The following is a 57671-nucleotide window of genomic DNA, read 5'->3' as shown; positions in this document are numbered from 1 at the left end:
GGCGGTTCTTTATTCCGTAACAGCGGGGAGGAATTTGCCATGGTGATTCCGGATATTTCTTTCGATAAGACCGTAAGGCTGGCTGAGGCCATCCGCAACAGTGTGGAACAGGCAAATTTTCATATCAGCGAGCAGGAAACGGTGCATCTGAGCGTTTCAATTGGTGTCGGCTACCGTTCACAAGGGGATATCTCAAAAGGACGCATGTTCAAAGATGCAGATGACATGCTTCACGCAGCAAAAAAACAGGGGCAGAACAGAGTCATGTTTAACCCGTTCCAGGCAAAAGGATCCCCGGGCTGTCGATAGCCCGGGGATCTCTTTGTGTAATCAAAGCTGTTCTGGGTGTTGTTCACTTTAATCTTCTACTGTCGATAGTTTCCCCAGTGTAATGTTCTGATGGGAAGCATTCCACTTGGGCGCCCCATTTTCGAAATAAAATGCCTGGGGTGATTCGTGTTTGATATCAAATTGCTCGCTGATATAATCTGAAAGTTGCCGATGATCCTGCACAACCAGGTAATAACCATCCATATCCCTTTCATAGTGGAACTTTTGAAATTCTTCGAATGCAGCAGCTGAAATTGGACAGGTGCTGCTGTGTTTCATAAAAAAGAAATCCTGTTTGTCTTCCAATAGCTTCTGAAAAGATTCAATCGTCGTCTTTTTTGTTAACATTTAATCACCTTCTCATCAAACTTTAACTAATTTATCATTTATCAATGAAATTGGCAAATGTGAACTTTACGATATGATATAATGGCGGGGATTGGAGGTACGATCTTATTATGAATAACAGAGCACTCAAACGCTGGACATTTCTCGACAGCATCAATGCAGCATTGCTCATCATCGTCCTATTATTCATGCTCGATTTCGAAAATAATGCAACAGTATCCTGGATACTTCTGGCGGTATTTGCATTCTGGATTACCACAGTGATCCTCAGGAATGTTTTTATCACAAAGGTCAGGAATAATCCGGAACATCCGATGCACCCAAATCAGCAGAATAATGATTCAGAAGATAAAGATAGAGAGTGAACTATTCAAGTTCACTCTCTATCTCGTTTAACTGCTCATGATAATTTTCATCCAGTTTCTCAAATGTGTCTGTCATCTCCAGAATGTTCTGCAGCTGTAAATTCTGCAGCTTTTTGTTCTGCATCATCGTTGCTTTACGCTCCTGGTAATACTTTTCAAAACCATAATACATCTCCAGTGACAGACTGCGCACACGTATGGCGCTTTCTGTCTGCAGATTCATCGTGTTGAGTGAGTCGATATGTTCATTGATCAGGGGCATTATCACTTCCTCGATATGCGTCTGTTTCTCCTCTATCGATTCATCCCCCTGAAGCAGCATCGTCTCATCATCCAGTTCTTCGCTGTTAGTGTTGATCTGTTCGATCAGCTGATCAATTTCCTCTGTCTCCGTCTCACTTGATGCTGCCTCGATAACATTGCTCCGCTCATCCTGATTATCCATGAATGACTGACTCAGGTTGATCAATTGCTCATTTGACTGTTCCGACTTCAGATAAGCATCCACATATTCATAGAGCTGGGTTGAGAATTTATGTTTCATTTCAACGCTCTCAGAATAGGAATCATACAGCTCCGTCAGCTCTTCATTGTTCACCTCAACAGCTTCTATATCTTCAGACATCTGTTCAGTCAACGGGAGTATATCATCTTCAAGATGCGTCCTGATTTCTTGCAGCCGTCCGACATCAACGTCTTCATTGCTGGATGACAGCTCGTCAGGCAGATATTCATAATCCAGCGCGTTGACTTCTGAGTTGAATTCCTCCTCAGTATTATGAACGGATTCCATATTACTCATATATTGTTCAGTATCCTGTTCCAATTGGCTGGAACAGCCTGCCAGAGCAATCAGACATGTTAAAAGAAGGATGCCCGGCAATTTATTTTTAACTTGAAACAAAAGGTGTCACACCCTCATTGTAGAATCGTTCAGTAAATATATCTTTATAGCTAAACAAAATATAGCATACATAAGTTCAGTAAACAATGTAATATACCATCCAAGCTATTTCCAAAAATGTTCGATTTCTATTATAATAAGTATAGTCAATCTCACTCGAAAGGAATTGCTACAGTGAATAAAACGCAAATTGAAACGGACTTGAAGTCATTGCTTCAAAACTCCGATATTAAAATTTATGAGCCACTCAGTAAATACACATATACAGAAACAGGCGGGCCGGCGGATCTCTATGTCACAGTGAACGACATTGAAGATGCTTCCAGGCTGCTGAAATACAGCCATGAAAACGATATCCCTGTAACCTATCTGGGCAATGGCTCGAATATTATCATCAGGGATGGAGGGATCACCGGCATTGTCCTGAATCTGCTGAATCTCGATTATTTAACTGTGGAAAATAATATCATCACTTCAGGCAGCGGCAGAGCAATTATAGAAGTTTCCGGCATGGCCAGAGACCTGTCATTCTCCGGCCTTGAATTCGCCTGCGGCATCCCCGGGAGTGTCGGCGGTGCTGTCTATATGAACGCTGGCGCCTACGGCGGTGAAATTAAAGACTGTCTGCTCGAAGTCACAGCGCTCGATAAGGCCGGCAATAAACTCATTCTAAAAAACGAAGCGCTCGACCTGGGTTACCGCAAAAGTATCGTTCAGCAGAATGGGTACGTTGTCGTAGAAGCCAAATTTTCCATGAAACAGGGAAACCCTGATGAGATAAGGGCAGTAATGGACGACCTCACAGAGCGCAGAGAAACAAAGCAGCCGCTGGAACACCCATCATGCGGCAGCGTATTCCAGCGCCCGCCGGGAAATTTCGCAGGCAAGCTGATCCAGGAAGCCGGTCTCCAGGGCTATCGTGTCGGCGGTGTCGAGGTATCAAAGAAGCACGCCGGCTTTATGGTCAACATCGACAGCGGTACAGCCAGTGACTATGAGGACCTGATCATCCATGTCCAGGACAAAGTACATCAGGAATTCGGTGTGGAACTCAACCGGGAAGTCAGAATCATCGGCAATCATGTGTACCAGAGAGCAGCCCGCCATAAATAATTTTCCAAACTGCAGAGATTCTTCCTCCCTCCGCAGTGCCAAAAACCCATCCCGAAAATTCGGGATGGGTTTTAATCATTTTATATTATGCTTGTTAATCGAGTTCTTCGACGCCCTGCTGGACTTCTTCAAGCTGCTGCATACCTGTCAGATAGCCGCCGGCATTCATATACCATGCGAGCGGGTCCAGCTGAATGATATTTTCATTTTCTACAGCATCCACACCGGATGTGACATCGTTGATCATCACATCAACCGGTGTTGCATCTCCGCCGCCGGCAACGGCACCTCTGTCCATTACCAGCATCACGCCCGGATTGGATTCTGCGATAAATTCGTAGCTTACCTGGTTGCCATGTGTATCTGTTTCAGCTTCTTCTTCACTTTGCTCACCGGCTGAAGTGAATCCCAGATCTTCATATAGGAAACCGAAACGGCCGCCTTCACCATGGAACGACAAATCACCGCCGTTTGTCTGGATGAACAGCATGTCCTCATCCGCTTCTGTCACTGCCTGGTTCACTTCATCGACTTTTGTCTGCATGTCACTGACAAGCGCTTCCGCTTCATCCTGCACATCGTACATTTCTCCGAGGAATGTCGTCATATCCATAATATCCTGGAAGTAATTATTATTATCAGCGGCAACATGCACAATCTGTGCATCCGGTGCTGCAGCCTCCATTTCTTCTATCGTCTGTGTATTGGCCTGACGTCCGTGGACCATGATGACTTCAGGCTGAGATTCTGCCAGAGTTTCGAATTCCTGTGGTTTCAGGCCGCCAAGGTTCGCATATTCATCAGATTCAAAAACCTCAAGCGGTTCTGAAAGCGAAGCGTTATTTTCTCCTTTGGGCAGAGCAACGATATTCTCCTCCAAACCGAGTGCTGCGAATGTTGATGCGACACCGAGATCATAGACAGCAACTTTATCGGAATTTTTTGGCAGTTCCATCGTTTCATTGACCTGTGTCGTTTCCCCGTCTTCACCGCGCGGCGGGCCCATCTCAAAGTCATTTTCATATGATACTGTCTCTTCAGATGAGGAAGCTTCTGAACCGGACGTGTCTGTCTCAGCACTTTCTTCTCCGCTGCCGCATGCTGCAAGTACAAGTACAAAAGCCATTGTGATCATTAAGTATAATTTCTTAAATTCCATTAAATTTACCTCTCCCGCTCATCCTATTTTTAGCCCCCACTAAAAACAACTGAAAAATACATCCGGTAATGCTGCCCCCTCACCTCCTTTAAGATGTGAAGTGATTTCAGGCTCTCACCTGTTCCCTGGCAAAAGCCTGTGCATATTCCTGCGGATCGTCATCGATACCGTCACCATTCTGATCATCGAAATACACGCAGATCTGATGGCCGAATATGCACTGGATATTGATTTCCATTTCATAGATTTCTTCCAGGATGCTCTTTTTGATCACTTCATTTTTAGTGCCGCTGACTGCGACCTCACCATCTTTCAGTGCAATGATGTTGTCTGAATAGCAGGACGCAAAGTTGATATCATGGATGACGATGATGATCGTCTTGTTCTTTTCTCTGACAAGTCTTCTCAAAATCTGCATGATTTGTACCGAATGTTTCATGTCGAGATTATTGAGCGGTTCATCAAGGAAAATATAATCGGTATCCTGGACAATGGTCATTGCAATGTATGCCCGCTGCCTCTGACCGCCGGACAGCTCGTCGATATAACGATCTTCAAACTCACCGAGTTCCATATAATTGATGGCTTCATCTATAAATTCATTATCCTCTGGTTTCAGACGCCCTTTTGAATAAGGATAGCGGCCAAATGCAATCAGCTCCCGCACTGTAATTTTCAGTTCAAGGTGATTGCTCTGCTTCAATATGGAAATCTTTTTTGCCAGTTCATTATTCGGCTTTGTAAAGAGATTATCACCTTCGATCAGCACATCCCCATTATCCTTATCGAGCAGTCTTGTCACCATGGATATTACTGTACTTTTGCCTGCCCCATTCGGGCCGATCATGGAAGTGATTTTCCCTTTTTCAATGGATAGTGATACGTCGTCAACAACTTTCTTTTCTCCAAATGATTTAGTAACGCCTCTTACGTTTATCATACCCGACTCCTCCTAAGCATTAGATAAATGAAGTATATACCGCCGACAAGATTAATAATGACACTTAATTCAACGCCGCCATCGAAAAAGAACTGTACGGCAATCTGGCCGAAGATTAATGTGATGATGCTGATCAATGACGCACCGATGACTGTATAGAAATGTTTATATGTGCTGAATAATTCATGTGCCAGGTTCGACACCAGCAGCCCGAGGAACATGATCGGCCCGACAAGTGCTGTGGCTGCCGACACCAGTATGGCAATGATAATCAGCAGCTGTGACACTTTTTTATCGTAGTTCAAGCCAAGGTTCACTGAATGGTCCCTGCCCAGTGACATGACATCGAGCGAGCCAAAATCCCGAAGCACAAAGAAAAGCATAATAACTATTATTATACCGGTCACTGTCAGTAACTGCTCGTTCACAGCACTGAAGGATGCAAAAAGGTTATTCTGCAGAACCAGGAAATCCTCCGGGCTGATCATCATCTGCATGAACGTCGACAGGTTGCCGAACAGCGTTCCCAGGATGATGCCAATCAGCAGCAGCAGGAAAACGTTGTTCCCTGTAAACCTGAACAGGAACTTGAATACGAAAAGCGTGAAGAATGTCAGCAGCGCCATGCTGATAAAATAGTTCGCATGAGTGTTCAGCAGTATCGCCGAGGATGCGCCGCCGAAAAATATCATCGATGTCTGGATGAATACATACACAGAATCCAGGCCCATGATCGAAGGCGTCAAAATTCTATTTTTAACAATTGTCTGAAATATCACAGTGGACACTGCGATTGCTACGCCCACGATTACAATCGCAATTACACGTTTTATCCTGGACGGAATCTGATAGAAAAATATTTCCGGATTCAGGTCATACAGCATATAGATGGCAATGGACAGTACCGCACCGGCAGCCAGGACTATAAGCAGTTTATCATTCGTCATTTTAGGCATTGGATCCGGCCCTCCTGAATATCAGGAATAGGAATAAAGCGCCGCCAATGATCGCAATTGTCAAACCGACGGAGATTTCATACGGATAGATGATGATACGTCCGATGACATCACATACCATGACGAATATCGATCCTAATACAGCAGTCAGGAAAATCGTACTTCTTAAATGATCACCCTTGAATATGGAAACGATGTTCGGAACAATCAGACCGAGGAATGGCAGCATACCTACCGTAACCACAACCAAAGCCGTAATGACTGCGGTGATGAATAACCCTATGTAAAGCACTTTCTGGTAATTAAGCCCAAGGTTCCTGGAAAAGTCCTCGCCCATGCCGGCCACCGTGAACTGGTTGGCATAAAGCAATGCCAGTATGAAAAGCGGAATACTTATATATAAAATTTCGTAATATCCTGAAACTAAGGTTGAAAAGCTGCCGTGCATCCACCCGTTTATCGCCTGCAGCATATTCGTTCTCAATGCGATAAAGGTGCTGATACTGCTGACCACACCGCCAAGCATCAGACCGATCAGCGGTACGAATATAATTTCTTTGAATTTTATCCTTGAAATGATCTGCATGAAGAGCATCGTGCCGGCCACTGCAAGCAGCGCGGCGAAAAGCAGTCTGCCAAGCATATTCATCTCCGGAAAGGACACCAGACCGATAAGTATCCCGAGCTGCGCCCATTCATTCGTCCCTGCAGTTGTCGGTGAAACGAATTTATTTCTTGTGAGCTGCTGCATAATCAGTCCGCAGACAGCCAGCGATGCGCCAGCGATAATAATGGATACAGTTCTGGGCAGCCGGCTATTGATGATGATATTCCGCTGCTCTTCATCTAAATTGAATATATCTCTGGGCTGAAGTTCTACGACACCGATAAATATCGATATGATTGAAAAGATTAAAAGTACCGCGAGGAGTACATCTAATCTGAATAATTTCCCCACCATAACAAGCCACCTTAACTGATAATGATTATCAATGATAATCACTTAACTCAAATTATACAAGGAAAATCGCAAATTTCAAGCATTGTATATAATATTTCGACATTAAAATACCAACTGCTGGATACACAGTTGGTATCTGTCATATTTCAATCACATTCAGGCGGATACCTTCATTTAATTCAGTCTAGTTGATAATGAGTGTCTGTCCGGTCGATCGGCCTTCCTCCCCGGAAAGGATGGACATTACTGTACTGATCGCTTCCGGGTTGGCGCGTTCCGGTGATTCATCCTCGCGGATGGAAGGACGATAGCTGAGCGCATATACGTCGACATCTTCTTTTCTCAATTCAATCGCCGTAGAGTGGGTGAGCGCTTCGATCGCCCCCGTCACCGTATAGTAAAGGTTGCGCTCGAAAACATCCTCGAAGGAAGGTTCAATCACATTTATAATCTTAGCGTCCCGCTCATCCTTGAGCATCGGGCGCAAAGTTCTTATACCCAAATAGGTCCCCCAGACATGTTCATACATCACCTGGTTGAATTCTTCAAAAGAAACATCATAGACGGAGCGGTTTTCAGTGAATATGGAATGCACCAGGATGAATCCATTAAGACTGTTGTATGCTTCCTCGATTTCATCCATGATCGCCATCCAGTCGATCTCTTTTGCCTGCTCCAGCATGACCACTTTATGATCACCCTCTGAATCTTCCTGAAGCTCTCCCAAGAGGTCATTCAACTCTACATGTTCGACGCCTGCCAGAATCACATTGGCGCCTTTTTTGGCCAGATGTTTGGATAGATCAGTGCCTAATGATTTTGCAGCGTTCGAGACGAGATAAGTTTTACCTTGTAACTCCATGACTACCTCCTGTTTTTATGCTTCGCAGTCTATACATATTGTATACTTTTAAAAGCTTCAATACAATCGGCAAATATATTCAGAAGGTGCGGCCTGACTCTATTCCACAGTCATTTCTTTTTGAGGCATCGTGTGCAGATTGAAAGCATCTACATGGGAGATGACAGTGTATGTGCCCGGCTCATCAAATGTATATTCTACCGTGTACAATCCATTTTCCGAATGCTCAGCTTCAATCATGTCAAGACTTTCTTCTCCCTGCAGAATTTCAAACTGGACCTGATCTGCGTCCGTGACATCTTCATCATTCGAATGCACATGGGCAGTCAATTCCACAGTTTCTTCGGCAGATGCAGTTTCTGGTGTCTGCAGGTCGACCTCAAGCGTCCTCATTTCATCCTCCGGATTTTCTTCCATGCCGGTCTCATTGCCGCCTGACCCCCCCGCTGCCGAACATGCGGCAAGTATCAGCAGCAAACCTGTCAGCAAGGCTGAAAATAAAAATTTTATGTTCATATTCTTTCACTCCCTTTATTTCTTACTGCCATAGTAGCATGTCCTGCCCCTGTTTCTGTGCTATTTTTTTAGTTAATTTTCGAATTAATTATGACGATTTTAAGCAGACGGACAGTACAATAAAAAAGTACCCGGTATCTGAGCGATATCCGGATACTCCTCGAACTTTAGAATTCTTCGTAGACGGCGGGGTCCAGACCATCTATGCGGCCGCCGGGCACTGATAATCCGTCAACCGCTTCCATGTCCTCCCTGGTAATTTCAAAATCAAAAATATTCAGGTTGCCGCTCTGACGGGCAGCATTGGATGAGCGCGGTATCGTGACAACGCCGTGCTGATAATGCCATCTCAGTATCAGCTGGCCGATGTTGACATCGTATTTTTTTGCCATATCCTGCATCTCATCGAATTCTGCGAGATATCTAGCGCGGCCGAGCGGACTCCATGCTGTCGTCAGAATACCTTCTTTGTCATGGTACTCCCGCTGGACGGCCTGATTGAACCTCGGATGCATTTCAATCTGGTTGACCGCCGGTCTGACCCCCGTTTTTGCCACCAGATGATCGATGTGCTGCGGCAGGAAGTTACTGACGCCGATGGTCTTTACCAGGCCCAGCTTCTGCGCCTCAATCAATGCGCGCCAAGCCTCGATGTATTTCCCTTCATTCGGGTTCGGCCAATGAATGATATACAGGTCAAAATATTCCAAATTCGCCCTCAGCAGTGACTCCTGCAGCGCCGTCATGGCGTCATCATAGCTGTGATATCTGCCGGGCAGCTTGGATTCGATGTATAGTTCATTCCGCCGCAGACCACTCAGTTCAATGGCTTTACCGACTGCGCCTTCATTTTCATAGTTGTAGGCCGTATCAATGAATCTGTAGCCATTTCTGATCGCCTCTGCAATCGTCAGTGCGCCGCTGTATCCTTTCAGCTGCACAGTACCGAAGCCGATGGCCGGCAGGCTTGTTCCATCATTCAGCTCAAACTCAGGTATATTCAAAAAACTTCACCTCTGATTTTAATTTTCTGTACATTTTCCCTGATTTTTGACATAAAAACTAATCAAGTCGGATGTTTTTCATCAACTTCGCCATTTCAATCGCACCTGCGGCCGCATCTGCACCTTTGTTGCCTGCCTTAGTGCCGGCCCGTTCGATTGCCTGCTCGATATTTTCCACAGTAATGACGCCGAACATCACCGGCACCCCGGTGGTCATACCCGCCTGCGCAATGCCCTTGGCCGCTTCGCTGCATACATAATCATAGTGGGTCGTGCTGCCTCTGATCACACAGCCGAGTCCGATGACTGCATCGTATTTCCCCGACTCGGCAAGTGTTTTGGCAGCAAGCGGAATTTCAAACGCACCGGGCACCTCAACCAGGTCGATGCGCTCAGTACTCACATTGTGGCTGGTGAGTGTCCCTTCTGCACCGTCTACGAGCCGCGAAGTAATGAAGTCATTGAACCTGCCGGCAACAATTGCCATTCTTAATCCGTTACCGCCCATCTGTGTTTCTATCCTGTTCATTAAACTTTCCTCCTATAGCAAGTGTCCAAGCTTTTCTTTTTTTGTCTTAAGGTAATCCCTGTTGACCACGTTTGCTGTAATGATATGGCTGCGCCTGTTGACTCTGATACCTTCAGCTTCCAGCCCTTCGATCTTACGGGGATTATTGCTGAGCAGGGTCACTTCGGACAGGCCCAGATGCCTGAGCATCGAAGCCGCCGCATCGTATTCTCTCAAATCGGCATCAAAGCCAAGATGCTTATTGGCGCTGACCGTATCGTAGCCCTGTTCAATCAGTTCATAGGCCCGCATCTTGTTGATCAGACCGATCCCCCTGCCTTCCTGGCGCATATAAAGGATCACGCCGCCTTCCTGATCGATGATCTCCATCGCACTTTCAAGCTGTCCGCCGCAGTCACAGCGTCTGCTGTGGAATACATCTCCAGTCAGGCATTCCGAATGTATGCGGACATTGGCATTGCCGTTCAGTTTGCCGCTCACCAGGGCGAGATGCTCCTTGCCTGTTCTGGTATCGGAAAAACCATACATGTCAAAGTTGCCGTAATCTGTCGGCATATTGATTTTACTTTCAAGGCTGACTTTCGGCGCCTTCTCAAGATACGATTTCAAGTCTGCAATCGTCACCATTTTCAAATCGTGTTTCTCTTTATATTTTTCCAAATCATCGACCCTGGCCATCGTCCCGTCTTCATTCATTATTTCACATATGACACCGGCAGGCGAAGCACCGGCGAGCCTGGCGAGGTCCGTGGCCGCCTCGGTATGCCCCATGCGTTCTTTGACACCGCCCGTTTTGGCAATGAGCGGGAAGACATGGCCGGGTGTATTGAAATCCTCCGCCGTCACACTGTCCGCTGTAAGCGCATGCATCGTGGTATACCGTTCTTGGGCGCTGACCCCCGTCGTCGTACTGACATGATCGATGGAAACGGTAAATGCCGTGCCATACGGGTCTTTATTATCCCTGACCATCGGTGTCAGCCCGGCCTTATCCGCGATTTCTTCCGACACGGGCGCACAGATCAGCCCTCTGCCGCTGGCGGCCATAAAATTCACTTCCTTCGGTGTGATGAATTCCGCGGCGCCGATTAGATCCCCTTCATTCTCGCGGTTCTCATCATCCACCACGATGACCAGTCTGCCCTGCTTGATATCCTGAACAGCTGCTTCTATAGAATCAAACATGGCGGCCACCTCTCCCCAGCAGATGCTCCACGTGTTTAATGAGCATATCCGCTTCTATATTAACGCGCGCCCCGAGTGATTTTTCCGCCAGGATGGTCCTGTCCTGTGTTTCAGGGATTAGATTCAATATGATTTCAGATGTCTCCGGTGACACTTCAAATATCGTCAGGCTGATGCCGTCAACAGTCACCGACCCTTTATGTGTCATATATTTCATCAGGTCTTCTGAAAGTCTGATTGTCATAACCAGTGCGCTGCCGTCACTTTCCTTGCGCGTGATTTCACCTGTGCCGTCCACATGGCCGGATACGAGATGGCCGCCCAGACGATCAGACAGCTTCATCGCCCGCTCCAGATTCACATCATCGCCGGGCTTCAGCTGATCGAAGGCAGTGATCCGTTTTGTTTCGTTAACCATGTCCACCTTGAATGAATCATCCATGAGTGCCGTCACACTCAGGCATGCCCCGTTGATACTGATTGAGTCACCTGTCGACAGATCATCAAAAATACCTGAAGTGATCTCAAATACTGTGTGTCCCCCAGTGTCCGCAGCCGCCTTTACTTTACCTGACTGCTCAATAATTCCTGTAAACATACTGCTCAAGCCTTTCTGTAAGTTATTTTTAAATCCTGGCTGAGCTTTTCAACATCTATCAATTCCAGCTGCACCGCTTCTTCCATTGTTGAAATCTTTTCTTTGAAGAGCGTATGCTGGGATTCACCAAATATTTTCGGGGCAGCATATATCAATAATTGGTCGTATAATCTTTCTTTGAAAAACGAAGTCAGTGTATTGGCACCGCCTTCGACGAAAACTGAAGCGATTGCCATGCTGTAAAGGTCATCCAGTATTTCCTCAAGCCGCCAATCCCCCGTCTTCACTTCACATTTCTCATCATATTTTAAATTGTTTGTATTGCTCGTATAAATGACCGGCCGCCGGGGATGGTCAAAGAGGGCGAGATTATCGTGCAATTCACCATCTCCAAGCAGGATGACCGGTACGGGCGACCGGCCGCCCCCCTCAATCCGGGCTGTCAGTTTGGGATCATCATTAAACAGTGTATGTTTTCCGACAATAATCGCATCATGCACATGCCGCTCCTGGTGCACATCGCTGCGGGATGACTCTCCGGTAATCCACCGGCTCGACCCGTCATCAAGCGCCAACCGCCCATCAGCACTCATTGCGCATTTCAGTGTGACATTGGGGCGCTGTTTCTTCAGATGATTGAAAAAAGGCTGATAAAGCGCGCTCACCCGCGTATCTTCCAGCCGGGTGACAGTCACACCAGCCGCTTCGAGCACCTGATGGCCGCTGACCTTGGGGTTCAAGTCACTCTCGGCATAACAGACATGCTTTATGCCCGCTTCAATCAGCGCCTCTGTACACGGCGGCGTCTTGCCATGGTGTGAGCACGGTTCCAGTGTGACATAAATGTCTGCACCAGAAGGATGCTCTGTGCAGGATGCTAATGCCTGCCGCTCCGCATGCGGTTCGCCGTAACCAAGATGCGCCCCCATTCCGATGACTCTGCCATTCTTTACAATAACAGCCCCCACCGGGGGGTTCCTGCCCGTCTGACCCGCTGTCATTTGAGCAAGTTCATAGGCCATTTTCATATATCGATTCAAGTCTTTCCCTCCTGAATAAAAAACGCCGCTGAATAATATAAACATTATCCACCGGCGCTTCATTAATGTATGCAGAAATAAGTATTGCCATAGGCAACACAGGATAAGCTTTACGGTTTCAGGGTACAACAAATAACCGCACCCCTGCCAAGTACGCTGCATCACTATTCTTTCTCCCATCCAGACTCTGACTGTCGGTTTCAGACTTGCACTGAATCAGCCGTACCGTATAGCAACGATACAGGTCGCGGACTTGCCAAATGCTTACCGCCGGTTAGGAATTTCACCCTGCCCCGAAAGAATGATAGTATTCAGTTGAAAAACTCTACCTTAATCATACGTCATTTCTATGCGTTGTCAATATAAGTGTCCTGTCAAAAAAATCCTGCCGCATCGGCAGGATTCATTTTAATTTTCAAATGCAAAATCTTCGTCCTGAATCGACTCAACATTAAGCGCAATCACATAACCATCACCTTTGACACTGAAGAAATCGTGGTTCTTAGTCGTCGTATCCAGTGCATTTTCGATGATCGGGTTGAAGGCTTTCTCTTCGAAATACGCGTCAAACCCTAAGTTCGCAAGTGCTTTATTCGCATTGTACTGCACGTAATTCAATACATCTTCAGTCAGCCCCAGATTATCGTAGAGGTCCCGCGTATACGCCTCTTCATTCGCATACAGATCTTTCAGCAGCTCGTACATTTCCTTATCTGCACGATCCTGCTCTTCCTGGGACATCTCTCCCCTGAGCGACTGTGCATCCAGGCCGGTGAAAACACCATGGATGGATTCATCGAGAAGGATCTTCCTGATAATTTCGCCGCTGGTCGTCATCCTGCCCTGACCGGCGAGATACAGCGGGTAGTAGAACCCTGAATAGAACAGGAAAGATTCCAGAAATACACTGGCCACGCGCGCCATGTACTGGTCATACACGGAGGCATTCTTATCATACAGCCTGTGGTAGCGGCTCACAATCTTATCCGCCTTATATTTCAGATGTTTGTTCTGGAGCACCCAGTCATCCAGCAGTTCGTTCGTCTCTTTCGTCGGCAGCAGTGTCGTGAATATATGGGAATATGATTTCGCATGAATCTGTTCCATCATGCCCATGAACGAATAGACGGCTTTTTTCCTCAGATCATCTGTATGAAGCATGATGAGCGGCATGCCGTCATCCGCCTGATGGGTATCCAGCCCCGTCAGTCCTGCGAGCACTTTCTTGAAGGTATCTTTTTCGTCATCTGACATATTGGCCCAAGAGCCCAGGTCTTTAGAGACTTTGAACTCGGACTCCACCCACATCTGTGAGATGTTCTGCCGCCAGAAAACGTTCGTCATATCGTCTTCCTTATTCCAGTTTACTGCAATCATTCCAAGGTCTCCTTTTTTCATCAATCTTTTAAGTTATACTGAGCAGCTTGTGCACTCTTCCACACTGAGCAGTTTGTTTCGGGTGTAGTAAAGTGACTTCAATCCTTTGTGGTGGGCATAGATATAAAGTCTGGCCAGTTCCCGCGTTGAAATCTCGGAATTCACATACAGTATCGTGCTGATGCCCTGATCCACGTGCTGCTGGATGGTCGCAATCATATCAATGAGTTTCATCTGATCGGTGTTGAATGCGCTCTTGTAATACCACATGGTCTGCGGTGACAGGAAAGGCATTGGATAGAACGTTTCCGAGTTGCCGTAAGTTCTGCGCTCGATTGTATCGACGATCGGCATGACCGAACTCGTTGCGTTCTGTACATAGGAAATGCTCTGGGTCGGTGCGATCGCCAGACGGTACGCGTGGAACAGACCGTTTGCCATGACTTCATCACGCAGTGCTTCCCAGTCCTGTGTGGTCGGAATGTGGATATCAGTGAACAATGCTGCCACTTTATCCGATTCCGGCTCAACCGCTTCATTGACGTATTTCTCAAAATATTCGCCTGTCGCATAGTCAGATCTGTCGAAGTCTTTGAACGTCTCTCCGCGCTCTTTGGCGATCATCATGGACTTTTCCAGAGAATAGAAGTTCAGCAGCATGAAGAATACGTTCGCAAAGTCCCTGGCTTCCGCTGATTCATAATTGATCTTATTCTTGGCAAGGTAACCATGCAGATTCATCGCACCGAGGCCGATGGAATGCAGTTCATCATTTGCTTTTTTAACCCCCGGCGCATTTGCGACAGCCGTGGAGTCACTGACGAATGTCAGAGCTTCAATACCTTCATGCACAGATTCACGGATCTTGGCCGACTCCATTACGTTGTTGATGTTAAGGGAACCCAGGTTACATGAAATGTCACGGCGGATTTCATCATCAGTACCGTAGTCGTTGATCGTGGATGTTTCCTGCAGCTGAAAGATTTCAGTACACAGATTACTGATTTTGATCTGGCCGATATCTTTCAGCGGATGCATTTTGTTCGCATTATCCTTGAACATGATATAAGGATAGCCGGATTGAAGCTGCGTCTGTGCAATCGAACCTAACATTTCACGGGCATCCAATTCACGCTTTTTCACCTTGTCGTTGGCCACGAGGCTGTCGTACATCTCGTCAAGATCCAGATCATCCAGCGTCTGACCATACTCGCGCTCGACCGTATGCGGTGCAAAAAGGTAGAATGGTTCGTTGTTTTTCGCCAGTTCAAAGAATTTGGACGGTATCACAAGCCCTGTTGAAAGTGTTGCCAGTCTGACATCTTCATCCGCATTCACCTTCTTCGTATCAAGGAATTCCGGCAGATCATAATGGAAAATGTTCAGGTAGACAGCGCCTGCACCCGGTCTCTGGCCAAGCTGATCAGCGTAGCTAAAGCCGTTTTCGAGTGACTTGGCTACCGGAAGCACCCCTTTGGCCACACCTTCAATGCCTTTGATCGCTTCGCCGCGGGCACGCAGTTTGGAAAGATTGATCGCCACGCCGCCGCCGATCTTACTCAGCTGTTTGGATGTTGAATCGATATAGTTGATGGAATTCAGGCTGTCATCTGCTTCCAGAAGGAAACAGGAGACCATTTCACCGCGGCGGGCCCGTCCGGCATTCAGGAATGTCGGCGTCGCCGGCTGGTAGCGCTGTTCAAGCATGGAAAGGACAAAGCGCTTTGCCTGTGCCGTGTTGCCTTTCGCAAGATAGAGACTGACGATGACCACATGCTGTTTATAGCCTTCCAGATATAATTCCTTATCATCCGTCTTCAGTGTATAATCCTTGAAGAACTTACTGGCCGCCATATAGCTTTTGAAACTGAAGGGGATGGAATTCGCATATTCTGCAACTTCAAGGGCTTCATCGTCGGAGTACTCCTTGAAAAGATCATAGTAAAAATTATTGTCCACCAGATAATGGAGACGTTCGAGCTCACTGTCAAAATGGATCGTCTTATCCGCCGCTTCCTCCATGAAGACTTCAAGTGCTTCCTGGTCCTTTTCAAGCTGATAGAATCCAGTTTCGTCACGTTTGGTCACTTCATTATTCAATTCAATGTGGTTGTATTTCTTCTCGTTCAATACTTTCATTAATAGCCCCTGCCTTTTCAATGAATTCTTCTCTTTCTGCCGGTGTGCCGTGAAGTTCAAATTTCATCATCAGCGGTACGTTATACGTCCCGCTGATCTCCTGTCCGGCCTGCGCGTAATGGGCGCCCCAGTTGCGGTTGCCGCTTGAAGCAACACCTTTCAGATTGCTGCTGTTCACTTCAAGGAACGCCTCGACCTGAGCCGGGACTCCGCCAAACCCATATGTCGGAGTCACCAGTACAAATGGGTCATCCAGCACCGTTTCTTTGCTGCCGGGTGTAATCTCGAATACATCGTATTCATCTCTGACTCCTGCGTTATCTATAAAACGTCTGACGTTCCCCGTCATGGAATAGAATGCAATCCGCATACCATCCCTCCTCATCATCAATAGTAGCACAAAATATAGAAATCGAACAAACGTTCGCTCGATTTCATTTCTTCTCTACTTTGTATTTACACTTTTATCGCAGGAGGTAAACACAAGATATAGTGTTTTTTGTATAAATAAACACCACATCTATGTAATGCACTTATTATGATGACATATAATAATATCTAAATCAATGCTGAGATTTTAAATTTCATTGCCAAAAATTTATGTTCGAACACGGGAACTCGCATGATGCTTATGATATACTTGTTAAACAGTTTAAATAAATATTTTCTGATGAAATTCTGTACATCATAAACGATGAAATATTTTAAATTTGGTGGTGTCCATTGTTGAACAACACAGTAAAAGGGATCATCGCCCTGCTCATCGCATCGCTCGGATTCAGCCTGATGGCGGTTTTTGTAAAATACAGCGGAGATCTGCCTACCGTGCAGAAAGTATTCTTCAGGAATTTCATTTCCATGCTGATCGCTCTGTCGCTTGTCCTGTACTTCAGGGAGAAACTTTTCGGGCATAAGGAAAGCCAGGGGCTGCTCCTGCTCAGGTCATCACTCGGGGTGCTCGGCGTAGTCCTTAACTTCTTCGTCATTGATCGCATGGTTTTAAGCGATGCGGACATACTTAATAAATTAAGCCCATTCTTTACCATAATATTAAGCGCAATATTTCTGAAGGAATACGTGCGCCGGTATCAGGTGATCTCGATCGTCATCGCCTTTATCGGTGCCATCTTCATTATAAAACCTTCATTTTCCAGCGACACCATCTACGCCCTGCTGGGTGTCGCCGGCGCAGTATTTGCCGCCGGTGCCTATACAGTGCTGCGGGCACTCGGGAGCAGAGAAAAGTTCTATACAGTTGTCTTCTACTTCTCTTTCTTCTCAACAGCGGCGCTGCTGCCGTTCTTCATATGGCAGTTTGAACCGATGACAGGCATTCAGTTCTGGTCGCTTGTACTGTCCGGCGTCTGTGCAGCCATTGGACAGTTTGGGCTGACAATCGCCTACAGCTATGCACCGGCAAAAGATATATCCATATTCTTCTATTCGACCATCCTGTTCACAGCAATATTCAGCATTGCTGTCTTCGGAGACGTGCCGGACGCCCTGTCAATCATCGGATATATCGTAATTTTCACAGCCAGTTTCTATATGTTCATGAAAAACAAACCGCCCAAAGACTCGCAGCGCAGCATTTAAGCCGATCATTGAAGGATCGGCTTTTTATCATTTTGCGACAGCGACACTTTCTTTGTGTGCCCTTATTGTTTCTAAAAATTTGGGACAGTAGTGTTTCAGCTTATAGCTGCCGACGCCCTGGATCTGAACCATCTCCTGTTTCGATGCCGGCACCTTCCGGGCAAATTCACGCAGCGTCATGTCTGTGAAGATACCGCCTTCTTCGATATTGAATTTATCAGCCAGTTCCGCACGGGTTTCGACCAGCTTGCGGAACAGCACTTCATTCGGCGAGGATGCTGTACTGATATTCACCTTTTCATTAAAGTACTTTCTGAACGGCACAGTCATCACTGGCGTTTCACTATCCAGCAGCTGCTCACTCTTATCCACAGTGTAGAGCAGATCTTCATACTGGTGGATATATCCTCTCAGAATCAACTCTTCGAGCACATGGCTGATTTCACCGGTCAGATAATTATCCATTCTGCCGAAGGTATCCATTTCCTCGAGACTATGGTTGGTGACATCTTCACTCATTTCACCGCGAAGTATCTGGATGGACTGCTCTCTTGTCAGCGGAATCTCACAGGTCCGGATCAATGCAGCAACCGTCTCGGCCTCTTCAGTCATATCGTATGTGCGCCCCGGATTCAGACAGTTGGAACAGCTGCCGCATGCCTCCACATATTCATCCGGATCAAAGTATTTGGTGATGAAGCTTCTTAAACATTTGCTCGTCCGGTTGTACTGGATCATGCGGTCGAGCTTCACCCGCATGTGGTCTTTATACTGATCCGTCGAATTTGACCGGTCGATGAAGAACTGATGAAGATTCACGTCCCTCGGGCTGGACAGCAGTATGCACTCACTGATTTGGCCGTCACGGCCGGCACGGCCGATTTCCTGATAATAACTTTCGATATCGCCGGGCATATTATGATGGATGATGAAGCGGATGTCCGGCTTGTCGATACCCATACCGAATGCATTTGTTGCTACAACGATATTCACATCATCCGATACAAATTTCCGCTGGTTTCTATTCCGCTCCTCTTTACCGAGTCCGCCGTGGTATATGACATTTTCAATGTCATTGTTTTCAAGGTAGAGTGAAATCTTCTCCACTTCTGCGCGGGTCGCTGCATAAACAATACCCGAGGAATCAGGGTTGTCCTGTATATGGGACAGGATATACTGTTCCCGCTGATACGTCCCATTCACATGCAGATGAAGATTATCGCGGGCGACACTCGTCTTATGCACATCTTCATTTTCAATATTCAGGAGTTCCTGGATATTTTCCTGGACTTCAAGCGTCGCTGTCGCGGTCAGCCCCACCGTAATCGCATTGGGCAGAAGCGCACGAAGCTCAGGGATGATACTCTGATAACTCGGCCTGAAATCATGCCCCCATTTAGAGATACAGTGTGCTTCGTCGAAGGCGACCATAGGCACATCCAGACGCTTGATCAGCTCAGTAAATTCCTCACTGTTAAACCGTTCAGGCGCCACGTACAGAAAGTCATATTCACCCGCTTCAAGATGCTTCATCAGCATGTCTATTTCCTTCTTCTTCAGCGTAGAGTTCAAATACGCCGCCGGGATCCCTTGTCTATTCAATGCTTCAACCTGATCACGCATCAAGGAGATCAACGGAGAAATAACAAGCGTCGTGCCGGAAAATTTTATGCCGGGCACCTGGAAACAAACCGACTTGCCCGAACCCGTAGGCAGGATCCCCAGTGTGTTTTTACCGGAGATCACAGAATTTATAATTGCTTCCTGTTTCGGTCTGAAGTTATCGAATCCAAAATACTGTTTTAAAATATTTCTCATGTCAAAACCATTCCCACCATTTGCTGAACTTTCCATCTCATCAGCAGTCCTTTTTACTGATATATCATTATACCTTATTTTGTGGCTTTTTTGTTAACTGGCATATTAAAATTTTGGTAAAGATTTTGTCTGTTTTTATCGGGCGGCTGCCTTGGCGCACGTAAGGGCGAGAGTCTGACAGCCGCCTGATAAAAACACAAAGATCCGGGACATAAGATAATAAGTCCCGGCATCAATTCAATCTACATCTTTTCTTTTACCAATTCTTTTGACAGCTTATAATCAATCGCTTTAAACAAACTTTTGACCCACAGGTGATGGGCATACAGATTCGCATGTGCATCGGCTGCATCGATGCACTTGAAGTGTATCTTGGAATCGGCGCTCTTTTGTGCCAGTTTATGCATATGATATGAAGGGATTGTGCCCACCTGCGGCGCTGTCGTATGTTTGTTGAAATCATTCAGCGCAAGTACGGGCTGATTGTCTGCGATGTGCACCCCGCCTTTGACGCCTGCGTGTTCAACGCCTGCGTTTTCGAAGTCAATCTCCGGACCGCGGATGTACAGGGCCACCCTGTTTTTCTCATTTCTTACAGTGTACTCTCCGGATTCCAGCGCATCATAGATTTCTTCGGGCACATCCGGGCGCTTCACCAGATGATATGTATCCGACAGATATACTTCTACCAGCGCATATGTATCCACGCCCCAATTCACTTTACTGCGGCGCTTCATCATGTTGAAAATTTCATCATGATGTGCTGTATAATTGCGGCGCATGGTGACTTCATCACCGGACTGGAGCACATTGGAACCTTCGACTTCAATGCCGCCGGCGACTGCCATGTAAAGACGGTTGCCTCTTGATTTTGACTCGAAGACGAGTTCATCTCCCCTGTCGAATAAATAAATCCTGTTCGTAAAGATTTCACGCTCCCTGCAGATGCCTTTGAAATCCGCGCCGCTGAGCGCGATGATGGTTGGTTCTGTAAATTTGAATGTGGCGGGCTGAAGTGTCATTTCGATTGTCGGTTCAGCCACATCATTGCCGACCAGTCTGTTTGCCAGCTGATGCGCTAGCCTGTCACAGGCACCGTTGTATTCATTGCCTGCACTTGAGTCCGTCGGGTCCAGTGTCTGCATGAGCGTCAGCAATCCGCTGTCCTGTACAATCAAACTCATATCGAAAACTCCATTCTGGTTAAAAATCTCCGCACTTCATCCACTGCCAGATCAAATGGTTCTATCGTATTGTGCGACTCCATCACTTTGATCGGAGAATACTTGAATGTCAATGTATGTTCTGTTGTCATCAGCTCATCTAAATATTGATGTGCTTTTTCCATAAAACCTTTTTCTATATCCCTGCGGACATTTTTATCAATTAAATCTCCCTGCTGATAGGTGATGTAGCAGTCACCATTTGCAAAAATCATGTTTCTTCCTCCTTGTCAGTACCGCCTAGTTATCCCGATAAAAAATTGACAGCTGTTCAGCAGTCCATTCGGTCATGTTGGAAAGAATGAACTGAAGTATGGTAACTGCAGCAATCACACCGGCAAATGCAAAGAGCACACCGACTATTTTAATGTTATTCTCCAGCAGGTATGTCACAACAAAATGCGTAAGCAGCACAATGCCGATCACCAATATGATCAATAATACCGTTCCCATGGTTTTCACCCCGTGACTCTTTAACTTATTCCGGCTCATTCACTTCAGCCGTCGATCATGCCCCATAACATCTGCCGGGCAGTCCTTCTTTCATAACAGCACAAATTTTAATATCCGATCATTCAATGTCGATGATACCCATTATAATATAAAACAACACTGAATTCAGTGTTATTACTGCGGCCGCTGCTGTAAAGACAAATCATGTGCTGATTTTAATATTTCTGCTGTATGTAAATCAAGTCTTTTCACCTGGGTCTGCCCGTATCACACTGCTTCTGCTATCCGGATATCAAAAAAGAAAGTGTTTTTTATTTCTACATTTTACCACACATTATTCCATTTCATAAACTTCAGGCAAATAAACAAAATGGGATGAAAAATTATTTTCTATACTGTACAATAGATAGATATAGATTTTTCGGTATTCGAAATATTGATGCGCCAAATAACAAATTAAAACAAGAAGGTTGAAATTTTATGTCAGACAAAAACCAAAAAATCTGGACCAAAGACTTTATACTGATTGTACTGGTGAACTTCTTCATCTTTACCGCCTTTCAGATGACGCTGCCGACACTGCCGCTTTACGTTCAGGAAATTGGTGCCAGCGACCGCTGGGTCGGGCTTGTCGTGGGTGTCTTTACCTTTTCGGCGCTTCTCATCCGTCCGAAGGCAGGCAGCCTTCTGGATACAAAAGGCCGTGCACCCGTTTTTCTTACCGGTCTTGTCATTTTCGTCATCTCCATGTTCTCACTGGCTGCGAGTTTTACCATCACCATATTACTGCTTGTCAGAATCATGCAGGGGGCCGGATGGGGGCTGTCCAACACCTCCACAGGTACAATTGCATCCGACCTTGTACCCAGGGCACGCCGGGGGGAAGGCCTGGGGTATTTCGGTCTCAGCGGTAACATTGCGCTGGCCTTCGGACCGGCCTTAGGGCTCTTTCTGGTGGAGCACATCTCCTTCAATTTACTTTTCATGCTCAGCGGTGTGCTCGGTATCATTGCCCTGGTTCTTGCTTCCAGGATCAAATATGCCAAGCCGGAAGCGGCTGAAGCCAGTCCCAAATCCCGTAATACCCATATCCCGAGATTCGACATCGTTGAAGCAAAAGCCATGCCGGCCGCTTCGCTGATGTTTTTCATCACCGTGACCTTTGGCGGTATTGCGACTTTCCTGCCGGTCTACACATTTGAAGAAGGGTTCGAATCCCATTATATTCAGTTCTATTTCGTGATTTACGCAGCATTTCTGATGCTCTCCAGAATCATCGCAGGCAGAGTATACGACAGAAAAGGGCTCGCAGTCGTGTTCATCCCCGGTGCGCTCCTGATCATCACAGCGATGATTCTGCTCGGCATCCTGGCGACGCCTGCATTCCTGTTCATTGCAGCCGCCCTCTACGGATTCGGTTTCGGCTGCGTGCAGCCGGCATTGCAGGCATGGGCGATCAACAGCGTTGAGAACAACCGCAGAGGCATGGCCAATGCAACATTCTTTTCCGCTTTTGACCTGGGTGTCGGCCTGGGTGCAATGGCCTACGGCTTTGTGGCAGAAGTATTCAACTACAGCACCATTTACTTCACCAGCGCTTTCAGTGTGACACTCGCGCTGATCCTGTTCTTCATCATGTATTCGAGACAAAAGAAAAGGAATCGGTTAAATGAAGTTTAAATATGGAACATAAATTGTTTGAACACTTTTGAATGCGGGAATTAGTAGTAGTGTAAACAGACTTTATCCTATCATTAAAGGAGGCGGATTCCATGGGCTGGATTATTACTTTAATCGTCGGCGGTATCATCGGTTGGCTCGCTGGTCTTATTCTTGGTAAAGATGTACCGTTCGGTATTATCGGTAATATCGTTGCCGGTCTGGTCGGCGCGTCCCTCGCCAATTCACTCGGACTCAGCTTCGGACCAACACTCGGCGGCGTAAGCATCATTGGCGGACTTATCGGTGCAATCATTCTCATTCTCATCGTTTCATTCGTCATGAAACTACTCCCGGGCAAATAGCGTATAGGTTATAAACATAACCCCTGAAATCAAAAGATTTCAGGGGTTATTTAGATCAGTGCCGCTGTGTTTCCCTGTCCTTCGTCTCCGCAATCAGCCATCGGTCCGCTTTACCATCATCAAGCCGCTCCTGCGCCCGTTCCGCTTTCAGCTTATCCAGTTCATGCTGCATCTGCCTGTTCTCCAGTATATAATTCTCCTGTTTCAGACGTTCAAGTTCTTTCAGTTCCTCAGCTTTTTTAAGTTCCAGCCTTTTATCTTTCTGCTTGAAACTGCGGCCGATGGCATACAGCGGGATGGTGAATATTAAAACCGAAGGGACGAAAGCAACTAAAAATTCAAAAAAGCCCATTTACCGCACCACCTTTTATACTTAGTGTTATACTACCATATTTGAGCAATTTATAAATGCATTATTACCGATTGATGCTCCGGCGGTGCGAATGGGGACCCAGGATCAAAATATCACCGCTTACCAGCAGGTCACTGCTCCACCTGACGGCTCAATATGAGTTTCTGTCCTTCATCCGCAAATATCTTGCCCGGATTCATGATATTATTCGGATCCCAGGCTGATTTTATCCGTTTCATCATTTCCACACTCACAGCTCCGAGTTCATCCTCCAGAAATGCGGCTTTCATCGTGCCGATACCATGTTCGCCTGAAAGTGTGCCGCCCAGTGCCAATGCTGCCTGGAAAATCTCCCCTGCAGCCTGTTCCACCCGTCGGATCTCTTCCTTATCATAAGGATCACACAAAATATTCGGATGCAGATTGCCGTCGCCCGCATGGCCGAATACAACAAGCTGCAGACCGTATTTTTGGCGGATGTCAGATAACCGCTTCATCATCTGCGGGATCTGACTGCGCGGCACCGTAGCATCTTCGGATGCTTTCGCCGGTCTGATGCCGTCAATGGCAAGAGACACCAGGCTGCGGGCTTTCCATATATTCTGCGTCTCTGCTTCCGTCTGTGGAGTGCGCACGCGGCTTCCGCCACGGGCTTTCATGATTTCTGCCACGTCCCCCGCTTCCTCCCGGACAGCTGAGGGATGACCATCCACTTCGATCAGCACAATCGCTTCTACATCCGTCGGCAGCCCTAGAGGTTCATATGCTTCAACAGCCTGGGCACACGCCTGATCGATAAATTCCATTTTTGCCGGGAGGATACCGGCAGCAAGTGTTTTTGAAATCGCTTCGCCCGCCAGCTCCATCGTGGCAAAGGCAGCCATGACCGTTTGTGTCACCGCCGGCTTTGGGATCAGTTTCAAAGTTGCGCCTGTGATGATCCCTAATACGCCTTCTGAACCGACGACGAGACTGGTTATATCCAGACCGGTGACGTTTTTAATGGTGCGGCCGCCCGTGTTGAGGATCTCCCCCTGCGGGGTGACCATTTCAAGACCGAGGACATAATTTTTAGTGACGCCATACTTCAGGCCCCGTGGCCCGCCGGCATTCTCAGCCAGATTTCCGCCGATTGTAGAAATGTTGGAACTGCTGGGATCCGGCGGATACATCAGACCATACGCCTCAGCGGCCGCGTGGATGTCAGAAGTCAGCACCGCCGGGGATACCCTCGCGACCAAATCTTCAGGATCAATTTCCACCGACGCTCGCCACCGGCTCATATCGATCACAATACCTCCGTGAATGGGAATATCCCCGCCGCTCAAACCGGTGCTCAGGCCTTTCGGTGTGACAGGCACTTGGTGTTCATTCGCAATTTTCAGCACCCTGCTTACTTCTTCGGGTGTCGTGACATAGACGACGGCTTCCGGTGTATACTCCCCGAAAGCAGCAGACCGTCTGTAATCATTCAGCTCAGCAGATGTATTTATCATGCGTTCATCCATCACTGTCTGCAAAGTGGTAATCCATCCATTCCCCATGAAAATCCTCCTATTTATGTTAAGTAATTTAATCATAAGGGATGAAACTATTTAATGTAAACCCTTTCATAAAAGCAATAGAAGTATTTTCAAGCTTTATGACAGCGGGAAATACAATAGCATCATCAGGCTGCAAGAATCCAATCTTGTTTTGGATCTTGGAAAACAATAGTGGATTGCTTATAATTGGAGGTATCAAGCTTAAGGTGGCGTTAACATGCAGGTCAACAAGGATAATCTATTGAATGCCTATGAAAAAGGATTTTTAGACCAATCCTCCAATAAGATTGCCCATCATCCGCCCAAACTCATCATTAATAATGGTACAGAGAATATCCTTTCTCCCATACTGGATGAAATGGAAATCTGTGAGTCCTTCATCATTTCTGTCGCTTTTATCACAGAAGGCGGATTAGCAACTTTAAAGTCCACGTTATATGAACTTGCTAAACAAGGTGTGAGAGGACGCATTGTGACTTCTACATATTTGAATTTCAACAAGCCAAAAGTGTTTAAGGAATTACTTAAACTCCCAAATGTAGAAGTAAGGGTTACAGATAAAGAAGGGTTCCATGCAAAAGGTTACATATTCAATAACAACAGGTACAGTGCGATGATCATCGGCAGCTCTAACCTGACTGACACTGCCCTTAAGAAAAACTATGAATACAATCTCAAACTGACCAGTTTGGAAAATGGGGAAGTGATCAATCACTTCCGTGAAAACTTCGAGTCTTTATGGAGCGAAGCTATCCCAATCGATCATAGTTGGATTGACGCCTATGAAACGAACTATATTGAACAACCGGAACGCAGGAAAATCATTCAAATCATAGAAGATCAATCCAAGTACGAGTACAAATCACTGATGAAAGAAAAAATTAAGCCGAATCTGATGCAACAGGAAGCGCTCATTCAATTGAAAAACCTGCGGGACGCTGGTAAGGATAAAGGACTGGTGATATCAGCGACAGGCACTGGCAAAACGTATTTGTCTGCATTCGACGTCAAACAGTTCGAACCCAAGCGAGTGCTTTTCCTAGCCCATCGTGAGCAGATACTGGATAAATCTAAAAGTGATTTTGCTTCGCTCATTGACAAACCTGCCTATGAATTCGGAGTATACAGCGGCAATCAGAAGGATTCCAATGCAAAATATCTATTTGCCACAATACAAACAATGTCCAAGACTGAAAATCTGCATCAATTTAGACATGATGCGTTTGATTATATCGTGATCGATGAAGCACACCGTTCGGGGGCAGCATCCTATCAAAAAATCATCGATTATCTCAAACCAAAATTCCTCATGGGGATGACAGCCACACCGGAAAGAACGGATGATGCAGATATATTCTCCTTATTCGACTACAACATTGCCTACGAAATCAGATTACAGCAGGCACTTGAAGAGGAAATATTGTCTCCCTTCCATTATTTTGGTGTAACGGACTTTGAAAAAGATGGAATTATCATTGACGAAACAACTTCATTAAGCAAACTAGTCAGCAAAGAAAGAGTCGATCATATCATTGAGAAGGTTGAATATTATGGATATTCCGGTGAGGAACGAAGAGGCTTAATGTTTGTTTCCAACAGACGGGAAGCTTCCGAAATTAGCGAAATGCTCAACCAAAGCGGTTACAGGACAATTGCATTAACCGGTAAAGACAACCAGCGTGAGAGACAGTATGCGGTTCGTCAGCTTGAAGCGAATCAACTGGATTACATCATTACTGTCGATATTTTCAATGAAGGGGTCGACATTCCTTCCATCAATCAGGTAGTGCTGCTCAGACAGACACAATCGAGCATCATATTCATCCAACAGCTGGGTCGCGGGCTGAGAAAGAGTGACGGCAAAGATTATTTGACGGTAATAGATTTCATCGGAAACTATAAAAATAACTATATGATCCCCGTGGCATTGACAGGTGATAAATCATACAACAAAGACACACTCAGAAAATCGATCAATACAAGGGATGTCATCTCAGGCGTTTCAACAATCAATTTCGAAAAGGTCGCTAAAGAGAAAGTTTATAAATCAATTAACACTTCCACATTGAATAGCCAAAAGTTCATGAAGGAAATGTACGTATATTTGAAGAACAAGATTGGACACAAACCGACCCTCATTGATTTCTATAATGATAAAGATGTAATGGACCCACTCATCATTTTTGATAAATATGGTCATTATATCGAATTCCTGCAAAAGATTGAGGAACTTGACATTGCGATTCCGAAATCATTTCATAAAATACTTACATTTCTGTCACAGGAAATGACTGAAGGAAAGAGAATCCAGGAAGCGCTGCTTCTTATGGAGGCCATGGATGGGCCTGTCCATAAAGGGGAATTCCAGTTAAAGATGATCCGAAAAGGTTATCACATGAATGACCTGACAATGGAATCCATCATCCGTGTATTGACCCACGAATTTTACAAAACATCCGATCAGAAAAAGTTTGCGCATCCGCTGATTGAAATTGATGGAAAAGTAATTACCATTACGAAGAAATTCCAAGAAGCACTGGAAGAAGGCATCATAAAAGAACAGATTGAGGATTTGCTGGAACTATCCATTTTAAATGCCAATGCCTATAATCAATCTGAACAGCTGACAATCAATCGAAAATATGGCAGAAAGGACGTCTGTCGCCTGCTGAATTGGGAGAAGGACGAGGCGTCAACCATGTATGGATACAAAAACAAACATCATACGGTGCCGATATTCATCACATATCATAAAGATGCTGAGATTGAAGATACGATCAAATATGACGATCAATTTTTGGATCCACATACTTTAAAATGGTTTACCAGAAGTAACCGCACGTTAAAATCCAAAGAGATCCGGGGAATCTTAGAGGGTCATAGGAATGAAGGTCTCCCTCTGTATATATTTGTTAAAAAGGATGATGATGAAGGCAAGGACTTTTACTATTTGGGACAAGCAGACATCGACTTTGACTCAATCGCTGAAACAACGATGAATGGTGAACCTGATGCGAAATCTGTAGTGACCATGCACATGAATATGAAAGAATCATTGGATTATGAAATCTATCGATATTTGGAAGCTCACACAGAATAATCAAAAAGAAGGGGCGAAACAATGGTTTCGCCCCGTATTTTATCTATTCCGTTTCTGTCTCCTCGTCATCTGAGCCTTCGTTATAATCTTTGAGGAGTGCGACTTTTGTGATCGAATGGTTATCCATCTCAAGAACGATCCATTTATCATTTTCGGTATTGATATAATCGTCTTCTTCCATATCCGTATTTTTGCTTTGCAGCCAGCCGCCGATGGTATCGATGTCTTCACTCTGATCGAAGTCTATGGCAAACCGGTCTTCGAGATCGTCCAGCAGCATGCGTCCACTGATGTGATAGATGTTATCTTCTACTTTACTGATCTCAGGCTCTTCGTCTTCGTCGAATTCATCGCGGATTTCTCCGACGATTTCTTCGAGGATGTCTTCCATCGTGATCATACCGGCTGTCCCGCCATACTCATCGATAATCAGTGCGATATGCACGCGTTCTCTCTGCATCTTGATCAATGCATCGCTGATGCGTGATACCTCTGTGATGAGGGGCATTTCATGAATATATTCGCCTGGGGTGACTTCATCATCTGAGACGTGGTTTGTCAAAAATTCCCTGACATTGATGAAGCCGATGATCTGATCTTTATCACCGCTCGGATCTGCGACTGGATATCTCGTAAAATTGTGTTCTTTTACTGTTTCAAGCACATCATCGATATTAACGGGATCCGTCAATGTGATCATCTGCGTTCTCGGCACCATGATATCCTTGGCCAGCCGTTCATCAAATGAGAATATATTCTGCATGTAGGCAAGCTCGGTCTGATTGATTTCACCGCTCTGGTAACTCTGTGTCATAATGACTTTCAGCTCGTCTTCAGAGTGAGCGGATTCTGTCGGCATATCTTTTAATCCGATGATACGAAGCAGAAGTCTTGAGGCGCCATTCATCAGCCATATCAGCGGTTTCATGACGACACCGAAGAAATACAGCGGCCCTGATAAAAACATTGCCATCTTTTCAGCGTATTGGATGGCGACCGTCTTCGGCGCCAGTTCTCCGATGACGACATGGATGAATGTCACGATGGCAAAAGCGATTGCGATGGTTAACACTGTGTTCAGTTCAGGAGCCATGCCAAAGAAACTAAACAGCGGGCTGAGGATAACTTCAAATGTCGGTTCACCGATCCACCCCAGCCCCAGCGCTGTCACTGTAATTCCCAGCTGACAGGCGGACAGATAATAATCCAGCTCGGCTGTCATATTCTTCACCCGTCTGGCTGACTTGTTACCCTGTTCTACTAAATGTTCTATTCTTGACTGTCTTGATTTTACTAATGAGAACTCCGATCCTACAAACAGCATGGTCAGCAGGATGAGCACTATAAATAATACTAAATTTCCTAATGTGGTTATTTCCAATTAGTTCCCCCGTGAACGGGATTCACCTCCGGTAATTTTGAGACTACAATTCTTTTTGAAAGCGTTTTCTAATTTTGGGGCCTTCTTTCCCGTCAACATTCCATTCTGCAGATCAGCTTTCAAATTCGCCTTCCCAATTGTAGTCACCTCCTACCGGTTTCCTGATAAATATTAAGAGTATTTTATCATAAACAGCATCGTACTTGCTACATTTATACAAATTCTTTACATTATATACTTATCTGACATGAAAAACATGGCCTGAGTAACCAGGCCATGTCCGATTTCTAATGTCCTTTTATAAATCCAAATCCGATGGTGCCGTGTCCGGCATGCACACCGGCCACAGTTACCAGCGGTTCTACCATGAGATCTATGTCTGACAGCCTGCTCTCAATACGCTCTTTCCAGTCTGTAATGATCGATTCATTGCCGGCATGGACGATGGACAGCGTCTTCACTGCATCCTGCCTGACATGTGCTTCGAGCCTGTCCATCACGGCGTTGATCATCTTTTTCCTCGTCCTGACCTTTTCTCCGACGATGACTTTGCCGTCTTCAAACATCAGCTTGATATGAATGTTCAACAGAGAGGCCAGCATGGATTGTGAAGCGGAGACCCGGCCGGACTTCCTCAGCTGGCTGAAGTTCTGCGGCAGCAGGTAAAGCTGTGCCGCCTCCGTCATGTCTTTGATATTCTGGACAATATCTACCAATGATTCGTCTGAATTCCTGCCATCCACCGCTGACTGGATCATTTTTGCCATCGGATAACTGCCGATTTTGGAATCGATGACGTGTACCGGTTTACTCACAGTTTCAGAGGCGCTGATGGAACTCTGATAAGTCCCCGTCAGTTCACTTGACGCATGGACAGCAATGATGGCTTCATACCGCTCGTCGTTATCCAGTGCTTCATATACTTGGATGAATTCCCCGGCTGTTGGCTGGGAGGTCTTGGCTCCTTCCCCGCTCTCCCGAAGCATTTCATACACTTCTTCTGTCGTTTTATCTATACCGTCCCTGTATGCCTGGCCATCTATAATCACGGTCATCGGCAGCACCCTGATGTCATGCTGATCAATATATTCATGACTCAGGCCGGCTGCAGAGTCAGTCACAATTGCTATTTTCTTAATATAAATCACTACTTTCCAAGCGCTGGTGCACTTATTGACATCTTAGCATGTCAATTTATCATTTTCTATAAATTGTCTTTAAACCGTTCTTTTGCATGCCAGACTTCACCTTTTCGTTCAATCAGTGATTCATATGTGCCGGCTTCTATCATTTCGCCCTGCTCCATATAATAGATATAATCAAAATCCTCAAGGCGGCTGAGATCATGCGTACTGACAATCACGGTTTCCTTATTGAAAATCTCCTGCCACACCTTTTCCTTCAGCACGTCATCGAGTCTTGCCGTCGGTTCGTCCAGTATCCACCAATGCTTATCCTCGATGATCATACGGATAAAATGCAGGCGCTTTTCTTCACCGCCGGACAATCTGCCTGTATGTGCAATCATCGTGTCAGGCTGATAATTTTTAATCTGCAGTTCATCAAGCAGATGCCGGACTGTGTCTTCCGATGCCCGGAAATGACCGAACATCGTGACGTTATCCATGATTGATGCATTATAGAAATCAAGATGCTGTGGCATGATGGAGGCATCTTTAATCACTGACTCCCGGGCGGGCTTATCCTCGTGATCATAAAGCCCGATACGCTCATCACCCTGGATAATCCGTTTCAGCAAAGTCGTTTTTCCCGAACCGCTGCTGCCGATGATGGCGTATTTCTTTCCTTTTTCGAATGACGCGTTGATATGATTCAGCACATTCTGTTTTGAGCCCGGATAACAGTAATCCAGGTCATCGATGATTACCCGGGAAATACAATCTGTCTGCTCCGGCGCCATCCCGGACGGACTTTTATCTGCATCCAGCACGTGCACCGCTTCTTTGACCGACCGGTAATTACTGGCCGGCGCCATGACAGGCATGACCATATCGAAATAACTGATCAGCAGGAGCAGCACCATCGGTACCAGAAGCGGTAATTCCTGATACATCAAAATGATCACCGCTATAATACCCAGAATTTGAACCATCCGGGCACTGAAGGTCATCAGCGCATCATACAGGCTGTTCTTATCTTCATTTTTACGAATACTGTGCAGCATTTCCTCCATTTTCACCTTGTTCTCATCAATCTGTTTCGTGACGAAAAGGTCTGTGAAATCGTGGATATAATGATACAACTTCATATAAAGCTGTGTATCGACAGCTTCTCTTTCCGCAGCATTCCTATAGACGAGCCTTTCAAATACTTTAGGAATGACAACCAGCAGAAAAAGTGCAGTCACGATCATTAATATGACGATTTCAGCTCCAATATAAAACGACAGTATTGTTAAAATCAAGGATAACAGTGCGGCTGTCGCATACGGATAAATAATCCTGATATAATAATCTTCCACCTGGTCAAAATGCTGGTTGAGCCACTGGATGAATTTCACACTGTGCGTATCTTCTTTGAGGTCTATCGACCGTTTAAAATAATTCAGTCTCAGTCTGCCGATCATCTGAAATGTGGCCTCGTGTGACAGCAGCCGTTCGATATAGCGGAAAGCGCCTTTCATCATACCGAACAGTTTAATGACAGCAATGATTAGAATAATGATGAAAAACGGCGGGTCAAAGAAACTCAGGCTGATCATATAGCCACTCAGACCAAAGATGCTCACGCCGACCAGGCCGCCCGCAAGTCCCAGCAGAATGCTGTAGAGGATATACTTTCGCTCAGTCCTTAAATAATTCATCCTCTCTCCCCTCCAATCCGGGGAATGATTTGTCTGTCTTTTACAGTGTAATGGAAGTCTGCAATTTTAAGCAGCTGTCTCCGGTGGACGACTGCAATGATTGCTGCCCTCCGCTTCAAGTGTTTCAAGTGATCCATCACCAGCTGCTCGGTCTTTGCATCCAGATATTCCGTCGGTTCATCCATCAGTATGATGTCGGGCTTTTTGACCAGCACCCGCGCCATCTTCAGACGCACAATCTCTCCGCCTGAAAGCGGGATATTATGGTTGACGATCGGGGTATGGATACCGGCTTTTAGATTATCAATACTGTTCATCATATCGAGTTCAGCCAGTATCTGCATGACGTGCGCCTCATCCGCTTCTCCATCAGAGACATAATCATAGATCGTCGTATCCGAGAAATAGATATGATCTGAAATATAACCGATGTCATCCGTACGGATATGCACCCGGCCAGCTCCGGGCGGATGCAGTCCGAGAATCATTTTGAGCAGGGTGGTCTTACCGATGCCCGACGGACCCGTCACTGCTGTGAACCCTGCGGACGGTACGGTAAAGTCCGCATTTTCAATCAAATTGATGTCTTTGTAGCCCAGTGTGACATTGCTGAGTTTCACCGCCTCATCCGCGAGATCGTATGCTCTGTAATCCGTTTCGATTGTTTCTTTTTCAAGCCACTTATCAATCACTTCAAGACTGCCGCGGGCAAGCTTGCCATTATGGAATTCTATACCGAGCACTTTCAGCGCATTATAGAATTCCGGTGCAAGAAATAGCGTGAAGAACGCTGAATAGAAGCTGATGCTCTCAAATATGATGATCTCAAGTCCGACTTCCAGTGCGATCAGACCAATACCAAGAATGGTGATGAATTCAAGCATCAATGTGGACTGGAAGGCGTATTTCAAAATACCCATCGTTTCTTTGACATAATTCTTATTGGCATTCTCAAGCCTTGAGGTCACTGTCGGTTCTGACTGCGTATATTTCACCGTATTCCTGCCGCGTATAAGATTGAGAAAAAGCGTGCCGAGTGCATCAAATTGGGATGCCTGTGCTTTTGCTTCGTCCTGTGTCCGCAGCCCGACAAGAATGTAGTAGACAGGAACGAACGGCGCGGTAATAATCAGTATCAGCGCCGCTATTTCGTTGATGAAAAACATTGCTGCTGCGATCACTGTGATTTTGACCATCGTCTGGACAACGACGGGGATAAACACCTTTTCAAACGGTCTGTATTTCTCAAGATGCACAAAAACAGCATTCATCATAGATTCTGATTCTTTAAACGTCTGGTCATCAATTTTGCTGATGATCTTTCTGCCGAGCGTCTCTATCCGCCGGTTTGCTATTCTCTGGCTGACTGTTGTATAGAGGAGCGAAATACTCGTATACAATACGAAAAATACTGCCATCCACAGGAGCAGCTGGCCGCCAGGGGCTGAACGAGCCATCACAATATCTTCAAGCAGCAATGAAAGATGATGGCCGAATCCAACATATGCAGCGATTGCAGCCAGACATATAACAGTATAGAGCCCCATATATTTAACAGGCATATTTATCTTCATCGTCGACCTTCCTTACCTGAAAAAAGACGTGAAAGGGCGTCCCCCTTTACACGTCTTATCCCCCGATATAACTCATGTTTATCTTTTTGCGCTGTTTGCGCCGTTCTGCAGTGATTTCCGTGCGTATGTCCGAATACCGGTCATCGCGTTCGCTCCAGACACCTGTCAGGGTTTGCTTCAGTTCATCATCGGAAGCGCCAGCCCTGATCAGCTGCTTTACATCGAATCCGTCCACAGCAAACAAACAGCCGAAGAACTTGCCGTCCGCGGACAGCCTCGCTCTTGTACACGTGGAACAGAAACTCTCGGACACACTGGTGATAAAGCCGAGGTATGAATCGGCATCCTTATGCTGGTACACTTTGGCGACCTCGCCATAATACGCCGGTGCAAGCGGTTCGATATCGAATTCATCTTCCAGCATTTTCAGAATCTCTGTTTTCGTGATGACTTTATCAAAATTCCATCCGTTATCATTGCCGACATCCATAAATTCTATAAACCGGAGTGTGACCGGCATCTTTTTGAAGAACCGTGCCATCGGCAGGATTTCATGTTCGTTCATCCCTTTTTGAACCACCATGTTTATCTTGATCTGAAAGCCGACGGATATCGCATATTCAATCTGTTCCACAATGCGGGAGGTGCCGATGCCCCGATCGTTAATCTCCCCGAAAAGCTGGTCATCAATGGCATCCAGACTGATGTTCAGCCTTTTGAGCCCGGCATCGTAAAGCTTTTGACCGTGTTTCTTGAGCAGCAGCCCGTTGGTTGTCATACCAATGTCTTCGATCCCGGGAATCGCGTCCAGCATCGCAATGAGTTCGTGAAGGTCTTTGCGGAGGAGCGGTTCCCCGCCCGTGATTCTCAGCTTCTTTACACCAAGGTCCGCATAGATTCTCGCCACCCTTTCAACTTCTTCGAAAGTCAGGAGTTCATCCTTATGCATGAATTCGAAATCATCGCCGAATATTTCCTTCGGCATGCAGTAACTGCATCTAAAATTACAGCGGTCTGTGACGGATATGCGCAAATCTCTGATCGGTCTGCCAAACTTATCTGTGATTGCCTCTGTCATAGCACCCCTCCTCAGAGGATATCTCTCCTCTTGTTTATATTAACGAGCTGTTTCTCTGTCACTCCATATTCTGTCGCATCGAGCTGTGTTACGTTGTTATTATCAAAAAATGCGCGCATACTCAGCCTGTCCGACACAAGCTGTGACTCCAGACGCCCCGCGAGATCTTCTCCCTGGTAGACGCCAATCAACGGGTGCAGCCTGTCCGCTTCTGCCGTGACAATGATACTGCCCGGCTGCTGCGCGGCTGTGTCATGAAGCCTGACCATCCAATCCGGCGGCACATAAGGGGTATCACACGACATCACCATCAGGCGGGCCTCCGGGTATGCGCCGGCCGCAGCATGCAGACCGCCCAACGGCCCTTTATCCGTAAATCTTTCGTCGTCAGTGACCGTAACGTAATTGTCAAAATCATCCTGCAGCGCCGCATTTGTGCTTATGACAATATCTGAACAGACCCCTGTGCGTGATAAAATATCCGCAATATGCTGATACATCGGCTGCCCGGCCAGTTTATAAAACGATTTGTCCTCACCGAATCTTGTGGAGCGCCCGCCGGCCAGAATAACTCCAAGCGTTTCCATCAGCCGCCGCTTACCGGCGGGATCAGCGCGACTTCGTCGGTATCTTTGATGATGAAGTCATCTTTGACGAACGCCTCGTTGCATGCGATCTGGAAAACCTCCCCGTTTATCCGGGGAAAAGATGTATAGAGCTGCTCCCTCAGCCTGTGCGCTGTAATCGATTCTTCAACCGGCAGTACAATGCTGCTGTCACCGATCTTTTCTTTAAGTCCGGCAAAAAGTAATACATGCATATTAATCCTCCTTCAGACTTGAATGGTACCGACGGGAATCCCCGATCCATTCCTCGCCGTCTTCCCAGATTTCCTTCTTCCAGACGGGCACGGTCTCCTTGAGGCGTTCGATGGCATATTCGTTCGCCTGATAACTGTCTTTGCGGTGCGGTGCGCTTGTCACAATCGCTACAGCGATATCCGATATTTCGAGTTTTCCAACCCTGTGTACAATCGTGGTGATCACGCCCGGCCACTGTTCTGAGATTTCGTCCCCGATCCGGGCAAGCTGCTGTTCAGCCATCGGCTTGTAAGCTTCATATTCCAAGTGTACAGTGCGTACCCCTTTTGTCCATTCTCTTACATGACCGGTGAACATACAGACAGCACCCTGGTCCCTGTTGACCGCATAACGGTGGTACGCCGCTATATCTATCGGCGTGTCAACAATTTCATATTGTTTCATCACCAAAACTCCATTCCTTAAACCACTCCATGATTCTCTCTTCATCATACCTTATATCAAACGTCTTTAATACATTTGACAGCCCGATTTCTTCAACATTTGTATGACCTTCGGCGGAAGAATACCTTAAGAATATCTTCTGATAATCATCGTTTTTATAGCCTTCGATCAGCACAAATTCGACGCCCTGCTGTTCAAGATGCTGAAGCTGGCGTTTCAAATCGGGAGGCTCCCGGATGGTTTCCATTGTCATCCCCGGCGTGTTGAGGATGCTGTGATCCGCCCCGGCGCTTGTAAACCTGCCGCTGTCCGTGCTGTTGCCAAAGACCGCTGTATCCAGATGATGGTGCTTGATCACTGCTGCAGTTTTTCCCCGCTCTTTTAATTGACGCACCATTCTCTCTATCACCGCTGTCTTGCCGGCATTTTTATATCCTGTGACCTGCAGAACCTTCATATGTCAAAGGTTTCCGTCCCGCTTGTCATATCGGTCATCATCACTTTCACTGGGTCACCTTGCGCATACCCGCGTGTGCCGCGGGGGAGGATAATGATCCCGTTACTCCGGGCAATGGAAGTGACAGCGTTGGACTTATTGAAACCGGCTGGCTGCGCATACAGTTTCCCATCTTTGTAATCCACTTCCGCACGGATGAAACGGGTGAAGGGATTCGGCTTCTTGAAATCCTCGGCAAGCGCACCCGAGATGACCGGCGCAAAAATCTTGTCATGCCCCATCATTCTGAGGAGCGCCGGTCGCGCAAAGAGCTCAAAACTGGTATAGCACGCCGACGGATTGCCGCTCAATCCGAACAGCGGTGTATCTCCGATCATGCTCACTGTCGTCACACTGCCGGGCCGCATGCCGACTTTATTGAACAATTCCTCTGCGCCCAGCCTTTCATACAGCGCAGGAAGATGATCATAGTCGCCGACCGACACACCGCCGGTCGTAATGACTGCATCTACTTCCCCCAGCATCTCTTCGACCCGCTGCTGCAGTGTTTCCAGATCATCTGCCTGAAGCTTGTACATCCTGCCCTGAAGATTCATCCGCCGGAGCTGGCTCAGGATCATCGGACTGTTGGAATTGCGTATTTTACCGCGCTCAAGCGGCGCATCCACATCCAGCAGTTCGCTGCCGGTCGACATGATGCCGACCACCGGCTGTCTGTACACCGGCACCTCACTGTAGCCGAATGTCGCCAGTGTCGCGACTGTTCCCGGGTTGATAGATGTCCCTTTCGGCACGATGACTTCACCTGTTTTGCACTCTTCCCCCTGCACCGCCATATTTTCTTCTGGAGAGAACGCTTTTCTGATCGTAAACCCGTCCGTATCTTCCCTGGCCTGCTCAAACATTACCACGGCATCTGCACTTTTGGGCACTTCCGCCCCAGTCATGATCCGGAACGCCTCATTCTCTTTTAACACATAATCACTGCTTGATCCTGCGGGCACTTCCGCCACTGCAGAAAAATGAATCCTGTCCTCCCCTGACGCGCCCTTGCTGTCTGAGGATCTGATGGCAAAACCATCCATCGCTGATTTTGTAAACAGAGGCACATCGTTTGTTGCCTTTAGATCCCGCGCGAGTATCCGGCCCCAGCTGTCCGTATATGGTACCGTTTCAGACGGCAGTGTCTTCATTTTGGCAACGACGCGTTCCACCGCTTCTGAAACTGGAATCGGTTTACGGTTGATTGTCAATTAGAACCCTACTTTCCTCTTTATCATTCTGTTATAATCATTGTACTAGAAAGGGTGAATCAATTGTCAGAATTCAATCATTTTAATGCAGAGGGCAGGGCACGCATGGTGGATGTCTCAGATAAGGAGACGACTGTGCGGACAGCCGCTGCCCAAAGCACACTCGAAGTCAGCCGCAGCATCTATGAAGGAATTACAGAAGGCACAGTCAAAAAGGGCGATGTCCTGTCAGTGGCCCAGGTTTCAGCTGTAATGGCAGCCAAGAATACACATCAGATCATCCCGATGTGCCATCCGCTGCCGCTCTCCGGCATTGATGTATCATTCAACTTCAATACTCAGGACAAATACCTCCTCGAAATCACAGCCACTGTAAAAACCGACGGGAAAACCGGTGTGGAAATGGAAGCTTTAACCGCCGCTTCCGCTGCCGCCCTCACTGTTTACGACATGTGCAAAGCACTCGATAAAGGCATGGTCATCCGCGATACGATGCTCCTGAGCAAGACCGGCGGGAAATCAGGGGATTACAGCCGCGATTAATCATTTATTCAGCTCCTGTACCACATGGTTCAGCTCCGGCACGATCAGCTTCTCCATCGCCAGTTTCACCGCGCCGGTTGAACCGGGCAGGATGAATATCACCGTCTTGCCGCTCACCCCCGCGGCGGCCCGGGATAAAATACCGGCAGAGCCGATATCTTCTGTATAACTGAGCATCCTGAATATCTCCCCGAACCCTTCGAGCGCCTTGTCAAAGAAGCGGCCGGCCGCTTCAATCGTCACATCACGCGGTGCGATGCCGGTGCCGCCGGTCGTAATGACCGCATCCACATTCTGCTCCAGCAGCTGATCCACTGCCGCTGAAATACTGCTGACATCATCTTTAACGAGCTGATAGTGCGCCGCGTCCACTGTTATGTCCATCTCCTCCAAATAATCGATGACAAGGCGTCCGCCTTTGTCCGTCTCTTTCGACCGGGTATCACTGATTGTAATTACCCCTGCAGCAATATCGCGATGGCTCTGATTGCCGTGACCCATTCAATCCCCTCCTTACAGTCAGCCGAACAGCTGATTGACCAGTGTTCTCGCCCTGTTCATATTATCTGTGCCGTGGATAAGAATTCTGCCGTTGTTAAAACAGACCAGCCTCTGACCCTCAAAATAAAATTCATTAAAATACGGCGTGGTATTTACATTGATGTCCAAATGTATTACCGCCTGCCTCACCGCTTCCTGTGTAATCCGCTCATCCAGTACCTGTACAGTATCACGGCCGCACAATTTCATCGTCTGATCCGCCGTCTCATTCAAAGCGGGGTATTCATGTTTACTGCTGCAGGTCAGACAATTCTCTTCCTGGATGTGATCAATCTGAAAACGCCTGTGCTCCATGTCCCATAAATCACCAATTCTCATATAGTAAGGCGCAGCAAATTGCCCCGTTAATATTTTCAGCGCGGTCGTCACCTGCTCTGAAACAGCCATCTGTACCGCGGGAGCAATAATGCCTGCGGTATCACAGGTCAAGGCGGCAGCCGGCAGCATCGGCACCAGACACCTGTAACACGGCGTCGCCCCCGGTACAAAACCGCAGCTGCTGTAGGAAGATTCCACACAGGCCGCATACACCCAGGGCCTGCCATATTTATAAGCGGCATCATTAATCAGCAGCCGGGTGTCAAAATTATCTGTGCCGTCCAGAATGATATCCGCCTGTGAACTCAGGCGGGCCATCAGTGACGGCCCGCAGTGCTCAATATGTATATCTATCTCCAGGTCCGGGCGGACGGCCAGCAGCCGTTCCTTTGCAGCGACAACTTTCGGGACCTTTTCATCCGCATGCCGTTTGGCAAAAAGCATCTGCCTCTGCAGATTCGAAGCCTCTACGTAGTCCCTGTCCACCAGAATAATCTTTTTCACCCCGGCCCGCGCCATCATTTCAGAGGATGACGAACCGAGTGCGCCGGCACCAATGATGAGCACAGTCGCCTTTCTGATTGCCTGCTGGCCGTCCTGACCGATATTTTTATATAGAATCTGTCTTGAATAGTTTTCCATATCCGTTCACTCATTTTTAAGATATTTTAAATATTAATTCATTAACATCTATTATAGACTGAATGATATAAACTGAAAAATATATTGATTATTTACATCATTTAATTGTGACGGCCAGGTTCTTTAAGAATGTGACATCATCGTAAAGATTGCGAACATTAACGTTAAGTTATGTTAAACTGTAAAAAGTTGAAGCAGTTAATTTGAGTGAAATGATTATAATAATTAAATGAAAGGAGTCACTTCTAATGCGCAGTATCCTCGTTGTTGATGATGAGCCTTCAATCTTAACTCTGTTAAAGTTCAACCTTGAACAGTCCGGCTATAATGTGGTGACGGCAGAGGATGGCAGACAGGGGCTTGACCTTGCCCTTTCGGAAAAGCCGGATCTGATTGTTCTGGACCTTATGCTGCCGGGCATGGATGGAATGGATGTGTGCAAAACCTTAAGACAGGAGAAAATGAACACACCCATACTGATGCTGACGGCAAAAGATGAAGAATTTGATAAGATTCTTGGACTCGAGCTCGGCGCGGATGATTATATGACTAAGCCGTTCAGCCCCCGGGAAGTCGTTGCCCGTGCGAAGGCCATACTCAGACGCTCCCAGATTGAGGTTCCGGAAGAAACCGGTCAGGACGAAATACTCAGAATCGGCAATCTGGAAATCCATCTCGATAAATATGATGTTTATATCCGCGGGGTCAAGCTGATCCTTACACCGAAGGAATTCGAACTGCTGCTCTATCTGGCGAACCACAAAGGTAAAGTGCTGAGCAGGGACCAGCTGCTGAACGGCGTCTGGGATTTCCATTACGACGGGGACACACGGATCGTCGATGTGCATGTCAGCCACCTCAGGGAAAAGATTGAAGATGACGGTAAACGCCCGGAGTACATCCGGACCATACGGGGGTTCGGCTATAAACTCGAGGGGCCTGCCGAATGAAACGTCTCTGGCTGAAAATATCCCTCTCTTTCACCCTTCTCATACTGGGGTTCGTTCTGGTTCTCTGGTTTTTACTTGCGACGATTGTTGAAAATACATATACAGAAATGACCAGAAGTCATCTGACCGAAAACGCCCAGCTGGTCACACAGATGATCGGCGCCAACGGCACATTGGATGATCAGCAGACGCTGCAGGACACAATCAGTGAATTCCGCCAGCCGATAGATATGCGCTTTACAGTGGTGGACGATGAAGGTGAAGTTCTTGCCGATTCGGAAAATGATCCCGCTGCTATGGATAACCATATGGACCGCACTGAAATCACCGCAGTGCTGCAAAATGGGGATGATACCGGAGAATCTGTGAGATACAGTACCACCCAGGGATTTAATATGATGTATGTGGCACTCCCTATCGAGAACAACGGTGAGGCTGCCGGTGCTGTCCGCACATCGTTATCCTCTCAAATTTTGGATAATACAATGCGGACCCTCTGGCTGTCACTTGGCATTGTCCTCGGTGTGATGCTCATTATTGCCGGCGTCGCAGCCATGCTGATTGCACGCGGCATTACAAAACCGATCAATAAGATCATGGAAGTGACCCGCAGACTGAGTGAAAAGGATTACAGCAGCCGTGTACATGTTAAACAACAGGGTGAAGTCAGAGAGCTGTCATCTGCCGTCAATGCGCTTGCAGCCAGCCTCCAGCAGCAGATGAAGGAAATCAACGAGAATGAAAGACAGCTGACAAGCATCATGTCAAATATGGTGAGCGGTGTCATGCTCGTGAATCAGGAGGGCAGGATTGACCTTGTGAACTCTGCAATGGAGAAATTTCTGTCCCAGCACGCAGAGAATATTGTCGGTAAAAATTACGATGAAATCAGCGAAAATTTTGATCTGGCCGAACTCACACACCTTGTCTTCGAAGGGAACAGAAAAGTACATGACGAAGTCAATACCTATTACCCTGATGAACGTGTGCTTGACGCCCACCTTGCCCCATACTACGGCCAGGGATGGCATCAGAAAGGAGTCATTATCGTACTGCACGACATCACCGACATCAGAAGACTTGAGAAAATGCGCAGTGACTTTGTTGCCAACGTCTCACACGAACTCAAGACCCCAGTGACTTCAGTTCACGGTTTTGCAGAAACACTGCTTGCCGGCGGTGTACAGGACGAAGAGACCACAAAGCAGTTCCTGCAGATTATTCACGATGAAAGTCAGCGTCTTGACCGGCTGATCCGGGATCTTTTGAATCTGTCCAGAATTGAAAGGCAGGAGATGCCTCTGAATATTGAAGAGGTAGAAATGACAGCACTCATTCAGGAAACCGCAGAGACACTGCAGGGTTCACTGGAAAGCAAGAATACGAACCTCTTGCTGCCTCAGGAAGATAAAGCAGTCACTTTGGAGGGAGACAGGGACAGGATCAGACAAGTCATCCTGAATCTTATTGCCAACAGCATCAACTATACGTCAGAAGGCGGTACTGTAGAAGTGGATTTACGGGAAAACATGAACGAAATCAAACTCATTGTTGCAGACAATGGCATGGGCATTCCGGAAGAGAGCCTGCCGCGGATATTCGAGCGGTTCTATCGGGTGGATAAAGCACGCTCCAGACACTCAGGCGGTACAGGCCTGGGGCTTGCCATAGTCAAACACCTGATAGAATCTCATCAGGGCAGGATTGAGATACAGAGCCGGGAAGGTGAAGGGACAACAATTACAGTCATTCTGCCAAAAGAACAGGATGATGAATATTGATGCAAAGAAGCTGGATCCTTTTGATCCAGCTTCTTTTTGTCCCTCAGGCCCTGACCTTGTTTCTAATTCTTTCAAAGAGGATATTGTTCTCCAGATGAATGTGATCAAACGAATCTTTCTCCAGCTTTTCCAGTCTCATGTAGACCAGCCGGAGCGCGCCGGAATCACCTTCCGCCGGGATAAAGTCATTGGTGATCTCCCTCATTCGAACGAAAAACTCCGTGATGTCCTTGTGCTCATTTTTTAGTTTTTTCAATTTGGGTTTCAGTGCTCCCCTTTTATCTTCTGACGGCTGATCAAGGTAGGATTCCAGCAGCGGAAAGACATTTAAATCCTCTTCGTCCGTATGATCCAGCACTGTGTCACTGAAGTTCAGAAACACTTCACTCAGTTCTGCTTCCTCCGGTTTTTCCTTGACCATCTTCTCAACATACGGCTCAAGTACCGGCAGTTCATCCTTCAGATCTTCATGGTAGCGCCTTTGGATATACCTGACGATACTTGTTTCGTCCATGTATTTGATATCAATGCCGTCCTCATTTTCAGTACCGAGATTATTGATCTCGTACAATATATTTTCTATAGGGACGTCATGTTCAAATGCCGCATCTGAAAGGCTTTGATTACCTCTGTTTACAAAATCGATATGATACGCTCTGAAAATATCGCCTGATTTTGGTACTTCCACCGCAATTTCACCCACTGTCATTTGCCCGGTTATCGTTTTCACCAATATTACCTCCTCTATCTATGCTGTACAATACCTTTAATATTCATTGTTTAAACGGATAATCGCAGAGATTTCGCACAGTTTAATGAAACTTCTCTATGGGTATATTATAATTATTATAAAAGATATCCTGGAGGTTGAACAGATGAATGATAAAGTGAGGATGGCTGTAACACTGCTGCCTGTCATACTCGTACCGCTGTTTAGTGAGCGAAAGCGCATCAAGAAGCATCCGGATATGCAGAATCTCGGTTCTGCTGCAGACAGCGCCTGCACAACAGCCAAAGACAAAGGCACCAACGCAGCGAAAGCAGTCCGGAATGCGGGGGCATCCACTTACCACACTGGAAAGTCCGCCGCTCAGACAGTGAGCGGTAAAATCTCGGATAAACGTCACGAACATGCTTATAAGAAAAACATCAGGACGTATCAGAAAAACGTTAAAGAGGAACACTCTCTCTTAAAACAATTTGAAAAGGAAAAGAAAAAACACAGAGCCAGACGCCTTAAAAACGAATCGGATGTAAGCATCCCTAAAATCATGCAGCCCCACAGCGAACCGGATAACGACGAAGAAATGAAGTCAATTCCGGGCAGCGAGGTACTCCAAATTGCGCCTCCTGATGAACATGAGCAGGCACGCCTGGTACCTGCGACTACAGAGATGCCGGATGATAACATTTCTGTTGCCGCCGGATATGCTAAAAACAAGCAGGAATCAGAAGATATCACAATGAAAAGGAATGAGGACATGACACAAAATACTGGACCATACATTGAAGAAAAAATTAAAGGGCATGAATTCCCCGGACTTGAGAGCGGAGAACTTCACAAACAGCATAAACATGCACTTGATTCAAAAAATGATGCAAACATCGAAGTCAAAGAAACAAAGCAGAACGATTCTCTGTTTGAAAAACACCGTAAAATGCATGAAGACCATATCACAGTCATTGGCCGTAAATCCGGAGCAAACAACGAATTGAACCCATCCAGAAAACAGAAAAAACTGGAAAAAAAGATGCACAGTCACAGGGATAAAAACTATTCGTGAAACTGATGCCATCATAATGCAGCTGGATTGGAGTGTATCATTCTGAAACTTGAAAATGTTACTGTCTTTTGCGGTTCCCACTCCGGCAGCAGCGCGGTCTATGAAAAATCAGCGTTCGCACTGGGGGCACATCTGGCAAAAGAAAATATCGGCATCGTCTATGGCGGCGGCAGCATCGGACTGATGGGGGCTTTAGCAGATGGTGCCCTTTCTGAGGGCGGCAGTGTTACCGGGGTCATCCCCCAATTCCTGCTCGACAGGGAAATGGGACACCCCAAGCTGACACACCTCGAAGTCGTGACCTCCATGCACAAGAGAAAAGAAAGGATGGAAGCCCTCGGGGATGCTTTCATAACACTTCCGGGAGGCGCAGGTACACTGGAGGAATTCTTCGAGATATTTACATGGGGACAGATTGGACTGCACAAAAAGCCGATCGGCCTCTTAAATGTCAATCATTTCTACGACGAAATCCTCCAGCTGTTTAATAAGCTGATCGATGAGTCTTTCCTTCACCAGGCATATGTAAACCAGCTGTTTACAGGGGCAGACGGGGCGGAAATACTCGATCAGTTTAAATTTTTCGAGCCTGTAGATGTCAGGACATATGCAGATATAAACCGCCGGCAGTCATAATTAAAACCGCCGGCGGTTTGTTAATTCCACCTTGTATATCACATGTCTCTGCAAGGAGTGTCCGTTCATAATCTGCGGGTGATCAAATTCATCTGTCTGTTTCATGCCAATCTTTTTCATGATATTGATCGATGGTTTGTTTCTTTTTGCTGCCAGCGCATAAATCTGCTTAATATCTGTGTGCCTTTCAGCAAATTTCAGAACCCCTTTTGCAGCTTCCGTCGCAAATCCCTGATTCCAGTGTTTTTTGGCAAACCGCCAGCCGATTTCAATACACGGGAGGAATTCCAGTTTAAACGGGCCGTCCTCCTCAAGCACCTGTATGCCTGTAAACCCGATAAACTCCCCGGTATCTTTCCGCTCAACCGCAAAAAGACCGAACCCTCTGTCTTCAATATCTTTTTGAATTTCCACAGCCGTACGCCTGGACGCCTCAGGTGACAGACGCTCGGGGAAATATCTTCTGACATCTTTATCCAGGTTCATCCTTATAAATGCAGGAATATCACTCTGCTTCCAGTCCCTCAGTATCAGCCTTTTCGTCTTAATATATTTCATGATGCATCCCAGCCACTCTCTACATAAATATTCTTAGAGTCTTCCTCACTAAAAATGAAAGAGAAAGAAGTTGCTATCCCTCTTACTCTTCCACCTTCTTACTTTCATTATCCTGAGGTGCTTCCACCCTTCTATATGATAAAAGCTGCACTTTTACCTCATCACGTTCGAAATCATAATCGTCAATCTTTGTTTTCTTGTCCGTGGTAAATACTACGTCTACATAGTCTGCAGATTCCTCAAAATCAAACCTCATGTTGAATGTTTCAAAATGCTGGTCGGGGTTTGGCTTTTGAGCCACCACCCTGGACTTCAATGCATCAAAATGCCTGACAGTCATCCCTGTTATTTCCTGAACTTCCTGTTTCAGCGCTTCCAGTACCATGACTCTGCCTTCTACGATATTAAATTTGTTTTCATGCATAAACGGGTCTCCAATCATAATAATTATGGTGTCTTATATTTTCTGCTTACGGATGGATGAACATCACAGGGATATCATTCCTCTTCTGACTGACTGCTGCCGCTGTCATCTTCATTTTGCATCTCTTCAAGTTCCTTTTCTTTAACCTGGATATTCTTTTCAATCTGGTCGTTCTCACTCTGAAGATTTTGTATCTTATCCTCAAGTTCTGCATTTTCCTCTGTCACTGCATCTAAATCCTTCTCCGCCTGACTTTCCTCATTTCCACATCCGGAAACAGCAAGTATCAGGACCATCACCGCCATGCGTTTCATCCAAATCACCCTTCGCACTTCTTCTTTTACATTATACCATTCCCTGTGCGTGTTTAAAAATAACAACCAAAAAAAGCACCCTGCTCAAAGCGCAGAGTGCCAAAATCATTGCGATTATTCACTTAATGTCACTTCGTCCAGCTGATAGATACCCAGTGCATCCACTTCGAAATTCTGAACATCGTTGCGGACACCCGTCAATTGACTGGTGTGGTGAATGTTGATCTGCGGCGCAAGCTCTGTCAGCAATTCCTGTGCTTCAGTATAGATTTCCTGGCGTGCTTCCGGATCGGTTTCCATCCGTCCTTCTTCCAGGAGCGAATCCAGTTCATCGTTAGAAATGAATGAACGGTTGCCCGGGTCGCCGTGCATGTCGGAATGGAAGAGCGGATACATGCCGTAGTCCGCGTCACCCGTTACCGTAGACCAGCCAAGTACGAACATCTCATGTTCACCCTGGGCTGTCTGTTCCAGGTACGCACCCCATTCCACCTGCTGCACTTCTACATCGATGTTGATCTCCGCAAGCGCCTCCTGCAGATAGACAGCAGTGTTCACACGCTGCGCTTCGTCATTGGTCATGATTTCAATGGAGAAACCATCTTCATAACCTGCTTCTGCCATCAGTTCCTGTGCGCGTTCTAAGTCATAGGTCAGACCTTCAACATTCTCATCATAACCGAACGTACCCGGCGCCAGAGGACCTTCGGCAGGAATGCCGACGCCATCATAAACACCGTTAATGATCTCTTCGCGGTCGACCGCATGAGAAATGGCCTGGCGGACTCTTTCATCATCGAGCGGCTCTACTTCAGTATTGAAACCGACGTATGAAGTCGAAAGCAGCTCTGTTTCGTCCAGATAGGTCTGTTCATGCTGCTCCACGCGGTCCATGTTGTTGGATTCGACTGAGCCTGCGATATGACTGTCCCCTGTTTCAATCTCTGCAATACGTGCCGCTGTCTCAGGTACGACTTTAAATTCTACGGTGTCCAATGCAACCGGTTCTTCGTGGTAATCATCATTTCTTTCCAGAACGACATTTTCACCCGGAGAACGAGACTGGACCTGGAATGGCCCCGTGCCGATTGCATTCTCACCAGAATATGTACCCATGTCTTCACCAATTGCGTTTGCGATTTCTTCGTGCTCTTCGCCGCCTTCTTCACGCAGCTCATAGTACTCTTCAAGCGTGACGTCCTGGCCTTCAAGCGCCTGTTCGTAGTCCGTGTCGATGACTTCCGGGCTCAGCATGCCGCCGGCATCATGTGCCAGGTGCGAAAGCAATGGCGCAAATGGATATTCCGTTGTGATTTCAACAGTATAATCATCCACCGGTTCAACATCCGTAATCATCTCATAAAGGAACATACGTGGTGAGCCCATCGCCGGATCCATAATACGGTTAAGATTCGCAGCGACCGCTTCAGCCGTGAATTCCGTACCATCATGGAACATTACGCCTTCCTTAAGTGTAAATCTCCAAGTGGTATCGTCAACCTCTTCCCACTCGGTCGCCAGTCCCGGCTGGACTTCCATATTTTCATCAAGTGTGGTCAACGTCTCATAAATGTTGGAACGAACATTACTTGATGGCACATCATTATTACCATGCGGATCAAGACTTACGATGTCACTCATTTCTGAAATGACCAGATCTCCGCCCTGTCCGCCTTCTCCGCCGGATTCACTTCCATTACCGGACTCTCCGCCGGATTCACCTGAATCCGCAGAATCTCCGGAGCCTTCTTCCGGCTCGACTTGACTGTCGTCCGTACAGGCTGCCAGAGCAAATGACAAAATTAAAACAAAGCTTAACAATAGCAGCTGTTTTAAATTTTTCATTCTATTTCCCCCTAATAATTATTAATTAAATATGAACATTTAATCAATTTCATGATACATGAAGACGTAAGCGCATTCAAGATGGAATTTTCATATTTTTTACAATAATAGTAACAGCAGAAAATTTAAAAACCGCCGGATTTGTAATCACGGCGGCTGTCTTCATATTAAATTCTTTCAAATTCATTATTATTTTTAAGAAATCATTCTATCGTGACATTGCGCAGATCAAAGATGTTGTCCCTGCCGATCTCAAGCCCTTCCACACCGTTATGATACGCATTGAGATTTTCTGAGTGCCTGACGAAAATCGCCGGGGCTTCTTCCACAAGCAGTTCCTGTGCCTGCATATAGATCTCCTCACGTGCCGCTTCATCTGACTCTTGGGCGCCTTCATCCAGCAGCTGATCCAGCTCATCATTTTCAAAGAATGAACGGTTCCCCGGAGCACCTAAATTATCTGAATGGAACAGCGGGGAGATACCATTATCAGGATCTCCTGTTGAGTTGGACCAGCCCAGGATGAACATGTCATGTTCACCATTGCCTGTCAGTTCGAGATATGAACCCCACTCAACCTGTTCGATATTGACATTGATATCCAATTCCGCCAGTGATTCCTGCAGCCATACGGCCATGTCGACCCTTTCCGGGTTATCGTCATTCACCATCAGATTCACATCAAAACCATCTTCATAACCCGCTTCTGCCAGAAGTTCCCTGGCCCGTTCCATATCATATTCAAGGCCTTCCAGATTTTCATCATGTCCCAGCATTCCCGGTGCAAGCGGCGCGACAGCGGGTGTGCCTGAATTGTTATAGACGCCGGATAAAACGGCTTCCTTATCAAACGCATGGGTGATGGCCCGACGTACAAGCGGGTCATCAAACGGTTCCTGATTTGTATTGAACCCGAGGTAGTCAATAGACAGGGAATCCGTTCTCTCAAGCGTTGCGTCCTGATTACTCTCAACGCGTTCAATGTTGCTGGACTCGACCTGCGCGATAAAGTCTGAATCGCCTGTTTCAAGTTCAGCAATTCTGGATGCAGTTTCTGAGACCACCTTAAATGTTGCTGAATCAATCGTCGGCGGGCCATCCCAGTAATCTTCATTCGCCACAAGTTCTGTACGTTCTCCCGCACTTCTGCTGTCAAATTGCAGGTAATTTGTACCGACAGGGTTCTGCTCGACTATGGTTCCGATATTCCCCCCAATTTGCTGCGCTGCCTCCTCGTGATCCTCTCCTCCTGCTTCGCGTGCTTCGTAATACGCTTCCAATGTCATATCAAGACCTGATTCATCGATTGCGTTCTGGTAATCTTCATCAATCAGATCTTTGCTGACCATTTTCCCTGCCCCATGGCTTAAATTGTTAAGCAATGGAGAAAATGGATACTCAGTCACAATTTCAACTGTATAGTCATCCACCACGTTTACTTCGGAGACCATATCAAGCATGAATGCTCTTGGCGAAGCAGTGGCAGCATCCTGCAGACGATCAATATTCGCTTTTACCACTTCTGCATTAAATTCCGAACCATCATGGAACGTGACACCTTCCCGCAGCGTAAACTCCCACGTGGTATCATCCACCTGCTCCCATTCAGTGGCGAGTGCCGGGACAGCTTCCAGGTTCTCATCCAAGTCTACAAGACCTTCATAAATAGTGTCCCGCACCTGCTCTGAAGGTACATCGTTACTGCCATGCGGGTCCATGGAAACAGCATCACTCGGGAAGGCCATCACCAGATCTCCGCCGGAGGCTTCCTCAGCCCCGCCTTCTCCAGATGTGCCCTCGCCATTTTCCGGTTCGACTTCACTGTCATCCGTACAGGCTGCCAGCACTAAAACAATCACGCTGAATAAAAATAACTTCCAAAAATATTTCATTATTACGCATCCCCCAAAAGGCATTAACACTTCACCTTATTATTTGATAAAATCATATTATACTATAGAGATTATTCTTTCAATAGAGAATATTCAGAAATATAATGTGATATTATAATGTCGGTTTTGCATAACAAATTAGAAGCTGAAATCATTTTCCGGATCAGGAAGATATTCTTACTGTTCAATTGTCACTTCGCTGAAGTCCGGTCGATTGAAACGGTCGATATAAAGGCCCTCCACCTCGTCTCTGTAAGCGTTCATGCTTTCTGCTTGACGCAAGTAGATCATCGGTGCTTCATCAATCAGGACTTCCTGCACTTCCTGATAAATTTCTTCGCGTTCTTCATCATCGGACGTCTGCCTTCCTTCTTCCAGAAGCTGGTCCACTTCATCATGCACCAGGAATGATCGATTACCCTGATTGCCTGTCATGGAAGAATGGAACAATGGCCAGAGTCCATTATCTGGATCGCCTGTTGAGTTTGGCCACCCCAGGATAAAGATCTCATGGTCCCCTGTGGATGCAGCTTCGAGATAAGCTCCCCATTCGTACTGGTCCACAGTGGCTTCAATATTAATTTCCCTCAGCTGCTCCTGCAGAAATACAGCGAGATCGACTCTTTCCGGTGCCTCGTTAGTGATGATGGAAATCTCAAAGCCGTCTTCATAACCCGCTTCTTCCATCAGTTCCCGGGCACGATCGACATCATAGTCAAGTCCTTCGATGTTCTCTTCATACCCGAGCACCTCAGGTTGCAACGGTCCATCCATAATCTTCCCCGTTCCGCTGTATATACCATTAATGACTTCTTCCTTATCTACCATATGGGAGATTGCCTGCCTAACCCTCTTATCATCAAGCGGCTCTTTTGAAGTATTAAAGCCAATGAATTCCATCGCAATATTATGCAGCGTGTACATATTTGTTTCTTCGTGGTTTTCGATCCTTTCAACATTTGACGGTTCAAATCCGGTAATCACATGCGAGCTACCTGTTTCCAGCTCAGCAATTCTGGACCCTGTTTCAGCAACCACTTTAAAAGTCACTGTATCAAGGGTCGCAGGCTCGCCCCAAAACTCATCATAACGGGTAAGTTCTGTCTGTTCTCCCGGACTTCTGTCCTCAAATTGAAGATACCCGGTGCCCACAGGGTTCTGTTCCACAATCGTATGTAAATATTCGGAGATGTTGTCTGACACATTTTCATATTCTTCGGGGTCTGATTCACGCATTTCATAAATTTCTTCTGCAGTTATATCCAGACCGGCCTCGTCAATCGCATACTGGTAGTCTTCATCGATGACTTCCTTACTGATCATCCCACCACCGTCATGGGCAAGGTGATTCAGCAGCGGGGCAAACGGATAGGCAGTAACAATTTCTACCTGGTAGTCATCAAGTACATTAACCGTTTCAATCATTTCGAAAATATTCACGCGGGACGAGGCGACAGCGGGATCCACCACGCGGTCCAGGTTCGCTTTGACCACTTCAGCATTGAATTCACTGCCGTCATGGAAAGTAACATCTTCCCTCAAGGTAAACACCCATGTATGATCATCAGTCTGTTCCCAGTCTTCAGCCAGCTGCGGTTCAATTCCGAGGTCATCATTATGTTTGACCAGGCCGTCATAGATTGTTCCTCTCACCTGATCTGATGGCAGATCATTACTTCCGTGCGGATCTAGAGACACAAGGTCACTGGCAGTGGAAACGACCAGATCCCCGCCACTCTCTGCTGCTTCGTCAGCTGTACCCTCCTGTGGTTCCACTTCGCTATCGTCTGTACAAGCAGTAAGAACCAGTATAAGTGCAAACAGCAATAAGCTTGAAACTTTTTTCAACTAACACATCTCCTTTCTGATAACCCTAAACCATACTTTTTTAGTATAATTTAATAGTATATCAATAATATTACATAGGTCTATTTTCTTCAATAAAGTTTTTACAAAAATTCATAATTGAATTGAAAATGAATGGGAATTTATTACACATTTATATATTTTTCAATAGTAAATTTTTGGTAGCCTTTTCATTAATTTTGAAAATATATTGATATATACGTTCTAAACCGATATTATTACTTTTAGAGCATTTCAAGAATTTTTAATAAATTCAATCAGAATTATTAGGGGGTCAACAAATGGCAGTCGCTTCAGAAAATACGACTCAGAAAATCAAAGAAGTCAATCCCAGAGTCAAAGGTATGAAAGACTTCTTCAAACGTCTGAGGAAGAACAAGTCTGCCCTCGTGGGTTTCTACGTACTGGTACTCTTTTTCTTTGTGTCAATTTTCGGTGCGCTGGATGCCAATTACGGTATTACAGGCACAAGTTCCAGCGCCACTAATCTCACAGATAAGCTCGAGGGGCCTTCGGCGCAGTATTGGTTCGGTACCGATCATCTGGGCCGGGATATCTTTATCCGCATACTTCATGGGATGTACATAACATTAGGGGTAGGTTTTACAGCAACATTTCTCGCGGGAATTATCGGCGTTCCGCTAGGTATTCTTGCAGGTTACTATGGCAAATGGCTGGACACGATTATTATGAGAATCATGGATATACTGCTGGCTTTCCCGGGCATACTGCTCGCACTTGCTATCGTCAGTGTTCTCGGAGGCAGCACGATTAACGTCACAATCGCCATCGCTATCGGTGCAGTCCCGCAATTTGCACGGATTGTACGCGGATCTACATTGACGACTAAAAAACTGGAATACGTCGATGCGATACGCGCGCTCGGAGCCAGAGACGGAAAAATCATTTTCCAGCATATTCTGCCGAACATCATGTCGCCGATCATTGTAAATACAACGTTATTCATCGCTACAGCAATTCTCTCAGCAGCAGGACTTTCCTTCCTCGGACTCGGGGTGCAGCCGCCAACACCGGAATGGGGGGCGATGCTCAACGATGGCAGAAACTATATGTATCAGGCAGCCCACATCACTTTCTTCCCGGGTATGATGATCGTCATTGTCGTACTTGCGTTTAACTTATTCGGAGACGGATTAAGGGATGCATTTGATCCTAAATTGAGGAAATAGGAGGCATTACATGACTACGTTTATTATTCGCAGATTACTGCAGCTCATCCCGGTACTGCTCGGGGTTACGATTCTGGTCTTCAGTCTGATGCATCTGACTCCGGGTAACCCTGCTGTAATCATGGCCGGTGAAAGTGCACCAGAAGCAACAGTAAAAGCGATCGAACAGCGGCTTGGATTGAACGATCCATTGCACATACAATATCTTAATTTTCTGGGAAATGCCGCTCAGCTGGATTTCGGTGTTTCAGTACGTGATAACATACCGGTATTCGATCATATTCAGCCAAGATTCCTCATCACTCTGGAACTTACGATATATTCAACAATTTTTACAGTAGTGCTTGGTCTTTTGGCCGGTATTGTTTCTGCAATTAAACAATACTCTTTCTATGATGTTACATTGATGATCATTACACTTTTCGGTCTGTCCATGCCAAACTTCTGGCTCGGGCTGATGCTCATCCAATGGTTCGCCATCGAACTCGGATGGTTTGCCCCGACAGGCTGGGGAAATGCTGATCAGCTTCTGCTGCCAGTCATCTCGCTTGGCACTGCAGGCGCTGCCATTATTGCACGTATGACACGCAGCAGCATGCTTGATGTCATCCAGCAGGATTATATCCGTACGGCCCGTGCCAAAGGGGTCAAAGAACGGACGGTCATCTTCCGTCACGCCCTGAAAAATGCAATGATTCCGGTTGTGACTGTCATCGGACTTCAGTTCGGTTACTTCCTTGGCGGCTCCATACTGACAGAGAGTGTATTCGCCATTAATGGATTGGGCAGACTGATCATCGATTCCATATTGCAGAGAGACTTCCCTGTTGTGCAGGGAGCAGTGCTCGTCATTGCAGTCAGTTTCGTATTTGTGAACCTCATCGTGGATATCTCATACAGACTGTTGAACAAACGCGTAGACTTAAACTAAGTTGGGAGTGACATATATGTCTGAAAATATACTTGATATAAACGATCTCAGAACTTCATTCTTTGTAGAGGGGAATGAAATCAAAGCCGTCGATGGCGTGACACTCCAAGTGCCTGAGGGAAAAACTCTGGGCATCGTTGGAGAGTCCGGTTCCGGCAAGAGTATCAGCGCGCTGTCGATCTTACAGCTCATCGATGACCCGGGCAAAATTGTCGGGGGCAGCATTGATTTTAACGGTGAAGAACTCACGGATGTTAAACCTTCCCGTATGAGAAATATCCGGGGAAACGAAATCTCCATGATCTTCCAGGAGCCGATGACTTCACTTAACCCGGTTTATACCATCGGCCAGCAGCTGAGAGAATCATACAAGATCCACGAGGGGCTGGGTAAAAAAGAAGGCACAAAACGTGCGATAGAAATGCTTGAAATGGTAGGTATTCCTTCGCCGGATAAACGTATCGACCAATATCCTTACGAGTTGTCCGGGGGGATGCGGCAGCGTGTCATGATCGCTATGGCGCTTGCCTGCAAACCGGAACTCCTGATCGCAGATGAACCGACAACAGCCCTTGATGTAACCATTCAATCGCAGATTCTGGAACTGATCAAAGAACTACAGGAAGAAATCGGCATGAGCGTGATTATGATTACACACGATCTGGGAGTGATCGCAGAAACATGCGATTATGTCGCGGTCATGTATTGCGGCCAAATCGTAGAATACGCCGATGTAGAGACATTATTTGATAATCCGAAACATCCTTACACTGTCGGCCTGTTGAACTCACTGCCGCGTCACGATATGGACCAGGATGAATTGATTCCAATTAAAGGGAGCGTGCCGGCGCCGGATGAAATGCCGGCGGGCTGCAGATTCGCGCCCCGCTGTCCGCACGCCTCCAATATATGCAGCCAGATGCCTGCACTCGAAACCCAGGAAGACGGCAACGATGTCAGGTGCTGGATATACACTGACCAGTGGGACGGAGAGAAGGGAGTGAAGGTTTATGACAGAGAATCAACTTCTTAAAGTGGCGAACCTGAAGCAATACTTTCCGATCAAAGGCGGTTTCCTCGGACGGACTGTCAACCATGTCAAAGCTGTTGATGATGTATCATTTACAATCAACAAGGGGGAAACGGTGTCGGTCGTCGGGGAGTCCGGGTGTGGTAAATCCACGACCGGCCGGGCGATTTTAAGACTTGACGAACCGACGGAAGGGAAAATTGAGTTTGACGGTCAGGACATAGTATCAATGAACAAAAACGAAATGCGTAAGATGAGAAGTGAAATGCAGATCATCTTCCAGGACCCCTATGCTTCTTTGAACCCGCGTAAAACGGTGAGACAGACGCTGAATGAAGCCATGGAAATACAGGATGTTGTTCCGAAAAACGAGCGCAATGACCGCATTATTGAGTTGATGGAAACCGTTGGACTTCAGAGGCACCAAATTGACCGCTTCCCGCATGAATTTTCAGGCGGACAGCGCCAGCGTATCGGTATTGCCCGCGCTTTGTCAGTGAATCCTAAACTCATTATCTGTGACGAAGCAGTCAGTGCACTGGATGTTTCCATACAGGCACAGGTTCTGAATCTGCTGAAAAAATTACAGCGTGAGTATGATCTGACCTACATGTTCATCGCTCATGACCTCGGGGTGGTCAGACATATTTCAGACCGCATCGTCGTCATGTACCTCGGCAAAGTTGTGGAATCCGGAGATACGAAAGCAATTTTCGAAAACCCGCAGCATCCGTATACCAAAGCACTCTTATCTGCAATTCCGGTACCGGATCCGAAGAATAAATCCGAAAGAATCTTCCTCCGGGGAGATGTGCCATCCCCGATTGATCCGCCGCAGGGGTGCCGCTTCCATACAAGGTGCCCCTATGCGACAGACAAATGCAAAACGGAAGAGCCGCTGCTGGAAGAGAAAGACAGTGTAATGACAGGCAGCCATGACGTGGCCTGTCATTACGCGAAGGACATTCAATCCGGCAGACACAAGCCGACTTACGAAATGACAGATGTCCGCAAAGCACTGGATGAAGAAGGCGGCGACAATGAATCCACAGGCAAAGAGCTCGAAGATGCCAAAAACTGATCATAGGTAAAAAACCTGACTCAAGTTGAGTCAGGTTTTTTACATTCAGTATGTTTTTCGCGGTCAGAATAATAGTGCGTCCAAAAGGAACCAGATAACCATCAATGTATAAATGACACCATTGAAAATTGAACTCGATAAGAATGCAAGCAGCGACCCGACGGATGCTTTCAATGCCTGATTCATATCTCTGGAACCGATGGCTTCGACAATCATCACCAATATAAATGGAACGAAAATCACGCCGAACGGCGGATAGATGAACATTCCGAAGATGACGCCGATAATGGCAGCGTATTCGCCGCTTTTCGAGCCGCCGTAACGTTTTACAAAATAGCTGTTAGCGATGATATCACTGACGAACACCAGAACGGTCAGCACTATTGCGAGCACCCAGAATATCCAGGACAACGCGTCACTGTCAATGAGGAAATGGAATACTAAAAATCCGATCCAAAACATCAAAACCGCCGGCACTACAGGGAAAATGAGTCCTGCAAAACCGATGATAAACGATGCAGCAATGATGAGCCACCAAAGAATTTCCATCAAATGTCTCCTTTATCATTTTTTCGTCACGTTAATTATATATTCATTGTCACACATCCGCCAGGATATATGCAGTAAAAAAGACCCGGCAGGTTTTACCCGACGTTTATGATGCATTTACGAAAGTACGGACCAGTGTGAGGAATGCTTTGACCTGTGGCAGTTCGAGCACGCTGTTGTCATACGCGATATAGGTTTCCCTTGTGATCGGCCGATTTTCATACATGGCTTCATCCAGATGGAATTTATCAGTTTCAAAACCCTCGAGCACAATTTCAGGCAGCACGGTTACACCGATACCTTCCAGCAGCATTGCACGGCAGGTGGCTATCTGATCCACTTTTATCTGTGGATCATACTTGCGGTTAAATTTATATTCAAAGTACTGCTCAATCTCACTGATATAAATGGGATCCGCCTGGAACTCTATCACAGGCAGCATCTTTCCGTCTTCCCCGGATTTGGGTGTCACCAAAAAATGACGGTCGACAAAAAGCAGCTCATTCTG

The 57671-nt window shown here is 46.5% G+C and carries 59 protein-coding genes and 1 riboswitch (2 of these 60 cut by a window edge); of the genes, 16 read left to right on the top strand and 43 right to left on the bottom strand.

All coding sequences use genetic code 11. The annotated features are described in order from the left end of the window. Positions 1–309, top strand: partial view of a GGDEF domain-containing protein GdpS gene (gene gdpS / locus G343_RS0105140; protein WP_020007051.1) — the end only. It extends 765 nt beyond the left edge of the window; 309 of the gene's 1074 nt are visible here — the last part of the coding sequence; the start codon falls outside the window, past its left edge; it ends in the stop codon at positions 307–309. A gap of 48 nt (positions 310–357) precedes the next feature. Here the strand turns inward: gdpS and ytxJ are convergent, their stop codons facing one another. After that, positions 358–678 carry a bacillithiol system redox-active protein YtxJ gene (ytxJ, locus tag G343_RS0105135; RefSeq protein ID WP_020007050.1) on the bottom strand — a complete coding sequence of 107 codons (321 nt, stop codon included), beginning with the start codon at positions 676–678 and terminating at the stop codon, positions 358–360. A gap of 110 nt (positions 679–788) precedes the next feature. Here ytxJ and G343_RS0105130 point away from each other — a divergent pair, with 110 nt between their 5' ends. Beyond that, on the top strand, positions 789–1043 hold the full coding sequence (locus tag G343_RS0105130) for a hypothetical protein (protein ID WP_020007049.1): 255 nt from the start codon (positions 789–791) through the stop codon (positions 1041–1043). Position 1044: 1 nt separating this feature from the next. Here the strand turns inward: G343_RS0105130 and G343_RS0105125 are convergent, their stop codons facing one another. Continuing rightward, a complete protein-coding gene (locus tag G343_RS0105125; protein ID WP_020007048.1) occupies positions 1045–1947 on the bottom strand; it encodes an EMYY motif lipoprotein in 903 nt (300 codons plus the stop codon). 117 nt (positions 1948–2064) lie between these two features. On the opposite strand from G343_RS0105125, the gene murB reads away from it, so the two are divergent. Beyond that, positions 2065–3060 carry a UDP-N-acetylmuramate dehydrogenase gene (gene murB / locus G343_RS0105120; protein ID WP_083931358.1) on the top strand — a complete coding sequence of 332 codons (996 nt, stop codon included), beginning with the start codon at positions 2065–2067 and terminating at the stop codon, positions 3058–3060. Positions 3061–3154: 94 nt separating this feature from the next. On the opposite strand, the gene G343_RS0105115 is transcribed toward murB, so the two are convergent. The 14 genes from G343_RS0105115 to nrdI all read right to left on the bottom strand — a co-directional run bounded on the left by G343_RS0105115 (position 3155) and on the right by nrdI (position 16696). Continuing rightward, positions 3155–4219 (bottom strand): siderophore ABC transporter substrate-binding protein, encoded by a 1065-nt coding sequence (locus G343_RS0105115; protein ID WP_020007046.1) that lies wholly within the window; start codon positions 4217–4219, stop codon positions 3155–3157. A gap of 106 nt (positions 4220–4325) precedes the next feature. Beyond that, complete coding sequence (locus G343_RS0105110; RefSeq protein WP_020007045.1) at positions 4326–5159, bottom strand: iron ABC transporter ATP-binding protein; 834 nt, start codon at positions 5157–5159, stop codon at positions 4326–4328. After that, positions 5156–6115, bottom strand: coding sequence for an iron chelate uptake ABC transporter family permease subunit (locus G343_RS0105105; RefSeq protein ID WP_020007044.1), 960 nt, complete (start codon positions 6113–6115; stop codon positions 5156–5158). Before G343_RS0105105 ends, G343_RS0105110 begins: the two co-directional genes overlap by 4 nt. Continuing rightward, positions 6108–7076, bottom strand: coding sequence for an ABC transporter permease (locus G343_RS0105100; protein ID WP_020007043.1), 969 nt, complete (start codon positions 7074–7076; stop codon positions 6108–6110). The genes G343_RS0105105 and G343_RS0105100 overlap by 8 nt, the downstream gene beginning before the upstream one ends. Before the next feature lie 184 nt (positions 7077–7260). After that, the gene (locus G343_RS0105095) at positions 7261–7938 is read right to left on the bottom strand and encodes an SDR family oxidoreductase (RefSeq protein WP_020007042.1); all 678 of its coding nucleotides are present in this window, start codon (positions 7936–7938) and stop codon (positions 7261–7263) included. Positions 7939–8037: 99 nt separating this feature from the next. Beyond that, positions 8038–8454 (bottom strand): FixH family protein, encoded by a 417-nt coding sequence (locus G343_RS0105090; RefSeq protein ID WP_020007041.1) that lies wholly within the window; start codon positions 8452–8454, stop codon positions 8038–8040. A 167-nt stretch (positions 8455–8621) separates the two neighbouring features. After that, positions 8622–9458 (bottom strand): aldo/keto reductase, encoded by an 837-nt coding sequence (locus tag G343_RS0105085; RefSeq protein WP_020007040.1) that lies wholly within the window; start codon positions 9456–9458, stop codon positions 8622–8624. 58 nt (positions 9459–9516) lie between these two features. Next, positions 9517–9987, bottom strand: a complete 471-nt coding sequence (gene ribH, locus G343_RS0105080) for a 6,7-dimethyl-8-ribityllumazine synthase (protein WP_020007039.1) — start codon at positions 9985–9987, stop codon at positions 9517–9519. Between the two features lie 12 nt (positions 9988–9999). Then, the gene (locus G343_RS0105075) at positions 10000–11172 is read right to left on the bottom strand and encodes a bifunctional 3,4-dihydroxy-2-butanone-4-phosphate synthase/GTP cyclohydrolase II (RefSeq protein WP_020007038.1); all 1173 of its coding nucleotides are present in this window, start codon (positions 11170–11172) and stop codon (positions 10000–10002) included. Beyond that, on the bottom strand, positions 11165–11770 hold the full coding sequence (locus G343_RS0105070) for a riboflavin synthase (protein WP_020007037.1): 606 nt from the start codon (positions 11768–11770) through the stop codon (positions 11165–11167). The genes G343_RS0105075 and G343_RS0105070 overlap by 8 nt, the downstream gene beginning before the upstream one ends. A gap of 5 nt (positions 11771–11775) precedes the next feature. Then, positions 11776–12810 carry a bifunctional diaminohydroxyphosphoribosylaminopyrimidine deaminase/5-amino-6-(5-phosphoribosylamino)uracil reductase RibD gene (gene ribD, locus G343_RS0105065; RefSeq protein ID WP_020007036.1) on the bottom strand — a complete coding sequence of 345 codons (1035 nt, stop codon included), beginning with the start codon at positions 12808–12810 and terminating at the stop codon, positions 11776–11778. Positions 12811–12974: 164 nt separating this feature from the next. Next, positions 12975–13115: riboswitch (FMN riboswitch) on the bottom strand. Positions 13116–13218: 103 nt separating this feature from the next. After that, complete coding sequence (nrdF, locus tag G343_RS0105060) at positions 13219–14187, bottom strand: class 1b ribonucleoside-diphosphate reductase subunit beta (protein WP_020007035.1); 969 nt, start codon at positions 14185–14187, stop codon at positions 13219–13221. Positions 14188–14220: 33 nt separating this feature from the next. After that, a complete protein-coding gene (nrdE, locus tag G343_RS0105055; RefSeq protein ID WP_020007034.1) occupies positions 14221–16326 on the bottom strand; it encodes a class 1b ribonucleoside-diphosphate reductase subunit alpha in 2106 nt (701 codons plus the stop codon). Further along, entirely contained in the window at positions 16289–16696 is a 408-nt protein-coding gene (gene nrdI / locus G343_RS0105050) for a class Ib ribonucleoside-diphosphate reductase assembly flavoprotein NrdI (protein WP_020007033.1), read from the bottom strand. Before nrdI ends, nrdE begins: the two co-directional genes overlap by 38 nt. 356 nt (positions 16697–17052) lie before the next feature. On the opposite strand from nrdI, the gene G343_RS0105045 reads away from it, so the two are divergent. Further along, positions 17053–17922 (top strand): DMT family transporter, encoded by an 870-nt coding sequence (locus tag G343_RS0105045; RefSeq protein WP_026366276.1) that lies wholly within the window; start codon positions 17053–17055, stop codon positions 17920–17922. Between the two features lie 27 nt (positions 17923–17949). Here the strand turns inward: G343_RS0105045 and recQ are convergent, their stop codons facing one another. The 4 genes from recQ to G343_RS0105025 all read right to left on the bottom strand — a co-directional run bounded on the left by recQ (position 17950) and on the right by G343_RS0105025 (position 21416). Then, positions 17950–19740 carry a DNA helicase RecQ gene (recQ, locus tag G343_RS0105040; RefSeq protein WP_026366275.1) on the bottom strand — a complete coding sequence of 597 codons (1791 nt, stop codon included), beginning with the start codon at positions 19738–19740 and terminating at the stop codon, positions 17950–17952. 242 nt (positions 19741–19982) lie between these two features. Beyond that, positions 19983–20924 carry a 5-oxoprolinase subunit C family protein gene (locus G343_RS0105035; RefSeq protein WP_020007030.1) on the bottom strand — a complete coding sequence of 314 codons (942 nt, stop codon included), beginning with the start codon at positions 20922–20924 and terminating at the stop codon, positions 19983–19985. Continuing rightward, positions 20921–21178 carry a hypothetical protein gene (locus G343_RS0105030; protein ID WP_020007029.1) on the bottom strand — a complete coding sequence of 86 codons (258 nt, stop codon included), beginning with the start codon at positions 21176–21178 and terminating at the stop codon, positions 20921–20923. The genes G343_RS0105035 and G343_RS0105030 overlap by 4 nt, the downstream gene beginning before the upstream one ends. Positions 21179–21203: 25 nt before the next feature. Beyond that, positions 21204–21416, bottom strand: coding sequence for a hypothetical protein (locus G343_RS0105025; protein WP_020007028.1), 213 nt, complete (start codon positions 21414–21416; stop codon positions 21204–21206). A gap of 480 nt (positions 21417–21896) precedes the next feature. Here G343_RS0105025 and G343_RS0105020 point away from each other — a divergent pair, with 480 nt between their 5' ends. Continuing rightward, positions 21897–23096: an MFS transporter gene (locus G343_RS0105020; RefSeq protein ID WP_020007027.1), complete on the top strand. Its 1200-nt coding sequence runs from the start codon at positions 21897–21899 to the stop codon at positions 23094–23096. Between the two features lie 92 nt (positions 23097–23188). Then, the gene (locus tag G343_RS0105015) at positions 23189–23440 is read left to right on the top strand and encodes a GlsB/YeaQ/YmgE family stress response membrane protein (RefSeq protein ID WP_020007026.1); all 252 of its coding nucleotides are present in this window, start codon (positions 23189–23191) and stop codon (positions 23438–23440) included. Between the two features lie 55 nt (positions 23441–23495). Here G343_RS0105015 and G343_RS0105010 read toward each other — a convergent pair whose 3' ends face one another. Further along, positions 23496–23792, bottom strand: a complete 297-nt coding sequence (locus G343_RS0105010; protein WP_020007025.1) for a hypothetical protein — start codon at positions 23790–23792, stop codon at positions 23496–23498. Between the two features lie 131 nt (positions 23793–23923). Then, complete coding sequence (locus G343_RS0105005) at positions 23924–25336, bottom strand: FAD-binding oxidoreductase (RefSeq protein ID WP_020007024.1); 1413 nt, start codon at positions 25334–25336, stop codon at positions 23924–23926. Between the two features lie 217 nt (positions 25337–25553). Here G343_RS0105005 and G343_RS0105000 point away from each other — a divergent pair, with 217 nt between their 5' ends. Next, positions 25554–28436 carry a DEAD/DEAH box helicase gene (locus G343_RS0105000; RefSeq protein WP_020007023.1) on the top strand — a complete coding sequence of 961 codons (2883 nt, stop codon included), beginning with the start codon at positions 25554–25556 and terminating at the stop codon, positions 28434–28436. Positions 28437–28479: 43 nt separating this feature from the next. Here the strand turns inward: G343_RS0105000 and G343_RS0104995 are convergent, their stop codons facing one another. From G343_RS0104995 to G343_RS0104945, 10 genes are all read right to left on the bottom strand, one after another. Next, a complete protein-coding gene (locus tag G343_RS0104995) occupies positions 28480–29817 on the bottom strand; it encodes a hemolysin family protein (protein ID WP_020007022.1) in 1338 nt (445 codons plus the stop codon). 287 nt (positions 29818–30104) lie between these two features. Then, positions 30105–30938 (bottom strand): DegV family protein, encoded by an 834-nt coding sequence (locus G343_RS0104985; protein WP_245541933.1) that lies wholly within the window; start codon positions 30936–30938, stop codon positions 30105–30107. Positions 30939–31021: 83 nt separating this feature from the next. After that, positions 31022–32641, bottom strand: a complete 1620-nt coding sequence (locus G343_RS0104980; RefSeq protein WP_020007019.1) for an ATP-binding cassette domain-containing protein — start codon at positions 32639–32641, stop codon at positions 31022–31024. Beyond that, positions 32638–34215 (bottom strand): ATP-binding cassette domain-containing protein, encoded by a 1578-nt coding sequence (locus tag G343_RS0104975; protein WP_020007018.1) that lies wholly within the window; start codon positions 34213–34215, stop codon positions 32638–32640. The genes G343_RS0104980 and G343_RS0104975 overlap by 4 nt, the downstream gene beginning before the upstream one ends. 55 nt (positions 34216–34270) lie before the next feature. Continuing rightward, entirely contained in the window at positions 34271–35293 is a 1023-nt protein-coding gene (gene moaA / locus G343_RS0104970; protein WP_020007017.1) for a GTP 3',8-cyclase MoaA, read from the bottom strand. Positions 35294–35304: 11 nt separating this feature from the next. Further along, a complete protein-coding gene (mobA, locus tag G343_RS0104965) occupies positions 35305–35880 on the bottom strand; it encodes a molybdenum cofactor guanylyltransferase (RefSeq protein ID WP_020007016.1) in 576 nt (191 codons plus the stop codon). Next, complete coding sequence (locus G343_RS0104960) at positions 35880–36113, bottom strand: MoaD/ThiS family protein (protein ID WP_020007015.1); 234 nt, start codon at positions 36111–36113, stop codon at positions 35880–35882. The genes mobA and G343_RS0104960 overlap by 1 nt, the downstream gene beginning before the upstream one ends. Position 36114: 1 nt before the next feature. Further along, a complete protein-coding gene (locus G343_RS0104955) occupies positions 36115–36558 on the bottom strand; it encodes a molybdenum cofactor biosynthesis protein MoaE (protein WP_020007014.1) in 444 nt (147 codons plus the stop codon). Further along, positions 36545–37015 carry a molybdopterin-guanine dinucleotide biosynthesis protein B gene (mobB, locus tag G343_RS0104950; protein WP_020007013.1) on the bottom strand — a complete coding sequence of 157 codons (471 nt, stop codon included), beginning with the start codon at positions 37013–37015 and terminating at the stop codon, positions 36545–36547. Before mobB ends, G343_RS0104955 begins: the two co-directional genes overlap by 14 nt. Beyond that, a complete protein-coding gene (locus tag G343_RS0104945; protein WP_020007012.1) occupies positions 37012–38268 on the bottom strand; it encodes a molybdopterin molybdotransferase MoeA in 1257 nt (418 codons plus the stop codon). Before G343_RS0104945 ends, mobB begins: the two co-directional genes overlap by 4 nt. Before the next feature lie 63 nt (positions 38269–38331). On the opposite strand from G343_RS0104945, the gene moaC reads away from it, so the two are divergent. Next, entirely contained in the window at positions 38332–38811 is a 480-nt protein-coding gene (gene moaC, locus G343_RS0104940; RefSeq protein ID WP_020007011.1) for a cyclic pyranopterin monophosphate synthase MoaC, read from the top strand. On the opposite strand, the gene G343_RS0104935 is transcribed toward moaC, so the two are convergent. Continuing rightward, positions 38812–39312 (bottom strand): MogA/MoaB family molybdenum cofactor biosynthesis protein, encoded by a 501-nt coding sequence (locus tag G343_RS0104935; protein WP_020007010.1) that lies wholly within the window; start codon positions 39310–39312, stop codon positions 38812–38814. An 18-nt stretch (positions 39313–39330) separates the two neighbouring features. Next, entirely contained in the window at positions 39331–40332 is a 1002-nt protein-coding gene (locus G343_RS0104930) for a ThiF family adenylyltransferase (protein WP_020007009.1), read from the bottom strand. Positions 40333–40580: 248 nt separating this feature from the next. Here G343_RS0104930 and G343_RS0104925 point away from each other — a divergent pair, with 248 nt between their 5' ends. Both G343_RS0104925 and pnpS read left to right on the top strand, forming a co-directional pair. Continuing rightward, positions 40581–41282, top strand: coding sequence for a response regulator transcription factor (locus G343_RS0104925; protein ID WP_020007008.1), 702 nt, complete (start codon positions 40581–40583; stop codon positions 41280–41282). Beyond that, positions 41279–43063 (top strand): two-component system histidine kinase PnpS, encoded by a 1785-nt coding sequence (pnpS, locus tag G343_RS0104920; RefSeq protein ID WP_020007007.1) that lies wholly within the window; start codon positions 41279–41281, stop codon positions 43061–43063. The genes G343_RS0104925 and pnpS overlap by 4 nt, the downstream gene beginning before the upstream one ends. A gap of 43 nt (positions 43064–43106) precedes the next feature. Here the strand turns inward: pnpS and G343_RS0104915 are convergent, their stop codons facing one another. Next, entirely contained in the window at positions 43107–43793 is a 687-nt protein-coding gene (locus tag G343_RS0104915) for a DUF542 domain-containing protein (protein WP_020007006.1), read from the bottom strand. A 145-nt stretch (positions 43794–43938) separates the two neighbouring features. Between G343_RS0104915 and G343_RS0104910 the strand changes: the two genes are divergently transcribed. Beyond that, entirely contained in the window at positions 43939–44847 is a 909-nt protein-coding gene (locus G343_RS0104910; protein ID WP_020007005.1) for a hypothetical protein, read from the top strand. Between the two features lie 27 nt (positions 44848–44874). Next, a complete protein-coding gene (locus tag G343_RS0104905) occupies positions 44875–45483 on the top strand; it encodes an LOG family protein (protein ID WP_020007004.1) in 609 nt (202 codons plus the stop codon). Here G343_RS0104905 and G343_RS0104900 read toward each other — a convergent pair whose 3' ends face one another. The 6 genes from G343_RS0104900 to G343_RS0104875 all read right to left on the bottom strand — a co-directional run bounded on the left by G343_RS0104900 (position 45484) and on the right by G343_RS0104875 (position 52364). Then, on the bottom strand, positions 45484–46041 hold the full coding sequence (locus G343_RS0104900; RefSeq protein ID WP_020007003.1) for a GNAT family N-acetyltransferase: 558 nt from the start codon (positions 46039–46041) through the stop codon (positions 45484–45486). Between the two features lie 82 nt (positions 46042–46123). After that, complete coding sequence (locus G343_RS0104895) at positions 46124–46465, bottom strand: hypothetical protein (RefSeq protein ID WP_020007002.1); 342 nt, start codon at positions 46463–46465, stop codon at positions 46124–46126. A 74-nt stretch (positions 46466–46539) separates the two neighbouring features. After that, positions 46540–46779, bottom strand: coding sequence for a hypothetical protein (locus G343_RS0104890; RefSeq protein ID WP_020007001.1), 240 nt, complete (start codon positions 46777–46779; stop codon positions 46540–46542). Between the two features lie 114 nt (positions 46780–46893). Beyond that, the gene (locus G343_RS0104885) at positions 46894–48624 is read right to left on the bottom strand and encodes a glutathione ABC transporter substrate-binding protein (RefSeq protein WP_020007000.1); all 1731 of its coding nucleotides are present in this window, start codon (positions 48622–48624) and stop codon (positions 46894–46896) included. A 203-nt stretch (positions 48625–48827) separates the two neighbouring features. Beyond that, positions 48828–50516, bottom strand: coding sequence for a glutathione ABC transporter substrate-binding protein (locus G343_RS0104880; RefSeq protein ID WP_020006999.1), 1689 nt, complete (start codon positions 50514–50516; stop codon positions 48828–48830). Positions 50517–50693: 177 nt separating this feature from the next. Beyond that, a complete protein-coding gene (locus G343_RS0104875; protein ID WP_020006998.1) occupies positions 50694–52364 on the bottom strand; it encodes a glutathione ABC transporter substrate-binding protein in 1671 nt (556 codons plus the stop codon). Between the two features lie 299 nt (positions 52365–52663). Between G343_RS0104875 and G343_RS0104870 the strand changes: the two genes are divergently transcribed. Genes G343_RS0104870 through G343_RS0104855 form a run of 4 tightly spaced genes read left to right on the top strand, consistent with a single transcriptional unit; the run spans position 52664 to position 56614 of the window. Beyond that, a complete protein-coding gene (locus G343_RS0104870; RefSeq protein WP_020006997.1) occupies positions 52664–53572 on the top strand; it encodes an ABC transporter permease in 909 nt (302 codons plus the stop codon). 10 nt (positions 53573–53582) lie between these two features. Then, positions 53583–54503 carry an ABC transporter permease gene (locus tag G343_RS0104865; RefSeq protein ID WP_020006996.1) on the top strand — a complete coding sequence of 307 codons (921 nt, stop codon included), beginning with the start codon at positions 53583–53585 and terminating at the stop codon, positions 54501–54503. 16 nt (positions 54504–54519) lie between these two features. Further along, the gene (locus G343_RS0104860; RefSeq protein WP_020006995.1) at positions 54520–55536 is read left to right on the top strand and encodes an ABC transporter ATP-binding protein; all 1017 of its coding nucleotides are present in this window, start codon (positions 54520–54522) and stop codon (positions 55534–55536) included. Continuing rightward, the gene (locus tag G343_RS0104855) at positions 55514–56614 is read left to right on the top strand and encodes an ABC transporter ATP-binding protein (RefSeq protein WP_020006994.1); all 1101 of its coding nucleotides are present in this window, start codon (positions 55514–55516) and stop codon (positions 56612–56614) included. Before G343_RS0104860 ends, G343_RS0104855 begins: the two co-directional genes overlap by 23 nt. A gap of 63 nt (positions 56615–56677) precedes the next feature. On the opposite strand, the gene G343_RS0104850 is transcribed toward G343_RS0104855, so the two are convergent. Next, positions 56678–57163 (bottom strand): DUF456 domain-containing protein, encoded by a 486-nt coding sequence (locus G343_RS0104850; RefSeq protein WP_020006993.1) that lies wholly within the window; start codon positions 57161–57163, stop codon positions 56678–56680. Between the two features lie 106 nt (positions 57164–57269). Continuing rightward, positions 57270–57671 carry the end of a LysR family transcriptional regulator gene (locus G343_RS0104845; protein WP_020006992.1) on the bottom strand. Its footprint extends 456 nt past the window's final position, so only the last 402 of its 858 coding nucleotides appear in the window; the start codon falls outside the window, past its right edge; its stop codon occupies positions 57270–57272.

It is taken from the genome of Salinicoccus albus DSM 19776 (genome assembly GCF_000385175.1).
In the GTDB taxonomy this organism is placed as follows: domain Bacteria; phylum Bacillota; class Bacilli; order Staphylococcales; family Salinicoccaceae; genus Salinicoccus; species Salinicoccus albus.
Note: the sequence above shows the minus strand (reverse complement) of the source record. Positions and strands in the feature narration are given on the sequence as shown.

Coding starts and splice junctions, on each gene's coding strand:
- G343_RS0104850 (WP_020006993.1), bottom strand. CDS start 57,163: ATGGAAATTCTTTGGTGGCTCATCATTGCTGCATCGTTTATCATCGGT.
- G343_RS0105010 (WP_020007025.1), bottom strand. CDS start 23,792: ATGGGCTTTTTTGAATTTTTAGTTGCTTTCGTCCCTTCGGTTTTAATA.
- recQ (WP_026366275.1), bottom strand. CDS start 19,740: ATGAGAAATATTTTAAAACAGTATTTTGGATTCGATAACTTCAGACCG.
- G343_RS0104935 (WP_020007010.1), bottom strand. CDS start 39,312: ATGGGTCACGGCAATCAGAGCCATCGCGATATTGCTGCAGGGGTAATT.
- mobA (WP_020007016.1), bottom strand. CDS start 35,880: ATGGAAACGCTTGGAGTTATTCTGGCCGGCGGGCGCTCCACAAGATTC.
- G343_RS0104855 (WP_020006994.1), top strand. CDS start 55,514: ATGACAGAGAATCAACTTCTTAAAGTGGCGAACCTGAAGCAATACTTT.
- G343_RS0104895 (WP_020007002.1), bottom strand. CDS start 46,465: ATGCATGAAAACAAATTTAATATCGTAGAAGGCAGAGTCATGGTACTG.
- G343_RS0104860 (WP_020006995.1), top strand. CDS start 54,520: ATGTCTGAAAATATACTTGATATAAACGATCTCAGAACTTCATTCTTT.
- G343_RS0105110 (WP_020007045.1), bottom strand. CDS start 5,159: ATGATAAACGTAAGAGGCGTTACTAAATCATTTGGAGAAAAGAAAGTT.
- murB (WP_083931358.1), top strand. CDS start 2,065: ATGTTCGATTTCTATTATAATAAGTATAGTCAATCTCACTCGAAAGGA.
- G343_RS0105000 (WP_020007023.1), top strand. CDS start 25,554: ATGCAGGTCAACAAGGATAATCTATTGAATGCCTATGAAAAAGGATTT.
- G343_RS0104930 (WP_020007009.1), bottom strand. CDS start 40,332: ATGGAAAACTATTCAAGACAGATTCTATATAAAAATATCGGTCAGGAC.
- G343_RS0104960 (WP_020007015.1), bottom strand. CDS start 36,113: ATGCATGTATTACTTTTTGCCGGACTTAAAGAAAAGATCGGTGACAGC.
- nrdI (WP_020007033.1), bottom strand. CDS start 16,696: ATGCGGATTGCATTCTATTCCATGACGGGGAACGTCAGACGTTTTATA.
- G343_RS0104980 (WP_020007019.1), bottom strand. CDS start 32,641: ATGAATTATTTAAGGACTGAGCGAAAGTATATCCTCTACAGCATTCTG.
- G343_RS0104900 (WP_020007003.1), bottom strand. CDS start 46,041: ATGAAATATATTAAGACGAAAAGGCTGATACTGAGGGACTGGAAGCAG.
- ytxJ (WP_020007050.1), bottom strand. CDS start 678: ATGTTAACAAAAAAGACGACGATTGAATCTTTTCAGAAGCTATTGGAA.
- G343_RS0104865 (WP_020006996.1), top strand. CDS start 53,583: ATGACTACGTTTATTATTCGCAGATTACTGCAGCTCATCCCGGTACTG.
- G343_RS0105070 (WP_020007037.1), bottom strand. CDS start 11,770: ATGTTTACAGGAATTATTGAGCAGTCAGGTAAAGTAAAGGCGGCTGCG.
- G343_RS0105130 (WP_020007049.1), top strand. CDS start 789: ATGAATAACAGAGCACTCAAACGCTGGACATTTCTCGACAGCATCAAT.
- G343_RS0105115 (WP_020007046.1), bottom strand. CDS start 4,219: ATGGAATTTAAGAAATTATACTTAATGATCACAATGGCTTTTGTACTT.
- G343_RS0104910 (WP_020007005.1), top strand. CDS start 43,939: ATGAATGATAAAGTGAGGATGGCTGTAACACTGCTGCCTGTCATACTC.
- G343_RS0104890 (WP_020007001.1), bottom strand. CDS start 46,779: ATGAAACGCATGGCGGTGATGGTCCTGATACTTGCTGTTTCCGGATGT.
- G343_RS0105020 (WP_020007027.1), top strand. CDS start 21,897: ATGTCAGACAAAAACCAAAAAATCTGGACCAAAGACTTTATACTGATT.
- G343_RS0104880 (WP_020006999.1), bottom strand. CDS start 50,516: ATGAAATATTTTTGGAAGTTATTTTTATTCAGCGTGATTGTTTTAGTG.
- G343_RS0105025 (WP_020007028.1), bottom strand. CDS start 21,416: ATGGGAACGGTATTATTGATCATATTGGTGATCGGCATTGTGCTGCTT.
- G343_RS0105015 (WP_020007026.1), top strand. CDS start 23,189: ATGGGCTGGATTATTACTTTAATCGTCGGCGGTATCATCGGTTGGCTC.
- G343_RS0104955 (WP_020007014.1), bottom strand. CDS start 36,558: ATGAAACAATATGAAATTGTTGACACGCCGATAGATATAGCGGCGTAC.
- G343_RS0105100 (WP_020007043.1), bottom strand. CDS start 7,076: ATGGTGGGGAAATTATTCAGATTAGATGTACTCCTCGCGGTACTTTTA.
- G343_RS0105090 (WP_020007041.1), bottom strand. CDS start 8,454: ATGAACATAAAATTTTTATTTTCAGCCTTGCTGACAGGTTTGCTGCTG.
- moaA (WP_020007017.1), bottom strand. CDS start 35,293: ATGACAGAGGCAATCACAGATAAGTTTGGCAGACCGATCAGAGATTTG.
- G343_RS0104870 (WP_020006997.1), top strand. CDS start 52,664: ATGGCAGTCGCTTCAGAAAATACGACTCAGAAAATCAAAGAAGTCAAT.
- G343_RS0105030 (WP_020007029.1), bottom strand. CDS start 21,178: ATGATTTTTGCAAATGGTGACTGCTACATCACCTATCAGCAGGGAGAT.
- G343_RS0105035 (WP_020007030.1), bottom strand. CDS start 20,924: ATGAGTTTGATTGTACAGGACAGCGGATTGCTGACGCTCATGCAGACA.
- ribH (WP_020007039.1), bottom strand. CDS start 9,987: ATGAACAGGATAGAAACACAGATGGGCGGTAACGGATTAAGAATGGCA.
- nrdE (WP_020007034.1), bottom strand. CDS start 16,326: ATGAAAGTATTGAACGAGAAGAAATACAACCACATTGAATTGAATAAT.
- nrdF (WP_020007035.1), bottom strand. CDS start 14,187: ATGATTGCAGTAAACTGGAATAAGGAAGACGATATGACGAACGTTTTC.
- mobB (WP_020007013.1), bottom strand. CDS start 37,015: ATGAAGGTTCTGCAGGTCACAGGATATAAAAATGCCGGCAAGACAGCG.
- G343_RS0105095 (WP_020007042.1), bottom strand. CDS start 7,938: ATGGAGTTACAAGGTAAAACTTATCTCGTCTCGAACGCTGCAAAATCA.
- G343_RS0105105 (WP_020007044.1), bottom strand. CDS start 6,115: ATGCCTAAAATGACGAATGATAAACTGCTTATAGTCCTGGCTGCCGGT.
- pnpS (WP_020007007.1), top strand. CDS start 41,279: ATGAAACGTCTCTGGCTGAAAATATCCCTCTCTTTCACCCTTCTCATA.
- G343_RS0104925 (WP_020007008.1), top strand. CDS start 40,581: ATGCGCAGTATCCTCGTTGTTGATGATGAGCCTTCAATCTTAACTCTG.
- G343_RS0104885 (WP_020007000.1), bottom strand. CDS start 48,624: ATGAAAAATTTAAAACAGCTGCTATTGTTAAGCTTTGTTTTAATTTTG.
- G343_RS0105075 (WP_020007038.1), bottom strand. CDS start 11,172: ATGTTTGATTCTATAGAAGCAGCTGTTCAGGATATCAAGCAGGGCAGA.
- G343_RS0105005 (WP_020007024.1), bottom strand. CDS start 25,336: ATGGGGAATGGATGGATTACCACTTTGCAGACAGTGATGGATGAACGC.
- G343_RS0104975 (WP_020007018.1), bottom strand. CDS start 34,215: ATGAAGATAAATATGCCTGTTAAATATATGGGGCTCTATACTGTTATA.